The sequence below is a fragment of the Paraburkholderia sp. BR14374 genome (assembly GCF_040948685.1).
Lineage (GTDB): Bacteria > Pseudomonadota > Gammaproteobacteria > Burkholderiales > Burkholderiaceae > Paraburkholderia > Paraburkholderia youngii.
This window is the reverse complement of sequence record NZ_JBFPKF010000005.1, coordinates 113875-169954: the sequence shown is the minus strand read 5'-3', so window position 1 is coordinate 169954 and position 56080 is coordinate 113875. Positions and strand designations below refer to the sequence as shown.

Genomic DNA, 56080 nt, shown 5'->3' with positions numbered 1-56080 from the left:
GGCATCAATCCGCAGATCGATGCGTTGAAGCGCGGCGTCGACATCGTCGTCGCGACGCCGGGCCGTCTGCTCGATCACATGCAGCAGAAGACCATCGACCTGTCGCATCTCGAGATTCTCGTACTCGACGAAGCGGACCGCATGCTCGACATGGGTTTCATCCACGACATCAAACGCGTGCTCGCGAAGCTGCCGCCGAAGCGTCAGAACCTGCTGTTCTCGGCAACCTTCTCCGACGAGATCAAGGCGCTCGCCGACAGCCTGCTCGATTCACCGGCGCTGATCGAAGTCGCGCGCCGCAACACGACGGCCGAAACGGTCGCGCAAAAGATTCACCCGGTCGATCGCGACCGCAAGCGCGAGCTGCTCACTCATCTGATCCGGCAGCACAACTGGTTCCAGGTGCTCGTGTTCACGCGCACCAAGCACGGCGCGAACCGCCTCGCCGAGCAGCTGACGAAGGACGGCATCAGCGCGCTCGCGATCCACGGCAACAAGAGCCAATCGGCCCGCACGCGCGCGCTTGCCGAGTTCAAGGACGGCACGCTGCAGGTGCTGGTGGCAACCGACATCGCGGCACGCGGCATCGATATCGATCAGCTGCCGCACGTGGTCAACTTCGATCTGCCGAACGTGCCGGAAGACTACGTGCACCGCATCGGCCGCACGGGTCGCGCGGGCGCGACGGGCGAGGCGGTGTCGCTCGTGTGCGTCGATGAACTGCAGTTGCTGAAGGACATCGAGAAGCTGATCAAGCGTCCGGTCCCGCAGGAAGTTATCGCCGGTTTCGAGCCCGACCCGACCGCGAAGCCGGAGCCGATCCAGCGACGCGGCCAGGGTGGCGGCGGGCGTTCGCAGCGCCAGGGACAAGACGCGGGGCGTCGTGACGGCGCTGCTGGTGGTGGCGCATCGGCCAAGCCGGCTCAAGGCCCCGGTCAGCGTTCGGGACAGCGTGCGTCGAACGCTCAGCCCGCGCCGCGGCCGCAAGGTGCGAAGCCGGCCGGCAATGGCGGTCAGCCGCGTCGCGATACTCAGCGGCACGACGATCGGCCGCGTGCCGCCGCGCATGATGGCGCTCCCGCGCACCACGCGCCACGCAAGCCTCAAGGCAATCGTTCGACCAACGGCAATCCGGGCGCGTTGCTCGGCGGCGGCGTGAAGCGCAACGATGCGCCGCGTGGCGCGCAACCGTCGCGCAACGGCGACCGCGGCCGTTAAGCGTCGCTCGGCCTAAGGGCTGCCAGCGTGCGTACCAGCCGTTAGCGCTTCCCTGCTCGAAGACTAACGGCTGCTCGCCGCGGCAGCCCGCTTCAAATGCTCGATCTGCTGTTCCCATCGCTCGAGCACTGCACTCCCCTCTCCCTGCAATTCGAACGTGATGCCGCCCGTCAGGCGCGCATAACGGACGCTTTGCGCTTCCGCTGTGTCGATCGAGCCGAGCAGATAGACGAGGCCGCTGTCATCGCCCGCAATACCGGGCAGCGGCGCGATACGCAATTGCACCTGATAGAACGCCGCATCGCATACAAAGCTCAGCGCCGCGCGCCCGCTTTGCGCAATCGCGCCCGTCGCGCGCGCCTGCGGCCATAGCGCAATGCACAGCGTGCGCGAGTCGGGTGCATAGAGTTCGCCGACGCTCAACAGCGATGTGCGCACGTGCCCGTTCGCATCGACGCTCAACAGCGACGCGGTGAAGCCCACCTTGTCCGCAAGCGACGAACCGTCGAACAACGCGCGCACGTTGGCCGGCCATTCGTCGAACACATTCTGTTCGAGCGGACGCGCGGACGGTAATGCGGAGGAGGAATCGCTCATGCCATCGATCCAGTCGAAGTAGTGGGTCAAGCTCAATCATGCCTCGATAAAAGCAAAGCCCGCTGATGCGGGCTGATGCGGGCTTTGCTCTTTGATTCGCTTTCAAGGCTCAGCGAAAGAACACATGCTGCGTGATCTTCGCGAGCGGATAATGCACACCCGGCTGAATGCGCGCCGGCAGGTCGAGCGGCTTGAGCAGCATCTTCACACACATGTCGGCGGACAGATTGCGCCGCACCAGCTTATTGATGCGCGCCGCGCGCTCGCGGTTATACGCGGAGTCGTGCACGCGCTCCGGATAGCGAATCGCGAACACGTGGCGCAATGCGATCTCCGAGTCTTCGTTCTTGATTTCCATCACGCGACGCATCAACGCGCCGAGCACCGCGAGCCGGCCGTTGCCCTCGATCCGGTTGTACTTCTTGAAGTACCTGAAAAAGTGCTTGTAATGACGGACTTCGTCGGTGCGGATGTTGTCGGTGATCTGCTTGAGCACCGGCTCATCCGAGCATTCGTTGATCGCTCGATACAGCGTCGCGGTACCCGTTTCGACTACACAACGCGCGACCATCTCGAGCGCCCGGGTCTTTTCGAAATCGTCGACCGAGCAAGTCAGCGAATACTCGCCCATGAAATTGCGGAACGCGGTATGCCAGTCGAACTCGGGCCATACATACGCGATATAGGTCTGCAGCGCCCGGCCGTGCTGCATTTCCTCGGGCTCCCACTCGTGATTGAGCCAGGCCGAGACCTCCGGGTCGTCGTTGAAAAATGTACTCAGATTGCTGGTGTAGAGATCAGTGCCGCTTTCGATGAACGATGCCGCGCACAGCAACAGCAGCAGGTCTTCGTTGGCCGCGGCCTTCTGCCGGTCGATGCGCGTCAGATCGATGTCCTCGATCCGCCAGGGCATGACATGGTTCAGCTCCGTGTGCATTGTGTCTTGCTCCCATGCTGTACCGACCCGTGGAGTTCTTCGCAACCGCCCTCGCGCTCGCCGTGATGTTCTCCGTGCCGGATACAACGCCGTGATTTAGAGTTGGGCCCTTGTACTCTGCATGTTAGCCGGAGATATCCGACCATGCAGTTCACACAGCACAGACCATGCCGCAACGACGCAGTTCCGATTCCAAGATAGTCGAAATCTTGCAGCGAACTAAAAACGATGTCTGCAAGGCAAAAAAAAGCCAGTCGAAAAGGCTGGCTTTTCGGACATACACCACGTCCGGCGGATTGTGCACACGGGCGCCCTAGGCGGCCCCCTCTTCCTCAGGCAGGTTGTACCTCGCCCGAGACGGGACGCACACGACGCATGCGCAGCGCGACGATGATCAGCGATGCGCCCGAAAGCACCGCCGCAAGCAGCACGTAATAACTCGGCGCGAGTTTGTCGCCGGTCAGATGAATGAAGGTTTCGACGATGGTCGGCGCGAAGCCGCCGAAGATCGTCACGCCGATGCTGTAACCGATTGAAAGGCCAGTCGAGCGTACCTGGGTCGGGAAGATCTCCGACATCAGCGCGGGCATCGGCCCCGAGTACGAGGCCTTGAAAATACCGGCGACGCCTTGCAGCACGAGCAGCCAGCCAATCGTCGGATGTGCCTGCAACCATGCGAACATCGGATAGATCAGCAGGCCCATCAGGATCGACGTGCTCAGCATGATGCGAATTCGGCCGATGCGATCGGACAGCGCGCCCATGATCGGCGAGAAGATGAACTGCATGCCGCCGTTCAGCACGACCACGCCGAACGAGGCGGCCGCCGCCATATGCAGCTGCTTGACCGCGTAGAGCGGCATATAGAGCTGCAGCACGTACACCCCGACCGTCGACTGCGCAACGATGCCGATCGCGAGCAGCAGGTTGACCCACTGATTCGCGAACGACGCGTCCTTCGATCCGTTCAGGACCTTGTGTTCGCCGGCCGCTTCGCTAGCCGCGCGCTCTTCACGCAATGCGAGGAATTCGGGTGTCTCGTCCAGATGCGAGCGGATGTAGTAGCCGACCGGCCCGACCAGCAGACCGAACACGAACGGCACACGCCAGCCCCAGCTGTTCAGGTGCTCGGCCGGCAGCCACGCGGTCAGCAGCGAACCGAAGGCGGCCGCGGTGATCGCCGCGAGACCCTGGCTCGCGAACTGCCAGCTCGCGTAGTAGCCGCGCCGCGTCGCGCTGTGTTCGACCATGAACGCGGTCGCGCTGCCGAACTCGCCGCCGACCGCGAAGCCCTGCACGAGCCGCGCGAACAGCACCAGCAGTGGCGCCGCGAGACCGATCGTCGAAAACGGTGGCATCACGGCCATCGTGAAAGTACCGACCATCATCAGCGCGATCGCGAGCGTGAGCGCCGCTTTGCGGCCCTTGCGATCGCCGTACACGCCGAGCACGATCGCGCCGAGCGGGCGCATCAGGAACGAGATGCCGAAGGTGGCGATCGCGAGCAGCGTCGACAGCCACTCGTCCTGCATCGGGAAGAACTGTTTCGCGATGATCGTCGCAAAGTAGCCATAAACCAGAAAGTCGAACCACTCGAGCGCGTTGCCAATCGACGACGAGAAAACGATCCGCCGCACCATCGCTTTCGAAAGCGGCGCGGCGTGAGGGGAAGCGCTTGTCGAATGCGACGCGGGGGTGTTCATGATGGTCTCCTGCGTGTCTGCTGCGTGAAAGCTGTGTCGGGCGCGGCTTCGCCTGCATCGGCGGGGCGGCTGGTGGGTGCGCATTGGCGCGGCATATGGAATGCCGCGCGTTCGTCGCCTGTTGCCCGGGTGTCTGAGCTGAGCTCCGGTGTCGAGCTCAGCTCCGCGCGTTGCCTCGTCGTGGCCTAGAAGCCGGCCGCCAGACCGTCGCGGCGGCTGTCGCTGGCCGCCACGTAGCCGCGCTCCGGCTCGTTGCGATCGAGCTTCCAGACGAACTGGCCGGAGCCGAAGTCCATGTACGGATCGTCGACCGACTTGATCGTGTGGCCGAGCTTCTGCAGGCCCTCGGTGGTCCTCGGATCGAGCGTCGACTCGATATCGACCGTGAAGTCGCGGTTGACCTTCCAGCGCGGCGCATCGCACGCGGCCTGCGGCTGCTGTCCGTAGTCGAGCATGCGCACCACGGTCTGCAGATGACCTTGCGGCTGCATGTCGCCGCCCATCACGCCGAAGCTCATCACCGCTTCCTGCTGGCCGTTCACCTGCTGCGTGAGGAATGCCGGAATGATCGTGTGGAACGGCCGCTTGCCGCCCTCGACGACGTTCGGCGACTTCGGGTCCATCGAGAAGCCGCAGCCGCGGTTCTGCAGCGCGATGCCGCTGCCGGGCACCACGACACCCGAGCCGAAGCCCATGTAGTTCGACTGGATGAAGCTGACCATCATGCCGCTCTCGTCCGCGGCCGACAGGTAGATAGTGCCGCCCGCCTTCGGCATGCCGAAGTCGAAGTGCGTCGCGCGCTTCGGATCGATCAGCTTCGCGCGTGAACTCAGATACGCGTCGTCGAGCATCTGCTCGGGCGTGACTTCCATCGAGCGCGGATCGGCGACGTAGCGATACAGATCGGCGAACGCGAGCTTCATCGCTTCGATCTGCAGATGCTGCGACTCGACGCTGTCGACCTTCAGCGACTTCACGTCGAACTTTTCCAGGATGCCGAGCGCAACCAGCGCCGCGATGCCTTGGCCGTTCGGCGGAATCTCGTGCACGGTGTAGCCGCGATAGTCCTTGCCGATCGGCTCGACCCAGTCAGCGCGGTAGTTGCGCAGATCGTCGGCGGTCAGAGCGCCGCCGCCTGCGCGCGCGAACGCGGCGATCCGCTCGGCGATCTCGCCTTCGTAAAACGCGCGCGGGCCTTGCTCGGCGACGAGGCGCAGCGTCTTCGCATGACCGGGGAAGCGCACCAGCTCGCTGACCTCGGGCGCGCGGCCGCGCGGCATGAAAGTCTGCGCGAAGCCCGGCTGATCCTTCAGCTCCGGCACCGCGGCCGCCCACTTGTACGCGACGATGCTCGCCACCGCGTGACCGCGCTCGGCGATTTCGATGGCCGGCTCCATCAGCTCGGCGAACGGCAGCTTGCCGAACTTCTCGTGCAGCGCTTCCCAGCCGGCGATCACACCCGGCACGGTGACCGCATCCCAGCCGCGCTTCGGCTGCTGCGCGAGGCCGTTTTCCTCGCCGTATTTGCGCTTGAAGTAATCGACGTTCCACGCGGCCGGTGCTACGCCCGACGCGTTCAGACCATGCAGCTTCTTGCCGTCCCACACGAGCGCGAACGCGTCGCCGCCCAGCCCGCACGACACCGGCTCGACCACTGTGATCGCGGCGGCCGCCGCGATCGCGGCATCGACCGCATTGCCGCCCTTCCACAGCATGCGCAGCCCGGCCTGCGCGGCGAGCGGGTGGGAGGTCGAAACGATGTTGCGTGCGAATACGGGCAGACGTTGCGTCGGATAAGGGTTTTGCCAGTTGCTGAAGCCAGTCATGTCGAACACTCTCGAAAGCGCGGCCGGCACGAAAAAGTCGCCGGACCTCAGGGGAAAGGTTGTAAAGCAGGTAAATCGGGAAACCGAGGATTGCATCGCGAAGCGCGCCAAAAAACAAATTCATTTATTAAATGAATAAATGCGTAATGCGCCTGAATGGGTTTCGAGCAGATGCGGGTGCTCGCGGCGAATTCCAGCGGATTGCGCCAGTTGGCGGACAAGGGACGCGATGGTCTTACAATAGCCGCAATCGCGACACAACAGCCACGACACACCACACATGACACGAGACCCCCGCCTGACTCTCAACGCCCGGCAACAGGAATTGCTGGAGTGGGTGCAACGCGACGGCTTCGTGACCGTGGACGACCTCGCGAGCCACTTCGACGTCACCCCGCAGACGATCCGCCGCGACGTCAACTGGCTCGCCGATATGAACCTGCTGCGCCGCTATCACGGCGGCGCCAGTCTGCCGACCAGTTCCGAGAACGTCTCCTACACCGCGCGCCAGCGCATGTTCCATGAAGAGAAGCGACGCATCGCGGCGCTGGTGGCCACTCACATTCCGGACCAGGCATCGCTGTTCATCAACCTCGGCACGACCACCGAGGAAGTGGCACGCGCGCTGAACCGCCACCGCGGCTTGCGCGTGATCACGAACAATCTGAACGTCGCGAGCATGATGAGCGGCTACCCGGACTGCGAAGTGCTGGTGACGGGCGGCATCGTGCGACCGTGGGACAAGGGCATCGTCGGGGAACTGGCGATCGATTTCATCCGCCAGTTCAAGGTCGATTTCGCGATCATCGGCACGTCGAGCATCGAAACGGACGGTACGCTGCGCGATTTCGATACGCGCGAAGTGCGTGTCGCCGAGGCGATCATCGAGCACGCGCGCACCGTTTTCCTCGCCGCCGATCACTCCAAGTTTGGTCGTCCCGCGCTAGTTCGCCAGGGACATCTCGAGCAGATCGACGCGCTGTTCACCGACGCCGCCCCACCCGCCGACATGGCCGAGGCTCTGAACGCCGCCAATTGTCAAATCTACATCGCCGGATAATTCCAGGCGTTCTCCGCCATGCTGCGGTGCACGCAAAACCTCGCGTGAAATCAAGAATTTGGCTGCAGGGCCGGACCGCCTATCGCGCGGCCAATTGTCAAATGGAAAATTTACGGGGACCAGGTTGGCGTTTCATCGGTGCTCGCCTACACTCCAGTTCCCCAGCGTACGTTGCGAGTTTCGCACGGCGTCGGTTGTGTGAACCTGTCGTGTAAGCCGTACATCCCGCCCTGATCTTTAGCGGACCCCGCCCCGGCCTACCGGTCGACTGCAAGGCTGTCCGCAATTTGCTGACATGGAGAGAACGATGCTGAGTCCGCATGAATTCGCCACGTTGTTGCTCGTCAAGGACGCCCCCAACCAGGTCGAAATGGACCGAGAAGAACTCGACGCGTTGCTCGAACGCCAACTGGTGCAACTCGAACGCCTCGCATCGGGCAACGAAGAATGGCGCGTGACGGAAACCGGCGACACCGCATTGCGGGCCATCAAACGTTATTCGTGAGTTTTCCCCGCAGTTGACAGCGGGCCGCCTTTGCGGCCCTTTGTTGTGCGCATCTCATTTACGCAGTAAATTCACGCGACGGACTTCCCGCCCTCGCGTATGCCCAAGACGCTCTCCGCCGACGACATCCAGCAGTTTCGCGAAGCGATGCGACGCGTCGCGGAAAACGCGTTTGCGACCCGCGGCGCACAAGGCGTGACGATGCGCGAGCTGGCGAAGGAGCTCGGCTGCAGCGCGATGACACCGTATCGCTATTTCCGCGACAAGGAAGAAATTCTGGCGATGGTCCGCGCCGCCGCGTTCAACCGCTTCGCCGCGCGCCTCGAAGCGGCCGCGAAAGCGATCCCCGCGAGCGCCCCCGCCATCGATCACAGCGCCGTCAGCCGGGCCTATGTCGACTTCGCGCTCGATGAGCCGCACGCCTATCGTTTGATGTTCGATCAGACGCCGCAACAGCAAGGCGCTTCCCCCGAGCTGGCCGCGGCGTCGCAACGCGCGTGGCGCCTGCTGGAAGCGCACTTCGAGCGGCTCGTCGAGGCGGGTGTTCTCGAAGGCGATCCGCGTCTGATCGGCTACGCGTACTGGACGAGCCTGCACGGCTTCACGATGCTCGCGCTCGCGAACCAGTTGCCGCCGCCGGCGGACCGACAGGCCGATTCCGCCGACGGCGGCGCACATGAGCCGTCGCGCGAAGCGGTGTTCGCGCAGATCCTGCGCATGCTGTGGCGCGGAGCGTTGGCGCCGCAAAAGTGAACCGATGCGCCTGGCAGGCGGCGCGAGAGTCGCGCCCACCAGTCAACCCGCTGCCACTTAGCCGCTACGCAAGGTCGGGTCGACAGTCGCCCGCCAGCTGAGCGCCCTTGCGCGCTGCTCGTTGAAGAACTCGACCCACTGGTTGCGCAGCTTCGGATCGCTGCTCGTCCCCTCGCTCGCATGGCGCTGCGCGATCGACGCCTGGAACGCGCAGAAGTCGTCGTTCGACAGTCGGCCGCGCCGGTTCGCCACGTAGGCATCGAAGAACGTCTCGTAGACGATCTGCGCGTCGTGGCCGTAGTCGACGGTCTGCGGCGAGCACATCTTCTGCAACGCCTCGAACGACGTCGCGCCCCTTGTCCCTTCCAGACTCGGCGTACTCACGCATCCTGCCAGAAGCGCGGCAGCGCCGATCCTCAAAAATCCTCGCATTCATCACCTCGAAATGGCTGCTGCCAAGAGTATCGTTCGCGCTCGCGCGTTACGCCACTCGGTCGCCATTCGATCCACGTTCGTTCAAATCAAGCGAACTTTACTTTTTCGAATATGTTCATTAAAGTTCGAAAACGAACATGATTCGTTCAATTAGCTTTCCGACTGACTTCCAGATTCGATCCAGAGGGCTCGACAGGTGACGCAACGCACGAAATACGATTTGCTCGTCGTCGGTGGCGGGATCAACGGCGCAGGCATCGCCCGCGACGCGGCTGGCCGCGGCCTGTCGGTGCTGCTGTGCGAGCAGGACGATCTGGCCGCGCACACGTCGTCGGCGAGCACCAAGCTGATCCACGGCGGGCTGCGCTACCTCGAGTACCGCGAGTTCGGGCTCGTGCGCAAGGCGCTGCAGGAGCGCGAAACGCTGCTGCGCGCGGCGCCGCACATCATCTGGCCGCTGCGCTTCGTGATGCCCCACGTGCCCGAACTGCGCCCCGCCTGGCTGATCCGTGCGGGTCTTTTCCTGTACGACCATCTGGCCAAGCGCGAGCTGCTGCCGGGCTCGCGCGGCATCGTGATGAGCCGGCATCCGGCCGGCGCGCCGCTCGTCGACACGATCAAGCGCGGCTTCGTTTATTCGGACGGCTGGGTCAACGACGCGCGCCTCGTCGTGCTGAACGCGCTCGACGCGCACGAGCGCGACGCGACGATCCTCACGCGCACGAAGCTGCTCAACGCCGTGCGCGCCGGCGGCGAGTGGCGCGCGCAACTGCAACGCGCGGACGGCACGACTCTCGACGTGCGCGCCGCCGCGATCGCGAACGCGGCGGGCCCGTGGGTCGGCGAGCTGCTGCAAGGCGCGCTCGGCCGGCCGTCGTCGCATAGCGTGCGGCTCGTCAAGGGCAGCCACATCGTCACGCGGCGCCTGTTCGAGCACGACCACGCGTACATCGTCCAGAACCCGGACAAGCGGATCATCTTCGCGATTCCCTATGAGCACGACTACACGCTGATCGGCACGACCGACCTCGAATATCGCGGCGACCCGTCGCAAGTCGCGATCGACGCCAACGAAACGCAGTACCTGTGCGATTCGATCAACCGCTACTTCAGGCAGAAGATCTCGCCCGCCGACGTGCGCTGGAGCTATTCGGGCGTACGCCCGCTGCTGGAGGACGAGAACGCGGACAATCCGTCGGCGGTCACGCGCGACTACTCGCTCGAACTCGACGCGCCCGCGAACGAGGCGCCGCTGCTGTCGGTGTTTGGCGGCAAGATCACGACGTTTCGCAAGCTCGCCGAGCAGGCCGTCGATACGCTCACCGACGCGCTGCACCACGGCGCGCCCGCGTGGACCGCCGACGCGCCGCTGCCGGGCGGCGACATCGCGCAGGCGAACTTCAATCGCTTCCTCGGCGAGTTCTCGCGCGAACATGCGTGGCTGCCGGCATCGCTCGCGCATCGGCTCGCGCGCGCGTATGGCACGCGCGCGAATCGCGTGATCGGCTCGGCGCACTCGCGCGCCGAGCTCGGTCGCGAGTTCGCGCCGGGTCTGCACGAAGCCGAGCTGATTTATCTGCGCGATACCGAGTGGGCGCGTACCGCGCAGGACGTGCTGTGGCGGCGCTCCAAGCTCGGGCTGCATGTCGAGCCGGGCACGCTCGATCAGGTCACGCGCGACATCGACGCCTGGTTCGCGCGCGAACCGGCCCGGCAGAGCGCCTAAGCGACGCGGCAGACGACACCCGGCGAGCGCAGCCGGCCACCCACCGCAGCTTCGGCTGGACGACGCCGGCACGCACCCTCAAACTATGGCGGCTCGCTCACAACAACACGCGGCTCGCATCGCCGGCCAAACGATCCGGCGATCCATAACATGCATGGAGAAGAGACAATGCAGGATCAGTACGTCCTCGCGCTTGACCAAGGCACCACCAGCTCACGCGCGATGCTGTTCGACCGGCGCGGCAACGTCGTGTCGAGCGCGCAAAAGGAATTCCAGCAGATCTACCCGCAGCCTGGCTGGGTCGAGCACGATCCGCGGGAAATCTGGTCGACCCAGGCCGGCGTCGCCGCCGAGGCGGTCACGCGAGCCGGCATGAACGGCACGTCGATCGCGGCGATCGGCATCACGAACCAGCGCGAAACCACGATCGTGTGGGATCGCGAAACCGGCCAGCCGATCTACAACGCGATCGTCTGGCAGGACCGCCGCACCGCCGACTTCTGCGACGAACTGAAAGCGCAAGGTCTCGAAGCGAGCGTGCGCGCGAAGACCGGTCTGCCGATCGACTCGTACTTCTCGGCGACCAAAATCCGCTGGATTCTCGACAACGTCGAAGGCGCGCGCGAAAAAGCGCGTCAGGGCCGGCTCGCGTTCGGCACCGTCGACAGCTGGCTCATGTGGAACTTCACGAAGGGCGCGCTGCACATCACCGACGTAACCAACGCGTCGCGCACGATGCTGTTCAACATCCACACGCTGAAGTGGGACGACGAGCTGCTCTCCGCACTCGACATTCCGCGCAACATGCTGCCGGAAGTGCGGCCGTCGTCGGAGGTGTACGGACCGACGGTGACCACCGTGTTCGCATCGAAGATTCCGCTCGCGGGCATCGCCGGCGATCAGCACGCCGCATTGTTCGGCCAGATGTGCACCGAGTCCGGCATGGTCAAGAATACCTACGGCACCGGCTGCTTCCTCGTGATGAACACGGGCGCCAAACCGATCGAATCGAAGAACAATCTGGTCACGACGATCGCCTGGCAGATCGGCGAGCGTATCGACTACGCGCTCGAAGGCAGCATCTTCATCGCCGGCGCGGTGGTGCAGTGGCTGCGCGACGGCCTCGGCATCATCAGGAGCGCGGCCGAAATCGAAACGCTCGCGCGCAGCGTGCCGCATTGCGACGGCGTGTATCTCGTGCCTGCGTTCGCCGGCCTCGGCGCTCCGCACTGGAACGCGCATGCGCGTGGCACGCTGTTCGGGCTCACGCGCGGCACGACCTCCGCGCATATCGCGCGTGCGGCGCTCGATTCGATCGCGTATCAATCGCTCGATGTGCTGAAGGCGATGGAAGCCGACTCGGGCATTCGCATCGGCGAGCTGCGCGTGGATGGCGGCGCCTGCGCGAACAATCTGCTGATGCAGTTCCAGGCCGACATCCTCGGCGTCGACACGGTGCGCCCCCAGGTGTCGGAGACGACCGCGCTCGGCGCCGCCTATCTGGCCGGTCTCGCGGTCGGCTACTGGAAGGATATCGACGAGTTGAAGAGCCAGTGGAAGCTCGAACATCGCTTCACACCGGCGCGGCCGCACGCGGAGATCAGGACCTGCCTCGATGGCTGGCAGCGCGCGATCCGCGCGGCGAAGGCTTGGGCCGATACGCCGTAAGGCCGTAAGGCCGCGGGCACGCAGAACATCGAAAGGACGTGGTCCGAAAGCACGTATGATGTCGCTTTTCACCCCGGCGAGCGGGCCCCGCAACCCGCCGCCCGCGCGCATTGCGCTTATCGTTTTTCAGGCATGATCGACCACCTCATCTGTGACTGCGACGGCGTGCTCGTCGACAGTGAAGTCATCGCCGATCGCGTGATGTTCGACACGCTGACGGCCACCTTCCCCGGCATCGATTTCGCCCCCGTCATCAAAACCGCGTTCGGCCAGCAAACCTCGCGCTTTCTCGCCGGCCTCGAAAAGCAGTTCGACATCACACTGCCCGCGAACTTCCTCGATGCGATCGAGCACAACGTCGAGCTCGCGCTCGCCGCGTCGCTCGGTCCGATCCACGGTGTGCGCGACGCGCTGCAGCGCGTGACGCTGCCGGCCGCAGTCGTGTCGAACAGCCGCATGACACGTGTGAGCGCATCGGTGCGGCGGGCCGGTCTGCAGCAGATTTTCGGCGAGCGGGTGTTCAGCGCCGAGCAGGTCGCGCGGCCAAAGCCCTATCCCGATGTCTATCTGTTCGCGGCCACGTCGCTCGGCGTCGAGCCCGCGCGCTGCCTCGTCGTCGAAGACAGCGTCTCGGGCCTGAACGCGGCGCGCGCGGCCGGCATGAAGACGATCGCCTTCGTCGGCGCGAGCCATATTCCGGACGGCTATGCGGATGCGCTGCGCGCGATGGGCATCACGCGAATCATCAAGCATATGGATGAACTGCCGGCGCTGATCGACGCGGGCGTGCGCGGCGAGTTCGGCGACGTGCAGTCGTAGCGGATTCGCGCAACGCGGATAAAAAAAGCCGGTTCTCCTTGCGAAGAACCGGCTTTTTGCGTCATGGCACTGCGTGCCGCTCGAAGCATGATGGCCCGTCAAGCCTCGGCCATCGCGCCCTCGCGCACCCGCGCGAGCGTCTCGCGAAACTCGACCAGCTCGGCGATCGTCAGCATCGGCAGACCGTGTTGCGCGGCAAAGCGTTCGACGTCCGCACCGCGCGTCATCGTGCCATCGGCGTTCATCAGTTCGCACAGCACGCCCGCCGGCTTCAGGCCCGCGAGGATCGCCAGATCGACGGTGCCTTCGGTGTGGCCGCGCCGTGCCAGCACGCCGCCGGGCATCGCGCGCAGCGGGAACACGTGGCCAGGGCGCACGATGTCGGCGGGCGTGGCCGTATCGGCGATCGCGGCGCGGATCGTGGTCACGCGATCCTGCGCGGACACGCCGGTGCTGACGCCTTCGCGCGCTTCGATCGACACCGTGAACGCGGTGCCGTGACGGCTTTCGTTGTTGACGGCCATCGGCGGCAGTTGGAGCGCGCGGATCTTGTCGTCGGGCAGGCACAGACACACGATGCCGCTGCATTCGCGGATCAGAAGCGCCATCGTTTCGACCGACAGGCGCTCGGCCGCGACGATCAGATCGGCTTCGTTCTCGCGGTCGTGGTCGTCCTGCAGCACCACGGCGCGACCCTCGCGCAATGCCTGCAAGGCGGCGGCGATACGCGGCGGAACGGCTTCGGTGGCAAGCAGAGGGAGATCGGCGAAGGCATCGTCTGCAATCGTCGACGGAGCGGGAAAAGTAGCAAAGGACATGTTGAAACGCTCATCGCAAAAGTTGGGCGAAAAACGTTTCAGGGCATTGCAAACAGACTGACGCGCTGCCGCCTGGCACACCGCACGAGAGCGGACGATCATCAGCCGCCCAAGCTACGGGCGGCATCGCGGAACGCACCTGACTATCTGCACATCTTCTTCCATCCGGACTATCACCGTCGGCTCTGGCTTCTGACCAGATCTGCTGACCCCGCCGCAATCTCCGCTACTGCGAAGACCACTCGATGCGGGCGCTCGCGGGCTTGCCGGCTCACGCTGTCGCGCTGTCGGCCTACCGCCGGTGGGGAATTGCACCCCGCCCTGAAGACGCACTGATTGCCGGTTTGACCGGCCGGCGAAGCATACAACAGTCGCGCAAGCGCTGCAGCGCGACGATCAAAGACCCTACTCGCGGCGTTGGCCCTGCATCGACGCCCCGAGCTGCGCCAGAACCTCGAATGCCGTCGATTCTCAACCCGATACGCGCGCAGCTTCATCGCACGCGGCGCTCGCGGCCCGCACTTCCCAGCGCGGCGGCGTCTCAGCCCGCAGCGTCACGCGAAACGCGCGCGCCTCGGTGTCGCCGGGATTGCGCAGGCTGTGCGGCTGGTCGGCGTCGAACACGATCGCGTCGCCGGTCGCGAGCAGCTGGCGCTGGCCGTGCACGCTGACTTCGAGCGTGCCGTCGCTGACCACCAGATTCACCGTCGTGCCCGGCGCGCGGCGAATGCCCGCCTCCGTATGCAGCGGCGCGATCCGCAGCTCGTGAAACTCGGCGGCGATCGACTCGTCGTCGGGATACAGCGGGCGCACCGAGTAGCGCCCGTTCGCGCTGACCACGCGGGCCGAACGCTCGGCCGGCAGATGCTCGAAGCCGTTGGTCGCGTGACGCCGCAGGAACGCCGCCACCGACACTTTCAGCGCCGCCGCCACCTTGCACAGCACTTTGATCGACGGCACGCTGCGCGCCGACTCGATTTGCGCGAGCATCGCGCGCGACACGCCGGATGCGCGCGCCAGCGCATCGAGCGAAAGCTGGCGTTCGGCGCGCAGCCGCGCCAGATTCACGCCGACCAGCTGTTCGAGCGCATCGAAGGGTTCGGCAGAGCGCGGCGCGGCGTTGGTATCGCCATCGGCCGAAGGATCGCGGACCAGCGCGAGCGGGGAATGCATATTGGCCTCCAGAGCGCCGCCCAGCGGCGCAAGAGCAGTAAGTGGAGGCAAGATAGCATCGGCTCTCGCCGCGCCCAACGAAGTTATCGTCACACTGTTATCAGCATGGCGGAGGCAAGCAACTGACGACTCACGCGCCTTGGGCGAGCGTTCGCGCGCTGCTCGATTTCCTCGCCGAGCGCGTCGCGCAGGTGTCGGATCAACCGGGAAGCCCGCTGGGACTGCCGCTGCAGCAGCCAATGAGCGCCTGATGAGCGCCTGATGAGCGCTAAAACCCCCGCAGCGTGAAGGGCTATAATATGCAGTTACGCTGCAAAGACACGCGCAAGCCGGCCATCAAGCGCCGCGCTGCCCCGCGCCGCGGCCTCCTTCACCTTTTTACGACGCCCCCAGGTTAACCACTGCGACCGGCGAAATTCGATGACCAAGAAAGTTTATGTAAAAACCTTTGGCTGCCAGATGAACGAGTACGACTCCGACAAGATGGTCGACGTGCTCGGTGCCGCTGAAGGACTCGTAAAGACCGACACGCCGGAAGACGCCGACGTGATCCTGTTCAATACCTGCTCGGTGCGCGAAAAAGCGCAGGAAAAAGTCTTCTCCGACCTCGGCCGCGTGCGCGAGCTGAAGGACGCGAATCCGAATCTGATCATTGGCGTGGGTGGCTGCGTCGCTAGCCAGGAAGGCGCATCGATCGTCGCGCGCGCGCCGTACGTCGATATCGTGTTCGGTCCGCAAACGCTGCACCGCCTGCCGCAGATGATCGACGAGCGTCGCGCGAGCGGCCGCGCGCAGGTGGATATTTCGTTTCCCGAAATCGAGAAGTTCGATCACCTGCCGCCGGCGCGCGTCGAAGGTCCGAGCGCGTTCGTGTCGATCATGGAAGGCTGCAGCAAGTACTGCAGCTACTGCGTCGTGCCGTACACGCGCGGAGAGGAAGTGTCGCGTCCGCTCGACGACGTGCTGACCGAAATCGCCGGCCTCGCCGACCAGGGCGTGCGCGAAGTCACGCTGCTTGGCCAGAACGTGAACGCTTATCGTGGAAAATTCGGTGGCGCACTGACCTTGGGCTCGACCGAGATCGCCGACTTCGCGACGCTGATCGAATACGTCGCGGACATCCCCGGCATCGAACGGATTCGCTACACGACGTCGCATCCGAAGGAATTCACGCAGCGCCTGATCGACACTTATGCGAAGGTGCCGAAGCTCGTCAGTCACCTGCATCTGCCCGTGCAGCACGGCTCCGACCGCATCCTGATGGCAATGAAGCGCGGCTACACCGTGCTCGAGTACAAGTCCGTGATCCGCAAGCTGCGCGCGATCCGCCCGGATCTGTCGCTGTCGACGGACATGATCGTCGGCTTCCCCGGCGAGACCGAGGAAGACTTCGCGAAGATGATGGCGCTCGTCGAAGAGATGAAGTACGACACGAGCTTCTCGTTCATCTACAGCCCGCGCCCCGGCACGCCGGCCGCGAACCTGCACGACGACACGCCGCGCGAGGTGAAGCTGAAACGTCTGCAGCATCTGCAGGCCACGATCGAAGAGAACGTGCAGCGCATCAGCGACGCGATGGTCGGCAAGGTCGAGCGCATTCTGGTCGAGCGCCCGGCGCGCAAGGACCCGAACGAGCTCGCGGGCCGCACCGAGAACAACCGGGTCGTCAATTTCCCGGCGCCGGTGGCGTCGCATGCACGGCTGATCGGTCAGATGGTCGACGTGAAGATCGTGCATGCGTACCCGCACTCGCTGCGCGGCGAACTGGTGATGGTTCACGACGACAGCGCCGCCGTGGCGCACTGAGCACGCTAAGCGCACTGACCGACATTCTGAGTATCGCAACCGACAGGATCGACTCACCGCCTTGAAGACCACTCAGCAGCATCTGGAATTCACCGCACCGCGCGATGACAACGCGCGGCTTGCCAACCTCTGCGGACCGCTCGACGAAAATCTGCGGCAGATCGAGCAGGCGCTCGACGTGACCCTGCAGCGCCGTGGCCACCGCATCACGATCCGCGGGCGCGGCGCGAAACTCGCGCTCACCGCGCTCGAAAACTTCTACAACAGCGCACGCGAGCCCTTGTCGGTCGACGACATCCAGCTCGCGCTCGTCGAAGTGCGCCATCCGGCGCGCCATCGTTCGAACGGCAATGGCAATGGCGGCGACGTCGTCGACCCGCGCTTCACCGGCAATCCCGATCATCCGTTCGACCAGCCCGCCGATACCGATGCGAGCGAAGACGACTTCGAGGAATACGGCCCGAAGCTGTACACGCGGCGCGCGGATTTGCGCGGCCGTACGCCGGCGCAACGCGAGTACCTGAAGCAGATCGTGTCGCATGACGTCACCTTCGGCGTCGGCCCGGCCGGCACTGGCAAGACCTACCTCGCGGTGGCCTGCGCGGTCGACGCGCTGGAGCGCGACCAGGTCAAGCGCATCGTGCTCACGCGCCCGGCCGTCGAAGCGGGCGAGCGGCTCGGCTTCTTGCCGGGCGATCTGGCGCAGAAGGTCGATCCGTATCTGCGTCCGCTGTACGACGCGCTGTACGACCTGCTCGGCTTTGACAAAACCGCGAAGATGTTCGAGCGGCAGATGATCGAAATCGCGCCGCTCGCGTACATGCGCGGCCGCACGCTGAATCACGCGTTCATCATCCTCGACGAGGCGCAGAACACCACGCCCGAGCAGATGAAGATGTTCCTCACGCGGATCGGCTTCGGCTCGAAGGCGGTCGTCACCGGCGACACGACCCAGGTCGACCTGCCGCGCGGCCAGAAGAGCGGGCTGATCGAAGCGCAGCAGGTGCTCGCGAACGTGCGCGGCATCGCGCTCACGCGCTTCACGAGCGCGGACGTGGTGCGTCATCCGCTGGTCGCGCGAATTGTGGAGGCGTACGATGCGCATGCGCAGAAGTCGACCGCCGCGGCGGATTCGCGCTAAAGCGATGCGCTTCGCAGCGCGAGGCCCGCGTGGCCTCGCCACCATGCCGCAAAAAACGACTGAGCCACGAACGCCACGCACAGAAACCGCATGAGCCGCACCCCGAAACTAACACTGAGCCTGCAATTCCCCGCCAAAGCCTGGCCGGAACACAAGGCGCTACTGCCGCGCGCGACGGTGGCAGGCTGGATCAAGGCGGCGCTGTTCGCAGACGGCGAACTGACGGTTCGCTTCGTCGACGCCGAAGAAGGCCGCACGCTGAACCGCACCTATCGCGGCAAGGATTACGCGACCAACGTGCTGACCTTCGCTTATGCCGAATCGGAAGACGACCCGGTGACGGGCGATCTGATTCTGTGCTGCCCGGTGGTCGAGAAGGAAGCCGCCGAGCAGGGCAAACCGCTTGCCGCGCATTACGCGCACCTGCTCGTGCACGGCACGCTGCATGCACAAGGCTACGACCACGAGGTTGAAGAAGAAGCCGAGGAAATGGAGGCGATCGAAACCGAAATCCTCGCCAGGCTCGGCTTTCCGGACCCTTATCAATAGACGTCCCGCCCCTCATCCAACCGGACCCACCGTGAGCACTCCGTCCCCCGAAACCGAGATTCCTGTGCCCTGTCCGGACTACCCGCCGGTGCTCGGCGACTCGCGGCTTCTGACTGACGACGAACTGCGCGCGTCGCTCGAATGCACGTTGCGCGGCTGGGACCGCCAGAGCGATCTATGGCTGTTCGGCTATGGCTCGCTGATCTGGAACCCGGGACTGCCCACCGTCGAAGCGATGCGCTCAAAGGTGCACGGCTATCACCGCGGCCTCTATCTGTGGTCGCGTGTGAATCGCGGCACGCCCGAGCAGCCCGGCCTCGTGCTCGCGCTGGATCGTGGCGGCTCGTGCACCGGCATGGCGTTCCGGCTCGCGGCCGATGGCTCGATGCCGCATCTCGAAGCACTGTGGCGCCGCGAAATGCCGATGGGCTCGTACCGTCCCGCGTGGCTGCCATGCGTACTCGCGGACGGCCGGCGCGTCGACGCTCTCGCCTTCGTGATGCGCCGCGACGTGCCGAGCTACACCGGCAAGCTGCGCGACGACATCATTCAGACCGTGCTGGGCTGCGCGAGCGGCCGCTACGGCACGACTTTCGATTACGTAAGCCGCACCGTGCATGCGCTGCGCGAAAGCGGCATGCCGGACCGCGCGCTCGAAGCGCTGCTCGCGCGCTGCAAGCCGGCCGTGTAATTTCGTCATCTCGGCGAAAACCCCACCCGCGACTTTTTTGCCGGCGAGCGCTTTTGACCGCGTAATCGGTTAGGATGATTCCACGCTCCGCCTTCGCGGCGCGGCCGTTTCACCTTGGCTTCACTCATCGCCAGGCCCGGCCGGACACGGTTCCGCCATGTGCCTGGTGTATCCTTAACGCTCTGTAACAGCGCGCCCAGTCTCGCCGGGCGCACTACCATGAACGACACGTATCCCAGTCGACGCCATACCGGACGCCATCTCGACAAACCGCAGGAAAAGCGCTCGCTGCTCGAACGCCTGACCGACTTCATCTCGCCCGAACCCGACTCGCGGGCCGAACTTCTGGAAATTCTGCAGGACGCGCACGAGCGCAACCTGATCGACGCCGACTCGCTGTCGATGATCGAAGGCGTGTTCCAGGTGTCGGAACTGAGCGCGCGCGACATCATGGTGCCGCGCGCGCAAATGGACGCGATCAACATCGCCGACAATCCCGCCGAATTCATCCCCTACGTGCTGGAGAAAGCGCATTCGCGCTATCCAGTCTACGAGGGCAATCGCGACAACATCATCGGCGTGCTGCTCGCGAAAGATCTGCTGCGCTACTACGCCGAAGAAGAATTCGACGTGCGCGGCATGCTGCGCCCGGCCGTGTTCATCCCCGAGTCGAAGCGGCTGAACGTGCTGCTGCACGACTTTCGCGTGAACCGTAACCACCTCGCGGTGGTCGTCGACGAATACGGCGGGGTCGCGGGCCTGATCACGATCGAAGACGTGCTGGAGCAGATCGTCGGCGACATCGAGGACGAATACGATTTCGACGAGGAAAGCGGCAACATCATCGCGTCGCCGGACGGACGCTTCCGGGTGCGCGCGCTGACCGAGATCGAGCAGTTCAACGACACCTTCGGCACGCAATATTCAGACGAAGAAGTCGACACGATCGGCGGGCTGGTCACGCATCACTTCGGCCGGGTGCCGCATCGGGGCGAGAAAGTGCGCCTCGACGATCTGATCTTCGAGATCCTGCGCGGCGACGCCCGCCAGATCCACATGCTGCTGGTGCGCCGCGACCCGCTCGCGGGCCAGCGCGAACGCGAGTCGCAGCACGTGCAGACCTGAGCCGGCGGCTCGGGCCGATGCACGGCCCGAGCGCCCGCGCGCTGTTTTTGCGGGCGCGTCGCCTAGTCGCTTGCCTACTGATTTACCCTTTCAACTTCCGACGCCGACCGCGCAACAATGGCCGACCCGATCACTTCCCGTTCGCACCGCGGCGTGAGCGCTCCCGCCGCCACCGACGACGTCACGCGCAGCCGCGCGCTGCCGCGCTGGCACTACCTCGTCGCACTGGCCGCGGGCGCGGCCAATACGCTGTCGTTCGCGCCGACGCCGCATGGCGGCTGGCTGCAACTCGCGATCTTCGTGTTCTTCTTCGCGTGGCTCACGCGCAGCACCGGCTGGAAAAGCGCCGCGTTGACGGGCGGCGCGTTCGGCTTCGGCAACTTCGTGAGCGGGGTCTGGTGGCTGTATGTGAGCATGCACTACTACGGCGGCATGCCGGCGCCACTCGCCGGCACGGCGCTCGTGCTGTTCTCGCTGTATCTCGCCCTCTACCCGGCGCTCGCCGCGGGGATATGGTCGTTCTGCGCGGGCCATGCGCGCAACGGCGCGGCCGACGACCGCGCGCCATTCTCGCCGACCTGGCACGGCGCGCTGGCTTTTGCCAGCGCGTGGGCGATCGGCGAATGGCTGCGCGGCACGGTGTTCACCGGCTTTCCGTGGCTCGCCACCGGTTACGCGCAAGTCGACGGCCCGTTGGCGGGGTTTGCGCCCGTGGTCGGCGTATATGGCGTCGGCTGGATGGTCGCGCTGACGGCCGCGTTGATCGTGCAGGCGTTGTTGGCGCTGCTGCCGTCCTGGCGCCCCGGGCGTGCCAATGAATCGCGCGAGCCGAACGCCAGCGCCGCTGGTGACGTCGACAGCCGCGCCGCGCGCGGCCGCGGCACGCGCGTTGCCGCCATCGCCGTGCCAGCCTGCGTCGCGCTCGCACTGCTCGTGATCGGCCTGCTGCTGCCGCTCGTGCAGTGGACGACACCCGCCAATGCGCCGCTGACGGTGCGGCTGCTGCAAGGCAACGTGAAGCAGGAGATGAAATTCGAGGAAGCCGGCTTGCGCGCGGCGGTCGACGAGTATCAGAAAATGATCACGTCGAAGCCGGCCGATCTGATCGTCACGCCGGAAACCGCGATCCCCGTGCTCGCGCAGCAGCTGCCGCCGAACTTCGCGGCCGCGATCCGCCAATTCACCGATTCGACCGGCAGCTCGCTACTGTTCGGCGCGATCGGCGGCACGATCACGCCGGAAGGCCGGGTGGTCGACTACACCAACAGCCTGTTCGGCGTCACGCCCGGCTCGCACGAAATCTATCGCTACGACAAGCACCATCTGGTGCCGTTCGGCGAATTCGTGCCGTGGGGCTTCCGCTGGTTCGTGAACCTGATGAACATACCGCTCGGCGACTTCTTCCGTGGCCCGCCTGTGCAAAAGCCGTTCATGGTGCATAACCAGCCGGTCGCGGTGAATATCTGCTACGAGGACATCTTCGGCGAGGAAATCGCGCGCACGCTGCGCGAGAACGCGACGCCCGCCGGCGTGCTGATCAACTCGACCAATCTCGCGTGGTTCGGCGACACGATCGCGCTCGACCAGCATCTGCAGATCGCGCGCATGCGCTCGCTCGAAACCGGCAGGCCGATGCTGCGCGCAACCAACACTGGCATGACCGCCGCAATCGACGCGAACGGCCGCGTGATCGGGCGCCTGACGCCATACACGGTCGGCTCGCTCGACGTCAACGTGCAAGGCACCGCCGGCAACACACCTTACGTGACGAGCGGCAACAACACGGTGCTCGCGGTGTCGGTGCTGCTGCTCGCGATCGGTTTCGCGTTCGGACCGGGGATCGCGCGGCGGCGCAACGGCAAGCGGTAACGCCGGCGCCCACGTCAAACGAACACCGCCCGCAAAAAAATGCGCCTGACATGCAGGCGCATTTTTTTATGCTCATTCGAGCTTCATCAATCCTTCGGCGCCGTATCGATGAACGACTGCCGCTGCGACAGCTTCTCGAAGTGCTTGTCGAGGTTCGGATGCGCTTCGCGCCAGTTCAGTTCCGGCATACGGAAGTCCAGATAGCCGAGCGCACAGCCCATCGCGATGTCGGCCAGCGTGTAGTGATTGCTCGCGCACCACGGCTTGCTGCCAAGCCCCTGCGACATCGCTATCAGCGCTTCGTCGATCTTGCGCTGCTGCCGCGCGACCCACGCGTCCACGCGCTGCTCGGGGGCGCGCTGGGTGCTTTCCAGACGGATCAGCACGGCCGCGTCGAGCACGCCGTCGGCGAGCGCCTCCCAGCAGCGCACTTCGATGCGCTCGCGCCCCGACGGCGGAATCAGCTTGCCCACCGGCGACAGCGTATCGACGTATTCGCAGATCACCCGCGAATCGAACACGGCTTCGCCGTCTTCCATCACGAGGCACGGCACCTTGCCGAGGGGGTTGAAGGTGTGAATCCGGGTATCCGGCGCCCAGACGTTCTCGGGCACCAGTTCGTAGTCGATCTTCTTGTCGGCGAGCACGATGCGCGCTTTACGCACATACGGGCTGCCGAACGAACCGATGAGTTTGATCATGACCTTCTGCCTTTTTCTGAATCCGGCGAAAGTATAAGTGGTCTAAGGCTTTCGCGAACGTGCTGGCGGCATCTTCGCGAACTGTCCGCCGAGCCGCTGTGGACGGATTGCAACATGACGGCGGCCGCCGCGCCGTCGGAATTCGCACAAAGGGAGTCGATGTCGTGCGCGGAGAATGGGGCCTGGAGACACGCGGCGCTACAATCGCACGATGAACCAGCCGACCGAACCCACCATCGCCATCGACGTCTACCGCACGCGCCGCGAGCGCGTTCTCGCCGCGCTGCGCGCCGCGGGTGGCGGCGTCGCCATCGTCCCGACCGCGCCGGAAGCGCTGCGCAACCGCGATACTGACTATCCGTACCGCCACGACAGCTACTTCTATTATCTGACCGGCTTCACCGAGCCCGAAGCGCTGCTGGTGCTCGATGCCAGCGCTGCGCCCGGCGCGCCCGCGTCGGTGCTGTTCTGCCGCGAGAAGAGCGTCGAGCGCGAAACGTGGGAAGGCTTGCGCTTCGGCCCCGACGGCGCGCGCGAAGCATTCGGGCTCGACGCCGCGTTCCCGATCGGCGAGCTCGGCACGCAGTTGCCGCGCATCATCGCCGACAAGTCGGCGCTGCACTATGCGCTCGGCACCTCGGCGCATCTGGACGAGCAGGTGCGCGGCTGGCTCGACGCGGTGCGCGCGCAAAGCCGCAGCGGCACCGTCGCGCCCACGGCCGCGCGCGACCTGCTGCCATTGCTCGACGAGATGCGGCTCGTCAAGGACGACCACGAGCTCGCGATCATGCGCCGCGCCGGACAGATTTCGGCGGCCGCGCACCGTCGCGCGATGGCGGTGTGCCGGCCCGGTATCCGCGAGTACGAACTCGAGGCCGAACTGCTCTATACGTTCCGCAAGTTCGGCGCGCAGGCGCCGGCCTATACGTCGATCGTCGCGGCCGGCGCCAACGCGTGCGTGCTGCACTACCCCGCCGGCAACGCGATCGCGCGCGACGGCGACCTGATCCTGATCGACGCGGCCTGCGAACTCGACGGCTACGCGTCCGACATCACGCGCACGTTCCCGGCGAGCGGCCGGTTCACGCCGGCGCAGCGCGAGCTGTACGACATCGTGCTGGCCGCGCAGCAGGCCGCCGTCGATGCGACGCGCGCCGGCGCGAGCTTCGACGATCCGCATCAGGCCGCGCTGCGCGTGCTGTCGCAGGGGCTGCTCGACACCGGCATCGTGCCGCGCGCGAAGTTCGCATCGGTCGACGACGTGATCGCCGAGCGCGCCTACGCGCCGTTCTACATGCACCGCACCGGCCACTGGCTCGGCATGGACGTGCACGACTGCGGCGACTACCGCGAGCGCGGCGCGCCGCGCGACGAAGCGGGCGCGCTGCCGTGGCGCACGCTGCGCGCGTCGATGACGCTGACGATCGAGCCGGGCCTGTACGTGCGCCCGGCCGAAGGTGTGCCCGAGCGCTACTGGAACATCGGCATCCGCATCGAGGACGACGCGATCGTCACGCCGACCGGCTGCGAGCTGATGACGCGCGACGTGCCGGTCGCCGCCGACGAGATCGAGGCGCTGATGCAGGAAGCACGAGCGGCTCGTCAACAGAGGACCTGATCGGCGATGAATGAAGCGTCTCCATCGGCGGTGATCTTGAGGCCCGCCTCCCACCAGCAAGGGTTCGATTTCGATGTGACTATCGTCGGCGCCGGTCCGGTCGGCCTCGCGCTCGCCGGCTGGCTCGCGCGCCGCAGCGTGACGCGCGAACTGAAGATCGCGCTCGTCGACGCGCGCGAGCCGGAAGACTCGATCGCCGATCCGCGCGCGATCGCGGTCTCCCACGGCAGCCGGATGATCCTCGAGCCGCTGCGCTGGCCGGCCGACGCCACCGCGATCGAGCGCATTCACGTGTCGCAGCGCGGTCATTTCGGCCGCACGCTGATCGATCATCGCGAGCACGGCCTGCCCGCGCTCGGCTACGTGCTGCGTTACGGCTCGATCGTGCATGGCCTCGCCGACGCCGTGCACGCGACGCCGGTCCATTGGTTCCGCTCGACGTCGGCCGGTGCGCCGGTTCAGGAGCTCGACGGCGTCACGCTGCCGATCGAAACCGCGGGCGTAGCGCGCCATTTGCGCACGCGGATTCTGGTGAACGCCGAAGGCGGCCTGTTCGGCGACCAGAAGCACGCGAAAATCCCGAGCCGCGCCACGGACGAAGACGCCGGCGCACGCAGCATCGGAAAAAAGCGCGCCGGCTCGCGCGACTACGGCCAAACCGCGTTGGTCGGCACGGTCACCGTGTCCGCACCGCAGCCGCACGTCGCATGGGAGCGCTTCACTTCGCAAGGCCCGATCGCGCTGTTGCCGATGGGTGGCGTACGCGGCGCCGACTACGCGCTCGTCTGGTGCTGTGCGCCCGACGAAGCCGCGCGCCGCGCTCAGCTCTCCGACGAAGCGTTCCTGCGCGAGCTCGATGCCGCGTTCGGCGACCGCATGGGCCGCTTTACGCACATCAAGGGCCGTGCGTCGTTTCCGCTCGGTCTCAACACGGTCGACACGCTCGTGAACGGCCATATCGTCGCGATCGGCAATGCGGCGCAGACCTTGCATCCGGTGGCGGGCCAAGGCCTCAACCTGGGCCTGCGAGACGCGCACGCTCTCGCCGATGCGCTGTCGGCCGAGGGCCCGACACCGCTCGCGCTCGCCACTTTCGCGCAGCGCCGCGCGCTCGACCGGCGCCTGACGATCGGTTCGACCGACACGCTGGCGCGCCTGTTTACCATCGACTTCGCGCCGCTCGCGGTACTGCGCGGCCTCGCGCTGACCGCACTCGAATTCGTCCCGCCGGTGAAAACCGCGCTCGCCCGCCAGATGATGTTCGGCCAGCGCCGCTAAGGACGCAAAACGCCGCGCGGCTCTATGAGCCGCGCGACTTTCATAGAAGATTTAACAGGTTACGAGACCCGGTTCGCGAGTCCCGGCAACCCGTTAACGCTAAAATGTTGGTTTTCCCTCGCATTTCGCGCTGCGCCGGCCGTCACGATTGTCAAATCTGACCCGACGTCGGCGCACGCTCACGTCATGCCCACTCTCGGCCCCCACATTCTGCGCAATAACCTGTTCGTCGCCCCGATGGCCGGCGTGACCGACCGGCCGTTTCGCCAGCTGTGCAAACGGCTCGGCGCGGGCTACGCGGTGTCGGAAATGGTCGCGTCGAACGCTCAGTTGTGGAAAAGCGAAAAGACCATGCGCCGCGCGAATCACGAGGGCGAGGTCGAACCGATCGCGGTGCAGATCGCTGGCGCCGACCCGGACATGATGGCCGAGGCCGCCCGCTACAACGTCGCGAACGGTGCGCAGATCATCGACATCAACATGGGCTGCCCGGCCAAGAAGGTTTGCAACGTGGCAGCCGGCTCGGCGCTGCTGCAGAACGAACCGCTCGTGCAGCGCATTGTCGAGGCCGTCGTAAACGCGGTGGGCGTCGGGCCCGACGCGGTACCCGTCACGCTGAAAATCCGCACCGGCTGGAATCGCGAGAACAAAAACGCGCTGAACGTCGCGCGTCTCGCGCAAGCGGCGGGCATTTCGATGCTGACCGTGCACGGCCGCACGCGCGCCGACCTGTACCACGGCGACGCCGAGTACGAAACCATCGCCGCCGTGAAAGCGGCGGTCAACATTCCGGTCGTCGCGAACGGCGACATCACGTCGCCGCAAAAGGCGCGCGAGGTGTTGGCCGCGACCGGCGCGGACGCGATCATGATCGGGCGGGCCGCGCAGGGTCGTCCGTGGCTGTTCCGCGAGATCGAACATTTCCTGCAAACGGACGAGCTGCTGCCGCCGCCGCGCATCGACGAAATCCAGCAGGTGATGAACGAACATCTCGAAGATCACTACGCTTTTTACGGGGAATTTACCGGTGTCCGCACTGCGCGCAAGCACATCGGCTGGTACACTCGCGGCCTTTCCGGCGCCAACCTGTTCCGGCATCGCATGAATACGCTGGACACCACGCGCGAACAACTCCTCGCCGTCAACGAGTTCTTTGACGCGCAAAAGGCGATCTCAGACCGCCTCGTCTACGTCGACGAAGCGCCCGGCAACCCCGGGCTCGACAGCCAGGGCGAGGACAACACCGACCGACTAGCAGCATGAGCAAGAACAACATCGAACAATCTGTCCGCGACAGCCTGGATGTGTATTTCCAGGATCTCGACGGCTCCAATCCGCACGACGTCTACGACATGGTCATTTCATGCGTGGAAAAACCCTTGCTCGAAGTGGTGCTCGAGCAGGCCAACGGTAACCAGTCGCTGGCCGCCGAGTATCTCGGCATCAACCGCAATACGCTGCGCAAGAAGCTGCAACAACACGGTTTGCTGTAGCGCGTTGTAGATTCTCGCGCCCTGCCACGTTTCCCCTTCGGCTTTTCGTCTTCATCATGATCAAGCAAGCGCTCATCTCCGTTTCCGACAAGTCCGGCATCGTCGACTTCGCCAAATCGCTGTCGGACCTCGGCATCAAGATCCTGTCGACCGGCGGCACCGCGAAACTGCTCGCGGACGCGGGCCTGTCCGTCACCGAAGTCGCCGACTACACGGGCTTCCCGGAAATGCTCGACGGGCGCGTGAAAACGCTGCATCCGAAGGTGCACGGCGGCATCCTCGCACGCCGCGATCTGCCCGAACACATGGCCGCGCTCGAGAAGCACGACATTCCGACCATCGACCTGCTGGTCGTGAACCTGTACCCGTTCGTGCATACCGTGTCGAAGGAAGAGTGCTCGCTCGAAGACGCGATCGAGAACATCGACATCGGCGGCCCGACGATGCTGCGCTCGGCCGCGAAGAATCATCGTGACGTGACGGTGGTGGTCGATCCGGCCGACTACGCGGTCGTGCTCGACGAAATGCGCGCGAACGGCAACACGGTGTCGTACAAGACGAACTTCCGTCTCGCGACCAAGGTGTACGCTCACACCGCGCAGTACGACGGCGCGATCACGAACTACCTGACGAGCCTGACCGACGAGTTGCAGCACTCGTCGCGCAACGAGTACCCGGCCACCTTCAACATGGCGTTCAACAAGGTACAGGACCTGCGCTACGGCGAAAACCCGCACCAGAGCGCGGCGTTCTACCGCGACCTGACCGTGCCGGACGGCGCGCTCGCGAACTACAACCAGTTGCAGGGCAAGGAACTGTCGTACAACAACATCGCCGACTCCGACGCGGCGTGGGAATGCGTGAAGACCTTCGATGTGCCGGCCTGCGTGATCGTCAAGCACGCGAATCCGTGCGGCGTCGCGGTGGGCGCGAACGCGCACGAAGCGTACTCGAAGGCGTTCCAGACCGATCCGACCTCGGCGTTCGGCGGCATCATCGCGTTCAACCGCGAAGTCGACGAAGCGGCGGCGCAAGCCGTTGCGAAGCAGTTCGTCGAAGTGCTGATCGCGCCGTCGTTCAGCGCCGACGCGCGTCAGGTATTCGCGGCGAAGCAGAACGTGCGTCTGCTCGAAATCGCGCTGGGCGAAGGCCACAACACTTTCGATCTGAAGCGCGTCGGTGGCGGCCTGCTGGTGCAGTCGCTCGACTCCAGGAACGTGCAGCCGCGCGAGTTGCGCGTCGTCACGAAGCGTCATCCGACGCCGAAGGAAATGGACGATCTGCTGTTCGCATGGCGTGTCGCGAAGTACGTGAAGTCGAACGCGATCGTGTTCTGCGCGAACGGCATGACGCTCGGCGTCGGCGCGGGTCAGATGAGCCGCGTGGACTCGGCGCGTATCGCGAGCATCAAGGCGCAGAACGCCGGTCTGACGCTGGCCGGTTCGGCGGTCGCATCGGACGCGTTCTTCCCGTTCCGCGACGGTCTCGACGTCGTGGTCGCGGCAGGCGCGACCTGCGTGATCCAGCCGGGTGGCTCGGTGCGCGACGACGAAGTGGTCATGGCCGCCGACGAGCACAACATCGCGATGGTGCTGACGGGCGTGCGTCACTTCCGTCATTGATCGGCTGAAGTTCGGTAGCTGAAAAAAGGCCCGGCGGGTTGTCCCGCCGGGCCTTTTGTCTTGCAGCGACGCGTTCAATCGTCCGGATCTTTGCGCGCGTAACCGCCCCGCACTTGCGCATGCTGGCTGATGTACGTGCCCAAACCCTGGCCGCGCCGCGCGAGACGCTTCAGTACCGCGAGTTGCTCGGCGCCAACACTTGCCTCTGTGTACCAATACACGACACCCGGCCGAAAGCGCACTTTGATGAAATCGTCGCCGATTTCATAGGCGTCGACGCCCGAGTCGCGGCTGAGATTGCGGTAGCGCTCCATTCCCGATCGCCCTCCTCGTGCAAGGCCTTTAGCAGCTTTTATTCCGCCAGGCATGCTGTCAGCGGTCCGCCGCACGCCGCGTTCGTTGTAGTATCGCAGGCACCTGGTTTTTATCGCTTGTGCGGCACTTCATGAGAATTCTCGGCATCGACCCCGGCCTGCGCGTGACCGGCTTCGGCGTGATCGAACAACGCGGCCACACACTGCGCTACGTCGCGAGCGGCGTGATCCGCACCGCCGACGCCGATCTGCCGTCGCGGCTCGGCACCATCTTCGCAGGCATCTCGACGCTGATCCGCGAGCACGCGCCGGATCAGGCGGCGATCGAAAAAGTCTTCGTCAACGTCAATCCGCAGTCGACGCTGCTGCTCGGCCAGGCGCGCGGCGCCGCGATCTGCGGGCTCGTCGCGGGCGGCGTGCCGGTCGCCGAATACACCGCGCTGCAACTGAAGCAGTCGGTGGTCGGCTATGGCCGCGCGACCAAAGACCAGATGCAGCAGATGGTCGTGCGGCTGCTGAGCCTGTCCGGTGTGCCCGGCACAGACGCCGCCGACGCGCTCGGCATGGCCATCTGCCATGCGCACGGCGGCTCGACGCTGAGCACGCTAGGCGGCATCGCACCGGCGCTCGCGAAGAAGGGTCTGCGGGTGCGGCGCGGGCGTCTGGTCGGCTAGCGCGACGCAGATACACGATGCCGTTCGCGCCGCCGATCCGCTGCGCTACACTCGCGCATTCCCATCCGACTCTGAAAACTAATCCGCCATGATCGGTCGCATCGCCGGCGTTCTGCTGGAAAAAAACCCGCCGCATCTGCTCGTCGACTGCAACGGCGTCGGCTATGAAGTGGACGTGCCGATGAGCACGTTCTACAACCTGCCGTCGACCGGCGAGCGCATCGTGCTGCTCACCCAGATGATCGTGCGCGAAGACGCGCATCTGCTGTACGGCTTCGGCACCGCGCAGGAACGCGCGACCTTCCGCGAGCTGCTGAAGATTTCCGGCATCGGCGCGCGCATGGCGCTCGCGGTGCTGTCGGGCATGAGCGTCGCGGAGCTCGCGCAGACCGTCACGATGCAGGACGCCGCGCGCCTCACGCGTGTGCCGGGTATCGGCAAGAAGACCGCCGAGCGGCTGCTGCTCGAACTGAAGGGCAAGCTCGGCGCCGACCTCGGTGCGATGGCGGGCGCCGCGTCGCCATCCGACCACGCGTCGGACATCCTCAATGCGCTGCTCGCGCTCGGCTACTCGGAAAAAGAAGCGCTCGCGGCGATCAAGAACGTGCCGGCCGGCACGGGCGTGTCCGAGGGCATCAAGCTCGCGCTGAAGGCGCTCTCGAAGGGCTGATGCGCGATCCGTGCGCGGTACAATGAGCAGATGATCGAAACCGACAAACTCGCCGCCGAGCGCATCATCGCGGCCACGCCCGTGTCGCCGAACGAAGAAGCGTTCGAACGCGCGCTGCGCCCGCGTCAGCTCGACGAATATGTCGGGCAGGAGAAAGTCCGCGGCCAGCTCGAAATCTTCATCGAGGCCGCCAAGCGCCGTTCCGAATCGCTCGACCACGTGCTGCTGTTCGGCCCGCCGGGCCTCGGCAAGACCACGCTCGCGCACATCATCGCGCGCGAGATGGGCGTCAATCTGCGGCAAACATCGGGGCCGGTGCTCGAACGCGCCGGCGACCTCGCCGCGCTGCTCACCAATCTCGAAGCCAACGACGTGCTGTTCATCGACGAAATCCACCGGCTCTCACCGGTCGTCGAGGAAATCCTCTATCCGGCGCTCGAGGACTATCAGATCGACATCATGATCGGCGAAGGGCCCGCCGCGCGCAGCGTGAAGCTCGATCTGCAGCCGTTCACGCTGGTTGGCGCGACCACGCGCGCGGGCATGCTGACCAATCCGCTGCGTGATCGCTTCGGCATCGTCGCGCGGCTCGAGTTCTATAACGCGGAAGAGCTTGCGCGCATCGTCACACGTTCGGCATCGCTGCTCGGCGCGCAGATCCATCCGGATGGCGCGTTGGAAATTGCCCGTCGCGCGCGCGGCACGCCGCGTATCGCGAACCGCCTGCTGCGGCGCGTGCGCGACTTCGCCGAAGTGAAGGCCGACGGCAACATCACCGCGCAGGTGGCCGACGCCGCGCTCAGGATGCTCGACGTCGACGCGGTCGGCTTTGACCTGATGGACCGCAAGCTGCTCGAAGCGATCCTGTACAAGTTCGACGGCGGCCCGGTCGGTGTCGACAATCTCGCGGCCGCAATCGGCGAGGAGCGCGACACGATCGAAGACGTGCTCGAGCCGTATCTGATCCAGCAGGGCTTCCTGCAGCGCACGCCGCGCGGCCGCGTCGCCACGCTGCTCACGTATAGGCACTTCGGGCTGGCCGCGCCGGATTCGTCGAGCGCGCTGCCGGGTCTGTGGAATTCCACGAACTGAGTCACACGACGAGGCCGACCAGGATGTCCGATCAGACCGAGCAACCCGGCCCTTCCAACCGTTCACCCGTCAATCCCGCCGGCGATCCGTCCGGCAATTTCGCGGCGCGCCTCACCCACCGCCTGCGCTCGAAACTCGCCGCGGGCGTCACCCATCTGACGACCGGTAGCGGACCGGTGCTCGACTACTCGTCGCCGCCGGGCGACCCCGGCCTGTTCGGACCGAACTCCGTCTGCTGGAAAGTCCACGCCGACTTCACGTCGATGATGGCGGGCGGCATCAGCGCGCTGCTACTGCAAGCGCTGCATCCGCTCGCGCTCGCGGGCGTCTGGGACCACTCGAGTTTTCGCACCGACATCCTGGGCCGGCTGCGTCGCACGGCGACGTTCATCGCCGGCACGACGTACGGCAGCAAGAGCGATGCGCTCGCGTTGATCGAGCGTGTGAAGCGCATTCATCTGGACGTGACCGGCGTCGCACCGGACGGCCAGTCGTATCGCGCAAGTGAGCCCGCGCTGCTGACGTGGGTGCACGTCGCGGAAGTGTCGAGCTTCATGACCGCGCATCTGCGCTATGTGAATCCGGTGCTGTCCGTCACCGCGCAGGATCAGTACTTCGCGGAAACCGCGCGCATCGCGGAAATGCTCGGCGCCGTCGATATTCCGCGCTCGCGCGCCGAGATCGAGGCCTACCTGCTCGCGATGCGGCCCGCCCTCGTCGCCAGCGAGCGCACGCGCGAAGTCGTCAGGATTTTGATGAACGCGCCGGCACCGAGCTTCGCGATGCGGCCCGCCGGCACGCTGATGCTCAACGCGGGCGTCGATCTGTTGCCCGACTGGGCGCAGTCGATGCTCGATTTGAATCGCTACGCGGTGCTGCGTCGAACTCTCGCACGGCCTGGAGTGCGGGTCGTCGCGCCGGTAATCCGCTGGGCGTTGATCAATGGCGTATCGAAGCGGGCCCGGCGGCGCGCGGCGGCGGTGCGGCGGCAGGATTGATCGCGCCGCGCGAGCCGGGCCATTGTCGGCTTCGGCTTACCGCTTCGACTCCGGTCCCTTCCTGAAACCGTCATCGTCGGCGCTGCCAGCTTCGAGATGCGATACGTCCGCCCACGTCACGATCGTCGCGCGATCGTTCCCGTAATCCACGACGTTCAGGCTGGTGTTCAGCAACGGGTAATTGCGCGGTGCGTCGAGCGGCATACTGGTTGCAAAGCGGTGCACGCAGTCGAGCACGCCGCCATGCGTGACACACACGATGCGCCCACCCGGATGCGCGGCGACGAGCGGCTCGATCGCGTGCATGATGCGGTGGTAGAACACGCGGTGCGACTCGCCCCCGGGCGGCGCGAAGCCGGGATCACGGGTTTGCCACTGCGCGTATTCGTCGGGGAAACGTAGCGCGATCTCGTCGCTGTCATGGCCCTGGAACGCGCCGTACGAGCGCTCGCGCAAGTTCTCGCGCGATTGCAGCGGCAGGTCGAGCGCCTCGCCGATCGGCTGCGCGGTCTGCTGCGCGCGCTGCAGGTCGCTCGAATAGATCGCGTCGAGCCGCGCGCCCTGCTCCGCCTCGGCGGCGAGGCGCTGCGCGAGACGTTGCGCCTGCGCGATGCCGGTCGTCGCGAGCGGAATGTCGATGTGGCCTTGAATCCGCTTGATGCGGTTCCAGTCGGTCTCGCCGTGCCGGATAAACAGGATCTGCGTCGTCATGAGAGAGAGGTGCCGTTCGCGGTTGTGTCCAGCGGCTATTGTCGCAAAAAGCGGCGGCGCGGCTCGCATGCCGCGGCCGCGCGCTCGTACCGTTTGCGCTCTTTTACGCGTTGGTCTGCAACCAGAACGTGACCGGCCCGTCGTTGACGAGCGACACCTGCATCTCCGCGCCGAACTCACCGGTCTCGACGATCGGATGCTTCGAACGCGCCGCCGCGACGAAGTAGTCGAACAGGCGCTTGCCCTCGTCGGGTGGCGCGGCCGGCGTGAAGCTCGGGCGCAGGCCGCTGTTGGTATCTGCCGCGAGCGTGAACTGCGACACCAGCAGCAGGCCGCCCGCGCGCCCTGCGCCGTCGAGATTTTGCACCGAGAGGTTCATCTTGCCGGCCGCGTCGCTGAACACGCGGTAGCCGAGCACCTTGGCGAGCAGCTTGTCGGCCACGGCCTCGGTGTCGCCGCGCTCTGCGCAGACGAGCGCGAGCAGGCCGGCGTCGATCGCGCCGGTTACCCGATCGGCGACGCGCACTTCGGCGCGCCGCACACGTTGGATCAGCGCGATCACGCCGTCAGCGTCACGCGTGCGAAGCGGCGCTTGCCGACCTGCACGACGTACTCGCCCGCTTCGACCTTCAGGCCTTTGTCGGACACCGCGGTGCCATCGATCTTCACGCCGCCCTGCTCGATGTTGCGCAGTGCCTCGCTCGTCGACGGCACGAGGTTCGCCTGCTTCAGCAGTTGGCCGATCGCCAGCGGTGCGCCTGCGAGCGTCACGGCCGGAATATCGTCGGGCACGCCGCCCTTCGCGCGATGATTGAAGTCCTCGAGCGCGCGCTCGGCATCCGCCTGCGAGTGGAAACGCGCGACGATTTCCTGGCCGAGCATCACTTTGAAGTCGCGCGGATTACGGCCCGCCTCGGCTTCGCGCTTGAAGCCGGCGATTTCGTCCATCGGACGGAACGACAGCAACTCGAAGTAACGCCACATCAGCGTGTCGGAGATGCTCATCAGCTTGCCGAACATGTCGGTCGGCTTTTCGCTGATGCCGATGTAGTTGTTCTTCGACTTCGACATCTTCTCGACGCCGTCGAGCCCTTCGAGCAGCGGCATCGTCAGGATGCACTGCTGCTCCTGGCCGTACTGCTTCTGCAGCTCGCGACCGACCAGCAGGTTGAACTTCTGGTCCGTGCCGCCGAGTTCGAGGTCCGCGTTCAGCGCGACCGAGTCGTAGCCCTGCATCAGCGGGTACAGGAATTCGTGGATCGAGATCGGCACGCCGCCCTGGAAACGCTTCGTGAAGTCCTCGCGCTCGAGAATGCGCGCGACCGTGTAGCGCGACGCGAGCTTGATCATGCCGTCGGCGCCGAGCGGCATCGACCATTCGCTGTTGTAGCGGATCTCGGTCTTGTCGCGATCGAGCACGAGGGCGGCCTGCTCGAAATAGGTTTTCGCGTTCGATTCGATCTGCTCGCGCGTGAGCGGCGGCCGGGTCGCGTTGCGTCCGGACGGGTCGCCGATCAGCGACGTGAAATCGCCGATCAGGAAAATCACCGTGTGGCCGAGGTCCTGCAGCTGGCGCATCTTGTTCAGCACGACCGTGTGGCCGATGTGGATGTCGGGTGCAGTTGGATCGAGCCCGAGCTTGATGCGCAGCGGCTTGGCCGTCGCCGCGCTGCGCGCGAGCTTTTGCGCGAATTCGTCTTCGATCAGCAGTTCGTCGACGCCGCGCTTGGTCACGGCGAGCGCGTGACGGACTTCGTCGGTGATCGGGAAGGCGGAAGCGGGATTGGGCTGGGTGGACTCGGTGCTCATGCTGGAAACGTGAAGTCGCGAAAAAACAGGATTGTCCCATAGATGCGCGCCGCCGCGCCCACTGACACGCCCTGCGCGGCTTCGCGACGGCGATTTCGTTGCCGCTCGCGTCACCTACCGCGTTTGCGCCGATAATCTGCTACAACGAATCGCAATGAACATCGACAGGAGCAGCGACGTGGCGCAAGATCCCGCAGACGGCATCTATTTCGGACTGATGTCGGGAACCAGCATGGACGGTGTGGACGGCGTCGCCGTCCGGTTTGCCACGGGGAAACCGCCCGAAGTGCTGGCCGAGGCGTTCGTCGGCTTTTCGGCCGGCATCCGCGAGGCGCTGTTCGCGCTGCAACAGCCGGGGGACAACGAGATCGAGCGCGAAGCTCTCGCCGCCAACGCGCTAGCGACGCGCTACACGGTGTGCTGCCACGATCTGCTGCGCGATAGCCGCGTCTCGGCCGACGAGGTCCGTGCCATTGGCGTGCATGGGCAGACCGTGCGGCATCGGCCGGAAAAGGGCTATACGCGGCAGATCAACAACCCGGCGCTGCTCGCGGAGATGTTGCATATCGACGTGGTCGCCGATTTCCGCAGCCGCGACGTCGCGGCGGGCGGCCAGGGCGCGCCGCTCGTGCCCGCTTTTCACGCGACGATCTTCGGGGCGAAGAACGAAACGCGTGTCGTCTGCAATCTTGGCGGCATCAGCAACGTCACGATCCTGAACGCGACCGGCGGGGTGCGCGGCTTCGACTGCGGCCCGGCGAACGCGCTGCTCGACGCTTGGACCGAGCGCCATCTTGGCAAGCCATTCGACGAAAACGGTCATTTCGCCGCGAGCGGCCAGATCGATCGCAAGCTGCTGAACGCGCTGCTCGACGAGCCGTTCTTCGCCGAACAGCCGCCCAAGAGCACCGGCCGCGATCTGTTCAACGCCGCATGGCTCGATGCGAAACTCGAGCCGTTCGCCGCGCTCGCACCGGCCGACGTACAGGCGACGCTCGTCGCGCTGACCGCGGTGACGGTTGCGCGCGAGATCGAGCGGCATGCATCCGACGCGCGGGCCGTGTACGTGTGTGGCGGCGGCGCGCGCAATCCGGAGATCATGAAGGCGTTGCAGCAGGCGCTCGAAGACAGCGGCGTAAGCGGCGTGCCCGTGTTGACGACCGACGCGCTGGGCGTGCCGCCGAGCCAGGTCGAACCGCTCGCGTTCGCATGGCTCGCGATGCGCTGCATCGCGCGTCTGCCGGGCAGTTTGCCAAGCGTGACGGGGGCGTCCGCGGAGCGGGTCCTGGGGGCGATTTATCCGCGCTGATGAGAGGTAAAGGCGAAGAAACCGACGCCTTTTACCTTCGTGCGCTGCTTCCGCGGCGCGGAAGCAAAAGAAAAAACGGGGCCGAGGCCCCGTTTTCGCTGTGGTTTAATGAGCCTTACCGCTCAGACCGAAAACGACGAACCGCAACCGCAGGTCGTGGTCGCGTTCGGGTTCTTGATGACAAACTGCGCGCCGTTGATGTCATCCTTGTAGTCGATCTCTGCGCCGACCAGGTACTGGTAGCTCATCGAGTCGATCAGAAGCTGCACGCCGCTCTTGTTCATCACGGTGTCGTCTTCGTTGATCGCTTCGTCAAACGTGAAGCCGTACTGGAAGCCCGAGCAGCCGCCGCCCTGCACGAACACGCGCAGTTTGAGCTCCGGGTTGCCTTCCTCATCGATCAGTTGCTTGACCTTGTCCGCCGCTGCGTCGGTGAAGACGAAGGGGGCCGGCATCTCGGTCACGGGGGTGTCGGTGACTGCGTTCATTCGAACTCTCCAAAAAGCTTTAGCCGATATTGTAGGGCTGTTCCGGATATCGTGCTGATGCCCACAAAATCAATGGGTTCTTGTTGCAAGGTCGATGCAAGGCGAGCCGTTGCCGCTGAGCGAACGAGACCAGCCCGCGAACGCCAGCGAAGCATAAAAAAAGCCGCCTTCGCTCGTGGCGTTGGCGGCTTTTGCTGCAAACCGGCGTGAAGCCCGGATTGCGCCCGAAACGATTAACGCTTCGAGAACTGCTTGCGGCGACGTGCCTTGTGGAAGCCGACCTTCTTACGTTCGACTTCACGAGCGTCACGCGTAACGAAGCCAGCGTTCGACAGTTGCGGCTTCAGCGTTGCGTCATAGTCCATCAGAGCGCGGGTGATGCCGTGGCGAACCGCACCGGCTTGACCCGTTTCACCGCCACCGGTCACGTTGACCTTGATGTCGAACGTGGTGCCGTGGTTCGTGAGTTCCAGCGGCTGACGCACGATCATCAGCGACGTTTCGCGCGAGAAGTAGTCGGCGATGGGCTTGCCGTTCACAACGATGTCGCCCTTGCCTGCCTTGATGAACACGCGAGCGACGGCGCTCTTGCGGCGGCCCGTGCCGTAATTCCAGTTACCGATCATGTGGGCTCCCCTTAGATCTCGAGCGCCTTCGGCTGTTGTGCCGAATGCGGATGCGTTGCGTCAGCGTAGACCTTCAGCTTCTTGATCATCGCGTAGCCGAGCGGGCCCTTCGGCAGCATGCCCTTGACCGCCTTCTCGAGCGCGCGGCCCGGGAAGCGTTCCTGCATCTTGCCGAACGTCGTTTCATAGATACCGCCCGGGTAGCCCGAGTGACGGTAGTACTTCTTGTCGGTAACCTTGTTGCCCGTGACCTTCAGCTTGCCAGCGTTGATAACGATGATGAAATCACCGGTGTCGACGTGGGGAGTGAATTCAGGCTTGTGCTTGCCGCGAAGACGGTGTGCCACTTCGCTGGCGACACGCCCGAGAACCTTATCCGTCGCGTCAATCACGTACCATTCGCGCGTCACCTCATGGGCTTTTGCGGAAAACGTCTTCATGATCGATCCAAAAAAATTGCTGCGCCCAATGTGTTCTTTCCTGCTTGTAATGTGCGCATCGAGGCGCGTGCAGGCTCTCCCTGGTTCTTCTTCCGCGGGCGCGGATGCGGAAAAGCCCTGAATTATAAAGGAATTTGTACTCGCAAGTCAAAACGTGCGATGCGCTCTCCATGAGCGGTCCGAAATCGGGGCAAAACGGCGCACAACGCCAGGCGAAAAAAAACCCGAACAAGTGGTTCGGGTTTAATCCACCAAAGGAGGAGGTGGAGGAGACAGCGGAGGTTGCAGAACTGCTGCAACGATGGGTGGATTATAAGAGTCGCCCTTGTGCAACGCAAGAATATTTGCATTGCGAAATGAGTTTTCATAATGCGGCAGACTCGATGTACGACTAAGATTTGGCAAAACTCCTTTTGGATCAAGCACTAAGGGCGAAATAATTCCAACAGCATTAGATATCCTCTAGACTAAAACCCCTAAATCGGGTGCGGGACTAGGAAATCGCCGGTCCATTCCGCGCTGCAGCAGAAAGCAATCACTGTGCATGGACACCGGCTGCGGTTGGCCTGAGCTAATTGTCAGACACCGGGCTACAATGCCGTCTCGACAAAGCGATGCGCGGTGGGAGTGACAGCATGGAATGCAAAGTAAGCTGGATGGGACAAGACGGGATGGCGTTCGCGGCCGAGACGGGCAGCGGTCATCTGGTCGCGATGGACGGCGCACCCGAGGGTGGCGGACGCAACCTCGCGCCGCGTCCGATGGAAATGGTGCTGCTCGGCACCGGCGGCTGCACCGCCTACGACGTCGTGATGATCCTGAAGAAGAGCCGCCAGGAAATCGCCGGCTGCTCGGTGACGCTGAAGGCCGAGCGCGCAAGCGAAGATCCGAAAGTGTTCACGAAGATCCACTTCCACTTCACGGTGACGGGCAAGAATCTGAATCCGGCGACCGTCGAGCGCGCAATCAATCTGTCGCACGACAAATATTGTTCGGCGTCGATCATGATCGCGAAGACCGCCGAGCTCACGCATTCGTTCGACATCGTCGCGCTCTGAGCGCGATAGTGATAGCGGCCACGGCCGCCATCCGCGACCCCAAATGAGAAAGCCGGCGTCCCAACGGACGCCGGCTTTTTTTTTCAGCGGCAAAGCAGGCCGATAAGCCGGATTCTGTGCACACGCCGCGTCCGGAGACGCGACGCGCGTGGCAGCCATTCCTCTAGGCGCGCCATTACTGACGCGCTCAAGCTTCCTACCCGCAGACGAGACGGGGGCCCCGTCCTGCATCGCGAAGATGCGCGCCTGCCTACTTGGAATTGCTCCGGGTGGAGGTTACCGTGCCGGTCTGCCTTGCGACAGCCGCGGTGCGCTCTTACCGCACCGTTTCACCCTTACCTGATCCCGGCTTGCGCCGGGCCATCGGCGGTTTGCTTTCTGTTGCCCTGTTCCGCGTGTCGCCACGGATGGCCGTTAGCCATCACCCTGCCCTGTGGAGTCCGGACTTTCCTCGCCCTCGTTGGCCGAAGCCGTCGAGGCCGCGACTGCCTGGCCTGCTTTGCTGGCGCGGATTTTAACACCGAACGCAAAAGCGCCTAGCGCTTGCGCCGCCCCGCTCGGAACACGGTCGTGTCGTCGTAGAACGCGGGTGATTCGTTCTCGGGCCACCAGCCCGGAATGCCGAGCACCGGCAGCGGTGCGAACAGGCGGCTCGTCAAAGCGTCGGTGCCGAGCACCGCCGTGCTGACCACTTCATCGAGCCATGCGTCGCGCGCCGGGGTGTCCCAATCGAAATATTCGGCCGGAACGTCGACGATCCACGCATGGCCGGTGCAGCCCTTGAATGGCGCGATCAGCTTTTCCAGCAGCGCATGACCGAAGCAACGTACTTCGCAGGCGCGCCCCCATGCATCGCGCCGTGCGACGAACAGCGTTTGCCAGTCGAAACCACGTAGCGCGGCGCTCAGCGCAGGATCGGCGCAAGCGAACAGCAGCGCATTTTCGTCGAACAGCGTCAGCATGTCGCGCACGCCGCCACGCGTCGGGCCGACGCCGAACACGTCGAGTTCCGCCGACTGGCGCGCGTTCAACGCCGCCTTGATGCGCGGAAAGGCGAACCACATCGAACCGTTGAAGAAGTCGTGCAGATTGTGGCGCGTCGGCACGCAGCCAGTCGACGCGATATGCCCCTCGTACGCGGCGCCTGGTGGCAGATCGTCCTGCGCGATAAACGTGAGACGCTGGCCGCGGCCGGTGCTCTGTTGCACCTGGGCCGCGTCGGCATTCATCGCGGCGAGCAGGTCAGCGTAGCCGGTCAGCGCGGCTTGCTGCCAACGCTGACCGCGTGCGGCGAATTGCGCGAACCACGGCGCCGACCAGTCGATTGCGGCGAAGCCTACTGGCACAGGCTCGGGTGCCATGCCGCGCGCAGCTTTGGCCGCGGCTTCATGCGCTAGCGCGAAGCCCGCGTTCACCGCCACATCAATATTGGCAGTGCGCTGCCCCGCCTCACGCTCGGGCATCTGCCGTAGCCTCAAACGAGACGCCAGCCAATCGATTCGCCGCCGCGCAGCGGCACGACCGGCGTATCACCAGCCGGCAGCTCGGCCGGCAGCGTCCATTCCTCACGACGCAGCGTGATCTTCTCCGTATTGCGCGGAAGACGGTAGAAGTCCGGCCCGTGAAAGCTCGCGAAGCCTTCGAGCTTGTCGAGCGCGCCGGCCTTGTCGAATGCCTCGGTGTAGAGCTCGAGCGCGTGCAGCGCGGTGTAGCAGCCCGCGCAGCCGCACGCGTGCTCCTTCAGTCCCTTCGGATGCGGCGCGCTGTCGGTGCCGAGGAAGAAACGCGGATCGCCCGAGGTCGCGGCCTCGACCAGCGCGACGCGATGCGTCTCGCGCTTGAGCACCGGCAGGCAGTAGTAATGCGGACGGATGCCGCCCTGGAAAATCGCATTGCGGTTGTACAGCAGATGGTGCGCGGTAATCGTAGCTCCTAGCAGTTCCGGCGCGACGCCCGCCTCGCGGACGTAGTCTGCCGCGTCCTTCGTCGTGATGTGCTCGAATACGACCTTCAGCGCCGGAAACGCCCGGCGCAGCGGCATCATCACACGATCGATGAAGACCTTCTCGCGGTCGAACAGATCGATGTCCGAATCCGTCACCTCGCCGTGCACGAGCAGCGGCATGCCGACTTCCTGCATCACTTCCAGCGTATTCGCGCACTTCATCAGATCGGTGACGCCCGCATCCGAGTTCGTCGTCGCGCCCGCCGGATAGAGCTTCACGCCGTGCACGAAGCCGCTCTCGCGCGCGCGGCGGATTTCGTCGGGCGGCGTGTTGTCGGTCAGGTACAGCGTCATCAGCGGCTCGAATTTCGCGCCCTCGGGAATCGCGGCGATGATGCGCTCGCGATACGCCCTCGCCATCCCGGTCGTCGTGACCGGCGGCTTCAGGTTCGGCATGATGATCGCGCGGCCGAACTGGCGCGCGGTGTCAGGCAGCACGGCCGCGAGCATCGCGCCGTCGCGCACGTGCAGGTGCCAGTCGTCCGGGCGGACCAGCGTGACGGAATCGGGGGAAACGTTGGAAGCAGTCATGACAGGAATACGAGACTTCGCGCGCCTCGCTGATCGACCGGTCAAACCGCGTTGTAGCGGCCCAAACACGTGTCAATTTTGCTATTTGGCGTCTCCGGCTCGGTGATATGCTTGGAAAATCATCATTGTAACGGCTCGCTCCGTTCACAGGCTCACCTGCAACATGTGCCAACTTCTCGGAATGAACTGCGCCGCGCCGACGGACGTCACGTTTTCCTTTACCGGCTTTGCGGCGCGCGGCGGCGTCACCGATCACCACGCCGACGGCTGGGGCATCGCCTTCTTTGAAGACAAGGCGTGCCGCCTGTTCATCGATCATCAATCGTCGGCCACCTCGCCGATCGCCGAGATGGTCAAGCGCTACCCGATCAAATCGAAAAACACGATCGCGCACATCCGCAAGGCGACGCAAGGGCACATCCTGCTCGAAAACTGCCACCCATTCATGCGCGAACTGTGGGGACGTCACTGGATCTTCGCGCATAACGGCGATCTGCAGGGGTACGCGCCGGAGTTGAACGGCGTATATCAGCCGGTCGGCACGACCGACAGCGAACTCTCGTTCTGCGCGTTGCTGCAAGGTTTGCGCAAGGCTTTTCCGGGCGCGCAGCAGCCGCCGCTTGACGAGCTGTTCGGCGCGCTCGAGGCGCTCACGCGTGAAATCACGCAATACGGCGTGTTCAATTTCCTGATGTCGAACGGCCAGGCGCTGTTTGCGCATTGCTCGACGCATCTGCATTACCTCGTGCGTCACTGGCCGTTTTCGACCGCGCATCTGGTCGACGCGGACGTATCGATCGACTTTGCCAAATACACGACGCCCGAAGACCGCGTCGCAGTCATCGCGACCAAGCCGCTGACCGACAACGAAGTGTGGACCGCGTTCAAGCCCGGCGATCTGCTGATGTTCCGGCATGGCGAAGTGATCGGCCAGGCCAATATCCCGGTGCCGGACTCGGTGCTCGAAAAGCTGCGCAATCCGGCCCTCGATGCATCCGCATCGGCGACGACGATCGCGGCATCGAACGGCGCGCAGCCGGTGGGCACGCGCGGAACCACGCTTTCGCCCGACAGCGAAACCGATCTCGAAGCCGCGGATGATGCGGCGGCGTTCGAGTCATGAACCGCTGATGTCGCCCTCAGCCAGGCAACAAAAAGCCGCTCCACAGAGCGGCTTTTTCTGATCCCACACAAGTCTCGGCAACGAGGCCCGCGCAGCGAACCTCAGTGCAGGATCTTCGCGAGAAAGTCCTTCGCGCGATCCGACTTCGGATTCGCGAAAAAGTCTTCCTTGCGGTCGTCTTCGACGATCAAGCCCTTGTCCATGAAAATCACGCGATGCGCGACCTTCTTCGCAAAGCCCATTTCGTGCGTCACGCACATCATGGTCATGCCTTCCTGCGCGAGTTCGACCATCACGTCGAGCACTTCGTTGATCATCTCCGGGTCGAGCGCCGAAGTCGGCTCGTCGAACAGCATCGCGATAGGGTCCATGGACAGCGCTCGCGCAATCGCCACACGCTGCTGCTGACCACCGGACAGCTGCCCCGGATACTTGTCCGCATGCGCGCGCAGACCGACGCGATCGAGCAGCTTGAGGCCCTTCGCGGTCGCCTCGTCGTTCGAGCGGCCGAGCACCTTGACCTGCGCGAGCGTCAGGTTCTGCACGATAGACAGATGCGGGAACAGCTCGAAGTGCTGGAACACCATGCCGACCTTCGAGCGCAGCTTCGACAGATTGGTTTTCTTGTCGGTCAGCGACTGACCGTTGATGACGATCTCGCCCTTCTGGAACGGCTCGAGGCCGTTGACGGTCTTGATCAGCGTGGACTTGCCCGAGCCGGACGGCCCGCACACCACGACCACTTCGCCCTTTTTGACTTCCGTCGTGCAGTCGGTCAGCACCTGGAAATGGCCGTACCACTTCGAAACATTCTTGATAGAGATCATCTTGCGACCTTTTTCTGAAGACCTTTGACGAGGCTCGACGCGATCACGCAGATCACGAAATAAACCGCACCCGCGAACAGTACCATCTCGACATTCGTGCCGTCACGATCGCCAATATTCGTGGCCGTGCGGAAGAAGTCGGCAAGGCTGATCACGTACACGAGCGATGTATCCTGAAACAGCACGATCCCTTGCGTGAGCAGCAGCGGCACCATCGCGCGAAACGCCTGCGGCAGCACGATCAGACGCATTGCCTGCCCATAGGTCATGCCGAGCGCGAACGCCGCGTTGACCTGTCCGCGCGGCACCGCCTGAATGCCGGCGCGGATGATCTCCGAATAGTACGCAGCCTCGAACAGCGAGAACGCGACCATCGCCGAGGCGAGCCGGATGTCGATGTCGGCCGACAGACCGAGCACGCTTTGCAGCACCTGCGGCACGATCAGGAAGAACCACAGCAGCACCATCACGAGCGGGATCGAACGGAACAGCGTCACGTAGCCCTGCGCGAACCATGCGAGCGGTTTGATCGACGACAGTCGAAACATCGCGAGAATGGTGCCCCAGATGATGCCGAACACGATCGCGACGAGCGTGATCTTGAACGTGATGATCGCGCCGGTCCACAGCGTAGGCAATGCACCCGGAATACCGCTCCAGTCGAAATGATGCATCACTTGCCTCCGATATAGCCGGGCAGCCGGGACTTCGCTTCGACCCAGCGCATCAGTAGCATCACGATCACGTTGATCAGCATGTATGCGACCGTGACCGCGATGAACGATTCATAAGTTTGCGACGTGTAGTCGACCAGCTGACGCGCCTGCGCGGACAGATCGAGCAGACCGATCGTCGAGGCAACCGCTGAGTTCTTGAAGATGTTCAGAAACTCGGAGGTGAGCGGCGGCACGATGATCCGGTACGCTACCGGCAGCAGCACGTAGCGATACGTCTGCCATTGCGTGAAGCCCACCGCGAGACCGGCCGCGCGCTGGCCGCGCGGCAACGCGTTGATGCCCGAGCGCACCTGCTCGCACACCCGCGCGGCGGTGAAGAGGCCCAGACACACGATCGACGCCGAAAAGAACTGCGCGCTCGGCGGCAATTGCTTGAACCAGGTGCCGATCGAAACGGGCAGCAGCTCCGGTATCACCAGATACCAGATGAAGAACTGCACGATCAGCGGAATGTTACGGAAAATCGCGACGTAGACGGTGCCGACGCCCGACGCCCATTTGTTCGGCACCGTGCGCAGCACACCGAACAGCGAGCCGACGATCAGCGCGATCACCCATGCCGACAGCGACACGGTGACCGTCACCCACAGCCCCGAGAGCAGCCAGCCCAGGTAGGTGGTCGGCTCGCCCGTGGAGACGGGGCTCAGCAGAATGCCCCAGTTCCAGTGATATGACATGACCAAGACTCCGGCAAAAAGAAACGGAAGAAGCGCGTGGCCCCTTCCGTTCCGTTCAGCGTTTCGAAAGTGTCGAAAAAGCAGCTAGGGTTTAGTCGATTGCCTTGTCGTTCGGATTCTTGAACAGCGCACGCATGTCGTCGCTCATCGGGAAGTTCAGGTTCAGGCCCTTCGGCGGGATCGGCGATTCGAACCAGCGCTTGTAGATCGTTTCGCCTTCGCTCGACAATTGAACCTTCGCGATCGCGTCGTCGGCGACCTTCTTGAAGTCGGCGTCGTTCTTGCGCAGCATGCAGCCGTAAGCCTCACGCGATTGCGGCGTGCCGACGATCACGAAATCGTTCGGGTTGCTCGACTTGGCGCGCTCGCCGGCGAGCAGCGCGTCGTCCATCATGAACGCGGCGGCACGGCCCGTCGACAGCGTCAGGAACGACTCGCCGTGATCCTTCGCGCTGATGATGTTCATGCCCATGCTCTTGTCCTGGTTCATCTTGCGAAGCAGGCGCTCGGACGTGGTGCCGGCGGTCGTCACAACCGTCTTGCCCTTCAGGTCCGGGAAGTCCTTGATGCCGGAATCTTTCTTGGTCATCAACCGCGTGCCGATCACGAAGATCGTGTTCGTGAAGGCAGCCTGCTGCTGGCGTTCGAGGTTGTTCGTGGTGGAGCCGCACTCGATGTCGACCGTTCCGTTCTGCACGAGCGGAATACGGTTCTGCGACGTGACCGGCACGAGCTTCACCTTCAGGTTCGGCATGTTCAGCTTCTGCTTGACGGCCTCGACGATCTTCATCGCGTAATCCTGCGAGTAGCCGATCACGTTCTGCTTGTCGTCGTAATACGAGAACGGGATCGACGACTCCCGATGGCCCAGCGAAATGACGCCGGTATCCTTGATCTTTTTCAGCGTCCCCGAGTCTTGCGCATGCGCGCCAACCGTAAACAATCCGAGAGTGGCGAGCAACAGTGCAGCTTTTTTAACCTTCATCTTGATCTCCTTGGCAAGAACCGGCGCCAGTGTAACAAAGTAATTTTTCTGAAAGTATTCCTATTAACCATGCTGTTGCGCGCACGCCGCGATGGGCCCGCGGCGCGGTCGCACAGCCGTTTCGCACATACGAGAAGGCGGGCGGCATCGATAGGATGCCGCCCGCCGGTCAAACACGCCGTCTTGTGGACCGCGCTGATGCACAAAATTTCGACGGTTTCGCCTCCCGGCCCGGATACCGGGCCGCGTCACCGCCGCTTCCAACAAGATAGGACAGGGTCCATCAGGGATACAAGCCGCGCATCTCGCGCGCTTGCAAAATCCGCTTACACGCGACGATGAACGCCGCCGTGCGCACCGACACGTTCTGCTCGCTCGACACCTGCCACACCGCCGCGAACGCTTCGCGCATCACGCGCTCGAGGCGCTCGTTGATTTCGTCCTCGGTCCAGAAGAAGCTCGAAAAGTCCTGCACCCATTCGAAATATGACACTGTCACACCGCCCGCATTCGCGACCACGTCCGGAATCACGAGGATGCCGCGATCGTGCAGGATGTCGTCGGCCGCCGTGGTGGTCGGGCCGTTCGCGCCCTCGACGATGATCCTGGTCTTGATCTTGCCTGCGTTCTTTTCGGTGATCTGGTTTTCCAGTGCCGCCGGAATCAGGATGTCCGATTCGACGGTCCAGAACTCGTCAGCGGTGATCGCGTCGGCTTCAGGGAATCCGCCGACGCCGCCCTTCTTCGCGACGTAATCGAGCAGCGCGACCGCGTCGATGCCGGTGGACTTGTACACCGAGCCGGTGTGGTCCTGCACCGCGACGACCTTCGCGCCCGCTTCCTGGAACAGACGCGCGGCGATGCCGCCGACGTTGCCGAAGCCCTGCACCGCAATACGCGCGCCTTCGATATCGAAACCGATGCGGCGAGCCGCTTCGCAGCCCACCACGAACACGCCGCGGCCGGTCGCCTCGCGGCGGCCGAGCGAGCCCCCGAGCGTGATCGGCTTGCCGGTCACGACGCCGGTGGCCGTCTGCCCCTGATTCATCGAGTACGTGTCCATCATCCACGCCATGATCTGCTCGTTCGTGTTCACGTCCGGCGCGGGGATGTCGGTATTCGGTCCGATGATGATGCCGATCTCGCTCGTGTAGCGGCGCGTCACACGCTCGAGCTCGCCGCGCGACAGCGTGCGCGGATCGACGCGGATGCCGCCTTTCGCGCCGCCGTACGGCACGTTCACCGCCGCGTTCTTCACCGACATCCACGCGGACAGCGCCATCACTTCGGAGAGCGTAACGTCCTGGTGATAACGCACGCCGCCCTTGCCCGGACCGCGCGACACGTTGTGCTGCACGCGATAGCCCTCGAAGTGCGCGACCGTGCCGTTATCGAGTTCGATGGGCACGTCGACGACGAGAATGCGCTTCGGGCGCTTCAGGGTTTCGAGCCAGCGGGACAGCGAGCCGAGGTACGGCGCGACGCGGTCGACCTGGCGCAAGTAGTTGCCCCAGGGGCCGAGATCTTCTTTGTTGAGGTAGGAGGGAACGGACTGCAACGTTGAGGCGGCTTGTGCCGATTCTGCGGCTTGTTGCTGGGATGACATGAACGCTCCGGCGTTTGATCGAGTACGGGCATTGTGGAAAAACGCCGTATTGAAATCCAATGCCGTTTCCTTATCCCGTTATGTCTTTCTTGCATAACGTTCGGAAAGCCGCAAATTCGCGTCGCCGCGACGCAGGTTCGAGCTTCAGTTTTATGCCGCGTTTCAGGCGGCGCTTTGCCGGAGTTCCTCCGACACTACGTCCCACAACTGCCGCACGAGGATCTGGCGCGCGTCGTCGCTTTTCGCGGCGAGCTTGTCGCGGTACAGGCGAATCTCCATGCTGAGCGTCAGCTGCCCTTCGGGTGTGCCGCGCGTCGCGCGATCGAGGCGGATCAGCCGGCCTTCGGCTACCGCATCTTCGACCGCGCTATGCGGCAGAAACGCGATGCCGTGGCCGGCGAGCGCCATCGCCTTCAGCCCCTCGGCCATGTCGGTTTCGTAGAGCCGGTCGAGGTACAGGCGCTGCGGCGCGTTCGCGAGAATCACCTCGGTCATGCGCCCGAGGTACGCGTTCGGCGTGTACGACAGATACGGCGCGGGCGCGTCGGCCGAGCCAGGCAGCGTGTGACGCGGACGGCCCGCGCGGGCCGGCGCCGAGAACGGGCTGATCGGCTCGTGGCCGAGCGTCAGCATGTCGTAGCGCGCCGGATCGAGCGCGACCGGGTGGCTCGGATGGTGGTAGCCCATCATCAGGTCGCAGCCGCCTTCGACCAGCGACAGCGCCGCATCGTGCACGTTCAGCGCGCGCAGCCGCGTGTGGATCGGGCCCATCTGCGCCTCGATGCGCTGCAGCCAGCGCGGAAAGTAAGTCAGCGACAGCGTGTGCGGGACCGCGAATTCGATCGTCGCCTGCGGCGTCGCCGTGTGGCCGCGCAGTAGCGCGCGCGCCTCGTGGAATTGCGACAGCATCGCGAGCGCCTGCTCGTTGAACACCTGCCCGGCCGCCGTGAGCCGCGTCGGATAAACAGAACGGTCGATCAGTTCCGTGCCGAGCCACGCTTCGAGCGCCTGGATGCGGCGCGAGAAAGCCGGCTGCGTGACGTGGCGCAACTCGGCCGAGCGGCTGAAGCTACGCGTTTCCGCGAGCGAAATGAAGTCTTCGAGCCATTTCAGTTCCATGCGAGTGCGCTTGCCGCCGAGAGGGAAGAAGTCTGCATTCTAGCGGCGCGCGTTGCGGCCGACGCATCCGGGCGGGCCGGTTGCGTCACAGTGGTAAAATCCACGGTTCCCTCCGTTTCCGATCCGCTCGCTGAGCGCTCAGTGCCTTAGCCCGCGACTCAACCTGCGCCTCAACCCGGTCCTCATCATGTCCGACACCCGCCCCGACACCCTGTTCGCGCTGAACGCGCTCTCCCCGCTCGACGGCCGCTATGCCGCCAAAACCGAAGCCCTGCGCGACTGGCTCTCGGAAGCCGCCTTCATGCGCAATCGCGTGACGGTCGAAATCCACTGGCTGATCGCGCTGTCGCGCGCCGGCTTCGCCGAAGTGCCGCGCTTCTCCGAGGCGTCCGAGCAGTTCCTGCTGCAATTGGCCGAGCGCTTCACCGCGCACGACGCCGCGCGCATCAAGGAAATCGAGCGCGTGACGAATCACGACGTGAAGGCCGTCGAATACTGGCTGAAGGAGTCGGTGAAGGGTCAGGAAGAACTGGAGCGCGCGAGCGAGTTCATTCACTTCGCGTGCACGTCGGAAGACATCAACAACACGTCGCACGGCCTGATGCTCGCCGGCGCGCGCGAACACGTGATCCTGCCGGCGCTGCGCTCGGTGCATCAACGCCTCGTCGCGCTCGCGCATGCGCAAGCCGCCCAGCCGATGCTGTCGCGCACGCACGGCCAGCCGGCCAGCCCGACCACGCTCGGCAAGGAAATCGCCAACGTCGCCGCGCGTCTCGCACGCGCGATCGAGCGTATCGCCAAGGTCGAGCTGCTCGGCAAGATGAACGGCGCGGTCGGCAACTTCAACGCGCACCTGTCCGCGTATCCGGAGTTCGACTGGGAAGCGTTCTCGAAGGACGTCGTCGAGAATCGCCTGAAGCTCACCTTCAATCCGTACACGATCCAGATCGAGCCGCACGACTACATGGCCGAGCTGTTCGATGCGATCTCGCGCGCAAACACGATCCTGCTGGATCTCGACCGTGACGTGTGGGGCTACATCTCGCTCGGCTACTTCAAGCAGCGCACCAAGGCTGGGGAAATCGGCTCGTCGACGATGCCGCACAAGGTCAACCCGATCGACTTCGAAAACTCCGAAGGCAACCTCGGCCTCGCGAACGCGACGCTACGCCATCTCGCCGACAAGCTGCCGGTGTCGCGCTGGCAGCGCGACCTGACCGACTCGACGGTGCTGCGCAACATCGGCGTCGCGTTCGGCTACTCGCTGCTCGCGTACGACTCGCTGATCCGCGGCCTCGACAAGCTCGAAGTGAACGCACAGCGTCTGAACGAAGACCTCGACAACTGCTGGGAAGTGCTGGCCGAGCCGGTGCAAACGGTGATGCGCCGTTACGGCATCGAGAATCCGTACGAGCAGCTGAAGGAACTCACGCGCGGCAAGGGCATCACGCGCGAGGCGCTGCAGAGCTTCATCGGCGGCCTGGCGATTCCGCAGGACGCGAAGGACCGTCTGCTCGAAATGACGCCCGGCTCGTACATCGGCAAGGCCGTCGAACTGGCGAAGCGGATCGGCTGATCGGCTGGTCCAGCTTCGGCTCATAGAAAAAGCCGCTCCGAGGAGCGGCTTTTTTTCGTCCCGCGTTCGAAACTGGAACGCGGGGAATCAAAGACTCAGCGCGCTTCGAGCTGCCTGAGCGCCTCGTCGACGATCTGCTCGGGCGTCAGATCGATGCTGACCGTGATCGCTTCATCGTTACCCGGCTCCTCGAGCGTATCGAGTTGGCTTTGCAGCAGCGACGGATCGAAGAAATGCCCGGTGCGATGCCCGAGACGCTCCGAGAGCACCTCGCGCGAACCCTTCAGGTAGACGAAGCACACGTCCTTGTCGCCGGCACGCAGAATGTCGCGATACGAGCGCTTCAGCGACGAACACGTGAACACGGCCGTCTCGCCCGCCTTCTGCTTCTCCTCGATCGCCGCGCGGATCGTTTTCAGCCACGGCCAGCGGTCTTCGTCGGTGAGCGGAATGCCGTGGTGCATCTTCTCCTTGTTCGCCGCGCTATGGAACGCGTCGCCGTCGGTGAACGTGCAATGCAGGCGCTCGGCCAGCATTTCGCCAATCAGAGTCTTGCCGGCGCCCGACACGCCCATTGCGATCAGAATCATTTGAAACTCCTTACAGGACCGCCGCGAGTGCGAAGGTCAGGCCCAGCCCCATCAGCGAGATGATGGTTTCGAGGAGCGACCACGTCTTGAAGGTCTGCCCCACCGTCATGCCGAAGTACTCCTTGATCAGCCAGAAGCCGCCGTCGTTCACGTGCGAGAAGATCAGCGAGCCCGAGCCGGTCGCGAGCACCATCAGTTCCGGCTTGACCTGCACGCCGCCAGCCAACGCGATCGGCGCGACGATGCCGCAGGCGGTCGTCATCGCGACAGTGGCCGAACCGGTCGCGAGACGGATCATCGCCGCGACGATCCAGCCGAACAGCAGCGGCGAAAGATGCACCGCGGTCGCAACGTTGGTGATTTCCTTCGAAATGCCGCTATCCAACAGCACGCGGCCAAAACCGCCGCCCGCACCGACGATCAGTGTAATACCCGCGATCGGCGCCAGACACTCGCCGCAGAACTTCTGGATCTGCTCGCGGTTAAAGCCGCGGCTCGCGCCGAAGGTCCAGAAGCTGACCAGCACGGCCGTGAGCAGCGCGACGTCGGTGTTGCCGAAGAAGCGCAGCAGATCGTTTGGCAGCGTCTTCGGTTCGAACACCAGGTCGGCCCAGCTGCCGACCAGCATCAGGATCACCGGCAACAGGATCGTGGCCAGTGTGATGCCGAAGCCCGGCAGTTCGCGCTTGGGCGCGTTCGTTTTCACGCCGTTGCCGTTATTCGAGTCGTGACTGAGAAATTGCGCGGCAAGCGGATTTTCCTTCGGCAACTGGATATGGCGGCTCACCAGCAGAGCGAACAGCGGACCGGCGACAATCGCGCAGGGGATGCCGACGATCAGACCATAGGCGATCGTCTTGCCGATGTCCGCGTGATACGCCTGCACGGCGAGCAGCGCGGCCGGGTGCGGCGGAATCAGCCCATGCACGACGGACAGACCCGCGACCATCGGCAGGCCGACCAGCAGCAGCGATTTGTTGGTGCGCTTGGCGACGTTGAACGCGATCGGAATCAGCAGCACGAAACCGACTTCGAAGAACACCGGCAAACCGACGATGATTGCGACGACCATCATCGCCCAGTGAATGTGTTTCTCACCGAACCAGTTGATCAGCGTGGTCGCGACGCGCTCGGCGCCGCCCGATTCGGCCATCATCTTGCCGAGCATCGTGCCGAGACCGACAACGATGGCAATGTGCCCGAGCGTATTGCCGTTACCCGTTTCGAACGATTTGACGATGGTCTGCATCGGCATGCCGGCCACGAGGCCCAGCAGCAACGACACGATGATCAGAACGAGAAACGGATAGACCTTCAGGCGCGTGATCATGAAGATCAGCAACGCGATCGCGATCAACGCGTAGACCAGCAACATGCTTCCGTGGGCAGATTCCATGAAGCCCCTCCTTTGGTTTATTGGTTTCAGAGTGCGGATGCGGCCGGCACTTCGTCTCACGGCAATCTGCGCGATGCCTGAAAACCCGGCTGGCCGCGCGGACGCTGAATTTTACTGTTTGTTTTTCAAAAACGCGCGCAAATCCAGCACGCATATCAAGCAAAAAAGAGTCTCGGCGCGACAGCCCGATGCGGCTGTATCGACGAGACTCCTGGGCCCGGCTCAGTCAACCGATGCGCTGGTGAGTCGTGGGGCTTAGTGTGCGGGCGCCGCCAACTGGCTCGCGGCGCGCGCAAGGCGCGTCACCTCATCCCAGTTCTGCGCGGCGAGCGCGGCCTTCGGCGTGAGCCACGAACCGCCGACGCAGACCACGTTCGGCAGCGACAGGAAGTGCGGTGCGCTTTCTGGCGTGATGCCGCCGGTCGGGCAGAACTTCAGCGCCGGGAACGGACCGTGGAATGCCTGCAGCATCGGCACGCCGCCGGCCTGCTGCGCGGGGAAGAACTTGACGATCTCGTAGCCGAGCTCGAGCGCGAGGATGATGTCCGACGGGGTCATCACGCCGGGCAGCAGCGGCAGACCCACATCCTGCGCGGCCTGGTGCATGTCCTTGGTCAAACCCGGCGACACGCCGAACTGCGCGCCCGCCTTCTTCGCCAGGGCGCAATGTTCGGGCTTCGTGATCGTGCCGACACCGACCACGATGTCGTCGGCGAGCTCGCACGCACGCTCGATCGCGCCGAGGCCCGCCGGCGTGCGCAGCGTGATTTCGAGCACCTTCACGCCGCCCGCGTGCAACGCGCGCGACACGTGTTCGCCCTGTTCGACCGTGTCGAACGCGAGCACCGGAATCACCGGCCCGAGGCGCACGATATCGCTTACTGTTTTCGACGTCATAGTCAGACTCCTTGTTTCTGCAGCGCCGCGCCGGCTTGCGCGGTGCTCGTGTGATGGCTGCTGGATTGATGGGCGTGCTTGTCGCCGTGCTTGTGGTGGCTGCCGTGGCCGTGCTGGCCGTCGAGCGCGCCGCCCTCGCCGATCAGCTTGCCGAACACCGACGCGCCTTGCTCCGCGGGCGCCGCCGCCGCACGGAACACGCCGAACAGCTCGCGGCCGAAGCCGGCTTCGTTGTCCGCCTGATGCAGCGGCTCGGCGTTCGGACGCGCGGCCCATTCGGCTGCGTCGATCTCGATGTCGAGCACGCCCGCTTCGGCGTCGATGACCAGCATGTCGTCCGTGCGGACCTTGCCCAGCGGGCCTTGCAGCAACGCTTCCGGCGAAACATGAATGACCGCCGGCACTTTGCCCGACGCGCCCGACATACGGCCGTCGGTCACCAGCGCGACATGGAAACCCTGATCCTGCAACACACCGAGCAGCGGCGTCAAACGATGCAACTCGGGCATGCCGTTTGCCCGGGCGCCCTGGAAGCGCACCACCGCGATGAAGTCGCGCTTGAGCTCGCCCTTGTCGAATGCTTCCTGCACCGCTTCCTGCGAATCGAACACGATTGCCGGCGCCTTCACCTTGCGATGCTGCGCCGCGACCGCCGAGATCTTGATCACGCCGCGGCCGAGCTTGCCCTGCATCAGACGCAGGCCGCCGTCCGGCTGGAACGGCTCCTGGATGCCGCGCAGCACCGCGGTATCCGCGCTCGCCTCGACGCCCGCGACCCATTGCAGTTTGCCGTCGAGCAGCTTGGGCTCCTCGGTGTAGCGCTTCAGGCCCTTGCCCGCGACCGTGTTGACGTCTTCATGCAGCAGACCGCCTTCGAGCAGATTGCGCACGAGGAACGCGACGCCGCCCGCCGCGTGGAAATGGTTCACGTCGGCCTTGCCGTTCGGATAGATCTTCGCGAGCAGCGGCACCGCCTGCGACAGCGTGTCGAAGTCGTCCCAGTCGATCACGATGCCGGCCGCGCGCGCGATCGCGACGAGGTGCAGCGTGTGATTGGTCGAGCCGCCGGTTGCCAGCAGCGCGACGATGCCGTTGACGATCGCCTTCTCGTCGATCACATGGCCGATCGGCATGTATTGGCCGCGCTCGACCGTCAGGTCGAGCACGCGGCGCGCGGCCTGGGCGGTCAGCGCGTCGCGCAGCGGCGTGTGCGGATGCACGAAGGCCGAGCCCGGCAGATGCAGGCCCATCACTTCCATCAGCATCTGGTTGCTGTTCGCGGTGCCGTAGAACGTGCAGGTGCCGTGGCTGTGATACGCGGCCGCTTCCGCTTCGAGCAGCGCTTCGCGGCCGCATTGGCCAGTCGCGAACTGCTGGCGCGTCTTGGCTTTGTCGTCGTTGGACAGGCCGCTCGTCATCGGACCGGCCGGCACGAAGATGGTCGGCAGATGGCCGAATTGCAGCGCGCCGATCAGCAGGCCCGGCACGATCTTGTCGCAAATGCCGAGGCACAGCGCGGCGTCGAACATGTTGTGGGTGAGCGCGACGGCCGTGCTCATCGCGATCACTTCGCGCGAGAACAGCGACAGCTCCATGCCCGCGTTGCCCTGCGTGACGCCGTCGCACATCGCCGGCACGCCGCCCGCGAATTGCGCGACGCCGCCGTTTTCGCGCGCGGCCTGCTTGATGATGTCCGGGTAGTTTTTGTACGGCGCGTGCGCCGACAGCATCTCGTTGTAGGACGACACGATGCCGATGTTCGGCTCGCGGATCTGCTTGATCACGAGCTTGTCGTTGCCTTCGAGACCGGCGAAACCGTGGGCGAGGTTCGCGCACGACAACGCGCCGCGTGCCGGAAAGCGCCCCTGCGCATGCTGGATGCGGGCCAGATACGCTTCACGCGTGGGCTTGCTGCGCTCGATCACGCGTTGCGTGACCTTCAACAATTGCGAATGCGGGGAAACCATCGGAGCTCCTTCGTCGCTGGCGGCAGGCGCATGCATGACACCAGGCGGTATCGCGGGGTTGTGATATCGAACCAACGCCATATTAGTAGAAAAACTACATGATCGCAATTACGACCGCTGTTGCGGTGCCGCATCGCGCGAATCGCCGAATCGCCCAGTTGGCGGCGCCTTAGCGCTTTGCAGCCGAAACCCAGGGAATACACTTACGCGCCGATATGTAGTTTTTGTACCTAGCTTTTGTGCGCCAACGACCAATCGGATATAGTCCACACGTTCTTCAGCATAGTGCGAGTTTTCCGATGATGCTGTCCCAGGTGGAAGAGATGCGTGATCAGCTGCGCCCGTCCGAGCGCAAGCTGGCCGATTATGTGATCGAGGCGCCGCGCGAGGTGCTCGATCTGTCGATGACCGAGGTCGCCGCGCGCGCGGGCGTGAGTCAGCCGACGATCGCGCGCTTCTGTCACGCGCTCGGTTTTTCCGGCTTTCGCGAATTCAAGATCCGGCTTGCGCAGGGCATTGCCAGCGAAGTGCCCGCCGTCTATCGCGACGTGCGGCCCGACGAGCCGACGCCGGGCGTCGCCGCCAAGGTGCTCGACCGGACCATCGGCGCGCTGATTCAGGTGCGCAACAATCTGTCGTCGGATAGCGTCGCGGCGGCGATCGACATGCTCGCGCAGGCGAAGCGCATCGAGTTCTATGGCGCGGGCGGCTCGGGCATCGCCGC

General features: G+C 64.6%; 55 protein-coding genes, 1 other RNA gene and 1 riboswitch (2 of these 57 running past the window's edge). Of the genes, 28 read left to right on the top strand and 28 right to left on the bottom strand.

The genetic code is table 11. The annotated features are described in order from the left end of the window. On the top strand, positions 1–1218 hold the 3' portion of the coding sequence (locus tag AB3X86_RS13915) for a DEAD/DEAH box helicase (protein WP_368596422.1). The gene continues 339 nt to the left of window position 1, outside the view; only the last 1218 of its 1557 coding nucleotides appear in the window; its start codon lies beyond the left edge, outside the window; its stop codon occupies positions 1216–1218. A 63-nt stretch (positions 1219–1281) separates the two neighbouring features. Here AB3X86_RS13915 and AB3X86_RS13910 read toward each other — a convergent pair whose 3' ends face one another. The 4 genes from AB3X86_RS13910 to ggt all read right to left on the bottom strand — a co-directional run bounded on the left by AB3X86_RS13910 (position 1282) and on the right by ggt (position 6281). Beyond that, positions 1282–1815 (bottom strand): hypothetical protein, encoded by a 534-nt coding sequence (locus AB3X86_RS13910; RefSeq protein ID WP_368596672.1) that lies wholly within the window; start codon positions 1813–1815, stop codon positions 1282–1284. A 109-nt stretch (positions 1816–1924) separates the two neighbouring features. After that, positions 1925–2752 carry a ferritin-like domain-containing protein gene (locus AB3X86_RS13905; RefSeq protein WP_176380872.1) on the bottom strand — a complete coding sequence of 276 codons (828 nt, stop codon included), beginning with the start codon at positions 2750–2752 and terminating at the stop codon, positions 1925–1927. A 332-nt stretch (positions 2753–3084) separates the two neighbouring features. Continuing rightward, positions 3085–4455, bottom strand: coding sequence for an MFS transporter (locus AB3X86_RS13900; RefSeq protein WP_368596421.1), 1371 nt, complete (start codon positions 4453–4455; stop codon positions 3085–3087). Between the two features lie 185 nt (positions 4456–4640). Continuing rightward, on the bottom strand, positions 4641–6281 hold the full coding sequence (ggt, locus tag AB3X86_RS13895; protein WP_368596420.1) for a gamma-glutamyltransferase: 1641 nt from the start codon (positions 6279–6281) through the stop codon (positions 4641–4643). A 280-nt stretch (positions 6282–6561) separates the two neighbouring features. On the opposite strand from ggt, the gene AB3X86_RS13890 reads away from it, so the two are divergent. The 3 genes from AB3X86_RS13890 to AB3X86_RS13880 all read left to right on the top strand — a co-directional run bounded on the left by AB3X86_RS13890 (position 6562) and on the right by AB3X86_RS13880 (position 8599). Continuing rightward, entirely contained in the window at positions 6562–7341 is a 780-nt protein-coding gene (locus tag AB3X86_RS13890; protein ID WP_176121795.1) for a DeoR/GlpR family DNA-binding transcription regulator, read from the top strand. 307 nt (positions 7342–7648) lie between these two features. Continuing rightward, complete coding sequence (locus AB3X86_RS13885; RefSeq protein WP_013090475.1) at positions 7649–7846, top strand: hypothetical protein; 198 nt, start codon at positions 7649–7651, stop codon at positions 7844–7846. A 99-nt stretch (positions 7847–7945) separates the two neighbouring features. Further along, on the top strand, positions 7946–8599 hold the full coding sequence (locus AB3X86_RS13880; protein ID WP_368596419.1) for a TetR/AcrR family transcriptional regulator: 654 nt from the start codon (positions 7946–7948) through the stop codon (positions 8597–8599). A gap of 57 nt (positions 8600–8656) precedes the next feature. Here the strand turns inward: AB3X86_RS13880 and AB3X86_RS13875 are convergent, their stop codons facing one another. Beyond that, on the bottom strand, positions 8657–9031 hold the full coding sequence (locus tag AB3X86_RS13875) for a hypothetical protein (protein WP_368596418.1): 375 nt from the start codon (positions 9029–9031) through the stop codon (positions 8657–8659). Between the two features lie 199 nt (positions 9032–9230). Between AB3X86_RS13875 and glpD the strand changes: the two genes are divergently transcribed. From glpD to AB3X86_RS13860, 3 genes are all read left to right on the top strand, one after another. Continuing rightward, on the top strand, positions 9231–10760 hold the full coding sequence (gene glpD, locus AB3X86_RS13870; RefSeq protein WP_368596417.1) for a glycerol-3-phosphate dehydrogenase: 1530 nt from the start codon (positions 9231–9233) through the stop codon (positions 10758–10760). A 168-nt stretch (positions 10761–10928) separates the two neighbouring features. Next, positions 10929–12428 carry a glycerol kinase GlpK gene (gene glpK / locus AB3X86_RS13865; RefSeq protein ID WP_368596416.1) on the top strand — a complete coding sequence of 500 codons (1500 nt, stop codon included), beginning with the start codon at positions 10929–10931 and terminating at the stop codon, positions 12426–12428. A gap of 132 nt (positions 12429–12560) precedes the next feature. Beyond that, on the top strand, positions 12561–13247 hold the full coding sequence (locus tag AB3X86_RS13860; RefSeq protein WP_176365616.1) for an HAD family phosphatase: 687 nt from the start codon (positions 12561–12563) through the stop codon (positions 13245–13247). A 98-nt stretch (positions 13248–13345) separates the two neighbouring features. Here AB3X86_RS13860 and ribB read toward each other — a convergent pair whose 3' ends face one another. Then, on the bottom strand, positions 13346–14065 hold the full coding sequence (ribB, locus tag AB3X86_RS13855; RefSeq protein WP_368596415.1) for a 3,4-dihydroxy-2-butanone-4-phosphate synthase: 720 nt from the start codon (positions 14063–14065) through the stop codon (positions 13346–13348). A 149-nt stretch (positions 14066–14214) separates the two neighbouring features. After that, positions 14215–14398: riboswitch (FMN riboswitch) on the bottom strand. Positions 14399–14536: 138 nt separating this feature from the next. Beyond that, positions 14537–15238: a helix-turn-helix domain-containing protein gene (locus AB3X86_RS13850; RefSeq protein WP_368596414.1), complete on the bottom strand. Its 702-nt coding sequence runs from the start codon at positions 15236–15238 to the stop codon at positions 14537–14539. A gap of 420 nt (positions 15239–15658) precedes the next feature. On the opposite strand from AB3X86_RS13850, the gene miaB reads away from it, so the two are divergent. From miaB to lnt, 6 genes are all read left to right on the top strand, one after another. Then, on the top strand, positions 15659–17044 hold the full coding sequence (gene miaB / locus AB3X86_RS13845) for a tRNA (N6-isopentenyl adenosine(37)-C2)-methylthiotransferase MiaB (RefSeq protein ID WP_368596413.1): 1386 nt from the start codon (positions 15659–15661) through the stop codon (positions 17042–17044). A 61-nt stretch (positions 17045–17105) separates the two neighbouring features. Next, positions 17106–18185 (top strand): PhoH family protein, encoded by a 1080-nt coding sequence (locus tag AB3X86_RS13840; protein ID WP_368596412.1) that lies wholly within the window; start codon positions 17106–17108, stop codon positions 18183–18185. Positions 18186–18275: 90 nt separating this feature from the next. Continuing rightward, complete coding sequence (gene ybeY / locus AB3X86_RS13835) at positions 18276–18734, top strand: rRNA maturation RNase YbeY (protein ID WP_368596411.1); 459 nt, start codon at positions 18276–18278, stop codon at positions 18732–18734. A 31-nt stretch (positions 18735–18765) separates the two neighbouring features. Next, positions 18766–19425, top strand: a complete 660-nt coding sequence (locus AB3X86_RS13830; protein WP_176121805.1) for a gamma-glutamylcyclotransferase — start codon at positions 18766–18768, stop codon at positions 19423–19425. A gap of 219 nt (positions 19426–19644) precedes the next feature. Then, on the top strand, positions 19645–20550 hold the full coding sequence (locus AB3X86_RS13825; RefSeq protein ID WP_368596410.1) for an HlyC/CorC family transporter: 906 nt from the start codon (positions 19645–19647) through the stop codon (positions 20548–20550). Positions 20551–20667: 117 nt separating this feature from the next. Further along, the gene (gene lnt / locus AB3X86_RS13820) at positions 20668–22419 is read left to right on the top strand and encodes an apolipoprotein N-acyltransferase (RefSeq protein WP_368596409.1); all 1752 of its coding nucleotides are present in this window, start codon (positions 20668–20670) and stop codon (positions 22417–22419) included. Between the two features lie 86 nt (positions 22420–22505). Here lnt and AB3X86_RS13815 read toward each other — a convergent pair whose 3' ends face one another. After that, positions 22506–23120 carry a glutathione S-transferase C-terminal domain-containing protein gene (locus tag AB3X86_RS13815; RefSeq protein ID WP_368596408.1) on the bottom strand — a complete coding sequence of 205 codons (615 nt, stop codon included), beginning with the start codon at positions 23118–23120 and terminating at the stop codon, positions 22506–22508. A 211-nt stretch (positions 23121–23331) separates the two neighbouring features. On the opposite strand from AB3X86_RS13815, the gene AB3X86_RS13810 reads away from it, so the two are divergent. From AB3X86_RS13810 to purH, 5 genes are all read left to right on the top strand, one after another. Further along, positions 23332–24738 carry an aminopeptidase P N-terminal domain-containing protein gene (locus AB3X86_RS13810; RefSeq protein WP_368596407.1) on the top strand — a complete coding sequence of 469 codons (1407 nt, stop codon included), beginning with the start codon at positions 23332–23334 and terminating at the stop codon, positions 24736–24738. Between the two features lie 6 nt (positions 24739–24744). Further along, positions 24745–26016 carry a UbiH/UbiF/VisC/COQ6 family ubiquinone biosynthesis hydroxylase gene (locus tag AB3X86_RS13805; RefSeq protein WP_368596406.1) on the top strand — a complete coding sequence of 424 codons (1272 nt, stop codon included), beginning with the start codon at positions 24745–24747 and terminating at the stop codon, positions 26014–26016. A 186-nt stretch (positions 26017–26202) separates the two neighbouring features. Further along, the gene (gene dusB / locus AB3X86_RS13800) at positions 26203–27279 is read left to right on the top strand and encodes a tRNA dihydrouridine synthase DusB (protein ID WP_176380885.1); all 1077 of its coding nucleotides are present in this window, start codon (positions 26203–26205) and stop codon (positions 27277–27279) included. After that, a complete protein-coding gene (locus tag AB3X86_RS13795; protein ID WP_013090496.1) occupies positions 27276–27509 on the top strand; it encodes a Fis family transcriptional regulator in 234 nt (77 codons plus the stop codon). The genes dusB and AB3X86_RS13795 overlap by 4 nt, the downstream gene beginning before the upstream one ends. Before the next feature lie 56 nt (positions 27510–27565). Continuing rightward, positions 27566–29131: a bifunctional phosphoribosylaminoimidazolecarboxamide formyltransferase/IMP cyclohydrolase gene (gene purH, locus AB3X86_RS13790; RefSeq protein ID WP_368596405.1), complete on the top strand. Its 1566-nt coding sequence runs from the start codon at positions 27566–27568 to the stop codon at positions 29129–29131. A gap of 74 nt (positions 29132–29205) precedes the next feature. Here the strand turns inward: purH and AB3X86_RS13785 are convergent, their stop codons facing one another. After that, positions 29206–29445, bottom strand: a complete 240-nt coding sequence (locus AB3X86_RS13785; RefSeq protein WP_368596404.1) for a hypothetical protein — start codon at positions 29443–29445, stop codon at positions 29206–29208. A 131-nt stretch (positions 29446–29576) separates the two neighbouring features. On the opposite strand from AB3X86_RS13785, the gene ruvC reads away from it, so the two are divergent. The 4 genes from ruvC to AB3X86_RS13765 all read left to right on the top strand — a co-directional run bounded on the left by ruvC (position 29577) and on the right by AB3X86_RS13765 (position 32879). Beyond that, positions 29577–30119, top strand: a complete 543-nt coding sequence (gene ruvC / locus AB3X86_RS13780; RefSeq protein ID WP_368596403.1) for a crossover junction endodeoxyribonuclease RuvC — start codon at positions 29577–29579, stop codon at positions 30117–30119. 88 nt (positions 30120–30207) lie between these two features. After that, positions 30208–30789: a Holliday junction branch migration protein RuvA gene (ruvA, locus tag AB3X86_RS13775; protein WP_018421776.1), complete on the top strand. Its 582-nt coding sequence runs from the start codon at positions 30208–30210 to the stop codon at positions 30787–30789. A 30-nt stretch (positions 30790–30819) separates the two neighbouring features. Further along, positions 30820–31881 (top strand): Holliday junction branch migration DNA helicase RuvB, encoded by a 1062-nt coding sequence (gene ruvB, locus AB3X86_RS13770; protein ID WP_368596402.1) that lies wholly within the window; start codon positions 30820–30822, stop codon positions 31879–31881. 23 nt (positions 31882–31904) lie between these two features. Beyond that, complete coding sequence (locus AB3X86_RS13765) at positions 31905–32879, top strand: oxygenase MpaB family protein (RefSeq protein ID WP_368596401.1); 975 nt, start codon at positions 31905–31907, stop codon at positions 32877–32879. A 36-nt stretch (positions 32880–32915) separates the two neighbouring features. On the opposite strand, the gene AB3X86_RS13760 is transcribed toward AB3X86_RS13765, so the two are convergent. The 3 genes from AB3X86_RS13760 to tyrS form a co-directional block, all read right to left on the bottom strand. Next, positions 32916–33590, bottom strand: a complete 675-nt coding sequence (locus tag AB3X86_RS13760) for a histidine phosphatase family protein (RefSeq protein WP_368596400.1) — start codon at positions 33588–33590, stop codon at positions 32916–32918. Between the two features lie 103 nt (positions 33591–33693). After that, the gene (gene dtd / locus AB3X86_RS13755; RefSeq protein WP_368596399.1) at positions 33694–34152 is read right to left on the bottom strand and encodes a D-aminoacyl-tRNA deacylase; all 459 of its coding nucleotides are present in this window, start codon (positions 34150–34152) and stop codon (positions 33694–33696) included. Then, positions 34149–35399 (bottom strand): tyrosine--tRNA ligase, encoded by a 1251-nt coding sequence (tyrS, locus tag AB3X86_RS13750; protein ID WP_176121817.1) that lies wholly within the window; start codon positions 35397–35399, stop codon positions 34149–34151. The genes dtd and tyrS overlap by 4 nt, the downstream gene beginning before the upstream one ends. A gap of 178 nt (positions 35400–35577) precedes the next feature. Between tyrS and AB3X86_RS13745 the strand changes: the two genes are divergently transcribed. Beyond that, positions 35578–36708, top strand: a complete 1131-nt coding sequence (locus AB3X86_RS13745) for an anhydro-N-acetylmuramic acid kinase (RefSeq protein ID WP_368596671.1) — start codon at positions 35578–35580, stop codon at positions 36706–36708. Between the two features lie 122 nt (positions 36709–36830). On the opposite strand, the gene erpA is transcribed toward AB3X86_RS13745, so the two are convergent. From erpA to rplM, 3 genes are all read right to left on the bottom strand, one after another. Further along, complete coding sequence (gene erpA / locus AB3X86_RS13740) at positions 36831–37196, bottom strand: iron-sulfur cluster insertion protein ErpA (RefSeq protein WP_013090506.1); 366 nt, start codon at positions 37194–37196, stop codon at positions 36831–36833. Positions 37197–37429: 233 nt separating this feature from the next. Further along, the gene (gene rpsI / locus AB3X86_RS13735; protein WP_013090507.1) at positions 37430–37822 is read right to left on the bottom strand and encodes a 30S ribosomal protein S9; all 393 of its coding nucleotides are present in this window, start codon (positions 37820–37822) and stop codon (positions 37430–37432) included. An 11-nt stretch (positions 37823–37833) separates the two neighbouring features. Then, the gene (gene rplM / locus AB3X86_RS13730; protein WP_013090508.1) at positions 37834–38262 is read right to left on the bottom strand and encodes a 50S ribosomal protein L13; all 429 of its coding nucleotides are present in this window, start codon (positions 38260–38262) and stop codon (positions 37834–37836) included. A 170-nt stretch (positions 38263–38432) separates the two neighbouring features. Between rplM and AB3X86_RS13725 the strand changes: the two genes are divergently transcribed. Both AB3X86_RS13725 and AB3X86_RS13720 read left to right on the top strand, forming a co-directional pair. After that, positions 38433–38657, top strand: coding sequence for a hypothetical protein (locus tag AB3X86_RS13725; protein WP_368596398.1), 225 nt, complete (start codon positions 38433–38435; stop codon positions 38655–38657). 240 nt (positions 38658–38897) lie between these two features. Next, positions 38898–39320 carry an OsmC family protein gene (locus AB3X86_RS13720; RefSeq protein WP_026226035.1) on the top strand — a complete coding sequence of 141 codons (423 nt, stop codon included), beginning with the start codon at positions 38898–38900 and terminating at the stop codon, positions 39318–39320. Positions 39321–39407: 87 nt separating this feature from the next. On the opposite strand, the gene rnpB is transcribed toward AB3X86_RS13720, so the two are convergent. The 3 genes from rnpB to pyrC form a co-directional block, all read right to left on the bottom strand. Beyond that, positions 39408–39821, bottom strand: an RNA gene (gene rnpB / locus AB3X86_RS13715) — RNase P RNA component class A. A gap of 35 nt (positions 39822–39856) precedes the next feature. Next, a complete protein-coding gene (locus tag AB3X86_RS13710; protein ID WP_368596397.1) occupies positions 39857–40783 on the bottom strand; it encodes a DUF3025 domain-containing protein in 927 nt (308 codons plus the stop codon). Positions 40784–40794: 11 nt separating this feature from the next. Next, on the bottom strand, positions 40795–41856 hold the full coding sequence (gene pyrC / locus AB3X86_RS13705; RefSeq protein WP_176105079.1) for a dihydroorotase: 1062 nt from the start codon (positions 41854–41856) through the stop codon (positions 40795–40797). A 163-nt stretch (positions 41857–42019) separates the two neighbouring features. On the opposite strand from pyrC, the gene AB3X86_RS13700 reads away from it, so the two are divergent. Beyond that, entirely contained in the window at positions 42020–42979 is a 960-nt protein-coding gene (locus tag AB3X86_RS13700) for a class II glutamine amidotransferase (protein ID WP_176121821.1), read from the top strand. Positions 42980–43080: 101 nt separating this feature from the next. Here AB3X86_RS13700 and AB3X86_RS13695 read toward each other — a convergent pair whose 3' ends face one another. The 6 genes from AB3X86_RS13695 to AB3X86_RS13670 all read right to left on the bottom strand — a co-directional run bounded on the left by AB3X86_RS13695 (position 43081) and on the right by AB3X86_RS13670 (position 48930). Further along, positions 43081–43806 (bottom strand): amino acid ABC transporter ATP-binding protein, encoded by a 726-nt coding sequence (locus tag AB3X86_RS13695; RefSeq protein ID WP_176105077.1) that lies wholly within the window; start codon positions 43804–43806, stop codon positions 43081–43083. Then, entirely contained in the window at positions 43803–44480 is a 678-nt protein-coding gene (gene gltK / locus AB3X86_RS13690; RefSeq protein ID WP_368596396.1) for a glutamate/aspartate ABC transporter permease GltK, read from the bottom strand. The genes AB3X86_RS13695 and gltK overlap by 4 nt, the downstream gene beginning before the upstream one ends. Next, positions 44480–45220, bottom strand: coding sequence for an amino acid ABC transporter permease (locus tag AB3X86_RS13685; RefSeq protein WP_176105075.1), 741 nt, complete (start codon positions 45218–45220; stop codon positions 44480–44482). Before AB3X86_RS13685 ends, gltK begins: the two co-directional genes overlap by 1 nt. Before the next feature lie 91 nt (positions 45221–45311). Beyond that, a complete protein-coding gene (locus AB3X86_RS13680) occupies positions 45312–46205 on the bottom strand; it encodes a glutamate/aspartate ABC transporter substrate-binding protein (protein ID WP_176105074.1) in 894 nt (297 codons plus the stop codon). 283 nt (positions 46206–46488) lie between these two features. Continuing rightward, positions 46489–47811, bottom strand: coding sequence for a Glu/Leu/Phe/Val dehydrogenase (locus AB3X86_RS13675; protein ID WP_176121823.1), 1323 nt, complete (start codon positions 47809–47811; stop codon positions 46489–46491). Between the two features lie 162 nt (positions 47812–47973). After that, entirely contained in the window at positions 47974–48930 is a 957-nt protein-coding gene (locus tag AB3X86_RS13670) for a LysR family transcriptional regulator (protein WP_368596395.1), read from the bottom strand. 187 nt (positions 48931–49117) lie between these two features. On the opposite strand from AB3X86_RS13670, the gene purB reads away from it, so the two are divergent. Beyond that, the gene (gene purB / locus AB3X86_RS13665) at positions 49118–50506 is read left to right on the top strand and encodes an adenylosuccinate lyase (RefSeq protein ID WP_368596394.1); all 1389 of its coding nucleotides are present in this window, start codon (positions 49118–49120) and stop codon (positions 50504–50506) included. A gap of 95 nt (positions 50507–50601) precedes the next feature. On the opposite strand, the gene AB3X86_RS13660 is transcribed toward purB, so the two are convergent. From AB3X86_RS13660 to edd, 4 genes are all read right to left on the bottom strand, one after another. Further along, positions 50602–51096: a gluconokinase gene (locus AB3X86_RS13660; RefSeq protein ID WP_368596393.1), complete on the bottom strand. Its 495-nt coding sequence runs from the start codon at positions 51094–51096 to the stop codon at positions 50602–50604. Between the two features lie 10 nt (positions 51097–51106). Further along, positions 51107–52492 (bottom strand): GntP family permease, encoded by a 1386-nt coding sequence (locus AB3X86_RS13655; protein WP_368596392.1) that lies wholly within the window; start codon positions 52490–52492, stop codon positions 51107–51109. Between the two features lie 255 nt (positions 52493–52747). Beyond that, positions 52748–53389: a bifunctional 4-hydroxy-2-oxoglutarate aldolase/2-dehydro-3-deoxy-phosphogluconate aldolase gene (gene eda / locus AB3X86_RS13650; protein WP_176380897.1), complete on the bottom strand. Its 642-nt coding sequence runs from the start codon at positions 53387–53389 to the stop codon at positions 52748–52750. Positions 53390–53391: 2 nt separating this feature from the next. Beyond that, complete coding sequence (gene edd, locus AB3X86_RS13645; RefSeq protein WP_368596391.1) at positions 53392–55356, bottom strand: phosphogluconate dehydratase; 1965 nt, start codon at positions 55354–55356, stop codon at positions 53392–53394. A gap of 299 nt (positions 55357–55655) precedes the next feature. Between edd and AB3X86_RS13640 the strand changes: the two genes are divergently transcribed. Next, positions 55656–56080, top strand: partial view of a MurR/RpiR family transcriptional regulator gene (locus tag AB3X86_RS13640; protein ID WP_176380899.1) — the 5' portion only. The gene runs 421 nt beyond the window's last position; the window shows 425 of its 846 coding nt (coding positions 1–425); its start codon is at positions 55656–55658; its stop codon lies beyond the right edge, outside the window.

Coding starts and splice junctions, on each gene's coding strand:
- AB3X86_RS13885 (WP_013090475.1), top strand. CDS start 7,649: ATGCTGAGTCCGCATGAATTCGCCACGTTGTTGCTCGTCAAGGACGCC.
- AB3X86_RS13805 (WP_368596406.1), top strand. CDS start 24,745: ATGAATGAAGCGTCTCCATCGGCGGTGATCTTGAGGCCCGCCTCCCAC.
- lnt (WP_368596409.1), top strand. CDS start 20,668: ATGGCCGACCCGATCACTTCCCGTTCGCACCGCGGCGTGAGCGCTCCC.
- AB3X86_RS13910 (WP_368596672.1), bottom strand. CDS start 1,815: ATGAGCGATTCCTCCTCCGCATTACCGTCCGCGCGTCCGCTCGAACAG.
- ruvB (WP_368596402.1), top strand. CDS start 30,820: ATGATCGAAACCGACAAACTCGCCGCCGAGCGCATCATCGCGGCCACG.
- AB3X86_RS13850 (WP_368596414.1), bottom strand. CDS start 15,238: ATGCATTCCCCGCTCGCGCTGGTCCGCGATCCTTCGGCCGATGGCGAT.
- tyrS (WP_176121817.1), bottom strand. CDS start 35,399: ATGAGCACCGAGTCCACCCAGCCCAATCCCGCTTCCGCCTTCCCGATC.
- AB3X86_RS13760 (WP_368596400.1), bottom strand. CDS start 33,590: ATGACGACGCAGATCCTGTTTATCCGGCACGGCGAGACCGACTGGAAC.
- ggt (WP_368596420.1), bottom strand. CDS start 6,281: ATGACTGGCTTCAGCAACTGGCAAAACCCTTATCCGACGCAACGTCTG.
- AB3X86_RS13825 (WP_368596410.1), top strand. CDS start 19,645: ATGAACGACACGTATCCCAGTCGACGCCATACCGGACGCCATCTCGAC.
- miaB (WP_368596413.1), top strand. CDS start 15,659: ATGACCAAGAAAGTTTATGTAAAAACCTTTGGCTGCCAGATGAACGAG.
- AB3X86_RS13680 (WP_176105074.1), bottom strand. CDS start 46,205: ATGAAGGTTAAAAAAGCTGCACTGTTGCTCGCCACTCTCGGATTGTTT.
- purB (WP_368596394.1), top strand. CDS start 49,118: ATGTCCGACACCCGCCCCGACACCCTGTTCGCGCTGAACGCGCTCTCC.
- pyrC (WP_176105079.1), bottom strand. CDS start 41,856: ATGACTGCTTCCAACGTTTCCCCCGATTCCGTCACGCTGGTCCGCCCG.
- AB3X86_RS13890 (WP_176121795.1), top strand. CDS start 6,562: ATGACACGAGACCCCCGCCTGACTCTCAACGCCCGGCAACAGGAATTG.
- AB3X86_RS13675 (WP_176121823.1), bottom strand. CDS start 47,811: ATGTCATCCCAGCAACAAGCCGCAGAATCGGCACAAGCCGCCTCAACG.
- AB3X86_RS13815 (WP_368596408.1), bottom strand. CDS start 23,120: ATGATCAAACTCATCGGTTCGTTCGGCAGCCCGTATGTGCGTAAAGCG.
- AB3X86_RS13725 (WP_368596398.1), top strand. CDS start 38,433: ATGAGCGGTCCGAAATCGGGGCAAAACGGCGCACAACGCCAGGCGAAA.
- AB3X86_RS13860 (WP_176365616.1), top strand. CDS start 12,561: ATGATCGACCACCTCATCTGTGACTGCGACGGCGTGCTCGTCGACAGT.
- AB3X86_RS13900 (WP_368596421.1), bottom strand. CDS start 4,455: ATGAACACCCCCGCGTCGCATTCGACAAGCGCTTCCCCTCACGCCGCG.
- AB3X86_RS13655 (WP_368596392.1), bottom strand. CDS start 52,492: ATGGAATCTGCCCACGGAAGCATGTTGCTGGTCTACGCGTTGATCGCG.
- AB3X86_RS13880 (WP_368596419.1), top strand. CDS start 7,946: ATGCCCAAGACGCTCTCCGCCGACGACATCCAGCAGTTTCGCGAAGCG.
- ybeY (WP_368596411.1), top strand. CDS start 18,276: ATGAGCCGCACCCCGAAACTAACACTGAGCCTGCAATTCCCCGCCAAA.
- AB3X86_RS13765 (WP_368596401.1), top strand. CDS start 31,905: ATGTCCGATCAGACCGAGCAACCCGGCCCTTCCAACCGTTCACCCGTC.
- ribB (WP_368596415.1), bottom strand. CDS start 14,065: ATGTCCTTTGCTACTTTTCCCGCTCCGTCGACGATTGCAGACGATGCC.
- glpK (WP_368596416.1), top strand. CDS start 10,929: ATGCAGGATCAGTACGTCCTCGCGCTTGACCAAGGCACCACCAGCTCA.
- rpsI (WP_013090507.1), bottom strand. CDS start 37,822: ATGATCGGTAACTGGAATTACGGCACGGGCCGCCGCAAGAGCGCCGTC.
- AB3X86_RS13795 (WP_013090496.1), top strand. CDS start 27,276: ATGAGCAAGAACAACATCGAACAATCTGTCCGCGACAGCCTGGATGTG.
- dusB (WP_176380885.1), top strand. CDS start 26,203: ATGCCCACTCTCGGCCCCCACATTCTGCGCAATAACCTGTTCGTCGCC.
- ruvC (WP_368596403.1), top strand. CDS start 29,577: ATGAGAATTCTCGGCATCGACCCCGGCCTGCGCGTGACCGGCTTCGGC.
- AB3X86_RS13685 (WP_176105075.1), bottom strand. CDS start 45,220: ATGTCATATCACTGGAACTGGGGCATTCTGCTGAGCCCCGTCTCCACG.
- AB3X86_RS13660 (WP_368596393.1), bottom strand. CDS start 51,096: ATGATTCTGATCGCAATGGGCGTGTCGGGCGCCGGCAAGACTCTGATT.
- AB3X86_RS13700 (WP_176121821.1), top strand. CDS start 42,020: ATGTGCCAACTTCTCGGAATGAACTGCGCCGCGCCGACGGACGTCACG.
- ruvA (WP_018421776.1), top strand. CDS start 30,208: ATGATCGGTCGCATCGCCGGCGTTCTGCTGGAAAAAAACCCGCCGCAT.
- AB3X86_RS13720 (WP_026226035.1), top strand. CDS start 38,898: ATGGAATGCAAAGTAAGCTGGATGGGACAAGACGGGATGGCGTTCGCG.
- erpA (WP_013090506.1), bottom strand. CDS start 37,196: ATGAACGCAGTCACCGACACCCCCGTGACCGAGATGCCGGCCCCCTTC.
- AB3X86_RS13710 (WP_368596397.1), bottom strand. CDS start 40,783: ATGCCCGAGCGTGAGGCGGGGCAGCGCACTGCCAATATTGATGTGGCG.
- AB3X86_RS13810 (WP_368596407.1), top strand. CDS start 23,332: ATGAACCAGCCGACCGAACCCACCATCGCCATCGACGTCTACCGCACG.
- AB3X86_RS13670 (WP_368596395.1), bottom strand. CDS start 48,930: ATGGAACTGAAATGGCTCGAAGACTTCATTTCGCTCGCGGAAACGCGT.
- purH (WP_368596405.1), top strand. CDS start 27,566: ATGATCAAGCAAGCGCTCATCTCCGTTTCCGACAAGTCCGGCATCGTC.
- AB3X86_RS13875 (WP_368596418.1), bottom strand. CDS start 9,031: ATGCGAGGATTTTTGAGGATCGGCGCTGCCGCGCTTCTGGCAGGATGC.
- eda (WP_176380897.1), bottom strand. CDS start 53,389: ATGACGTCGAAAACAGTAAGCGATATCGTGCGCCTCGGGCCGGTGATT.
- AB3X86_RS13695 (WP_176105077.1), bottom strand. CDS start 43,806: ATGATCTCTATCAAGAATGTTTCGAAGTGGTACGGCCATTTCCAGGTG.
- AB3X86_RS13785 (WP_368596404.1), bottom strand. CDS start 29,445: ATGGAGCGCTACCGCAATCTCAGCCGCGACTCGGGCGTCGACGCCTAT.
- AB3X86_RS13905 (WP_176380872.1), bottom strand. CDS start 2,752: ATGCACACGGAGCTGAACCATGTCATGCCCTGGCGGATCGAGGACATC.
- gltK (WP_368596396.1), bottom strand. CDS start 44,480: ATGCATCATTTCGACTGGAGCGGTATTCCGGGTGCATTGCCTACGCTG.
- rplM (WP_013090508.1), bottom strand. CDS start 38,262: ATGAAGACGTTTTCCGCAAAAGCCCATGAGGTGACGCGCGAATGGTAC.
- edd (WP_368596391.1), bottom strand. CDS start 55,356: ATGGTTTCCCCGCATTCGCAATTGTTGAAGGTCACGCAACGCGTGATC.